The 56,380-nt window shown below is 62.2% G+C and carries 55 protein-coding genes, 1 tRNA gene, 1 other RNA gene and 2 pseudogenes (1 of these 59 cut by a window edge); 35 read left to right on the top strand and 24 right to left on the bottom strand.

Annotation, left to right across the window (positions count from 1 at the left end):
- On the bottom strand, positions 1-653 hold the 5' portion of the coding sequence (locus tag VIZ63_RS16895; protein WP_331610850.1) for an OBAP family protein. The gene continues 97 nt to the left of window position 1, outside the view; the window shows 653 of its 750 coding nt (coding positions 1-653); the start codon lies at positions 651-653; its stop codon lies off the left edge, out of view.
- A 373-nt stretch (positions 654-1,026) separates the two neighbouring features.
- On the opposite strand from VIZ63_RS16895, the gene VIZ63_RS16890 reads away from it, so the two are divergent.
- From VIZ63_RS16890 to VIZ63_RS16875, 4 genes are all read left to right on the top strand, one after another.
- Complete coding sequence (locus tag VIZ63_RS16890) at positions 1,027-2,781, top strand: YbhB/YbcL family Raf kinase inhibitor-like protein (protein ID WP_331610849.1); 1,755 nt, start codon at positions 1,027-1,029, stop codon at positions 2,779-2,781.
- An 80-nt stretch (positions 2,782-2,861) separates the two neighbouring features.
- Positions 2,862-4,247: a cytochrome B6 gene (locus VIZ63_RS16885; protein ID WP_349261213.1), complete on the top strand. Its 1,386-nt coding sequence runs from the start codon at positions 2,862-2,864 to the stop codon at positions 4,245-4,247.
- 10 nt (positions 4,248-4,257) lie between these two features.
- Positions 4,258-4,842, top strand: a complete 585-nt coding sequence (locus VIZ63_RS16880; protein ID WP_331610847.1) for a DUF4142 domain-containing protein — start codon at positions 4,258-4,260, stop codon at positions 4,840-4,842.
- A 62-nt stretch (positions 4,843-4,904) separates the two neighbouring features.
- A complete protein-coding gene (locus VIZ63_RS16875; RefSeq protein WP_331610846.1) occupies positions 4,905-5,456 on the top strand; it encodes a hypothetical protein in 552 nt (183 codons plus the stop codon).
- A 19-nt stretch (positions 5,457-5,475) separates the two neighbouring features.
- Here VIZ63_RS16875 and VIZ63_RS16870 read toward each other — a convergent pair whose 3' ends face one another.
- Entirely contained in the window at positions 5,476-5,940 is a 465-nt protein-coding gene (locus VIZ63_RS16870) for a DUF2269 domain-containing protein (protein WP_331610845.1), read from the bottom strand.
- Complete coding sequence (locus tag VIZ63_RS16865) at positions 5,928-7,211, bottom strand: SDR family oxidoreductase (protein WP_331610844.1); 1,284 nt, start codon at positions 7,209-7,211, stop codon at positions 5,928-5,930. Before VIZ63_RS16865 ends, VIZ63_RS16870 begins: the two co-directional genes overlap by 13 nt.
- A gap of 91 nt (positions 7,212-7,302) precedes the next feature.
- Between VIZ63_RS16865 and VIZ63_RS16860 the strand changes: the two genes are divergently transcribed.
- Entirely contained in the window at positions 7,303-7,836 is a 534-nt protein-coding gene (locus VIZ63_RS16860) for a hypothetical protein (RefSeq protein WP_331610843.1), read from the top strand.
- Positions 7,837-7,922: 86 nt separating this feature from the next.
- Here VIZ63_RS16860 and VIZ63_RS16855 read toward each other — a convergent pair whose 3' ends face one another.
- Together VIZ63_RS16855 and VIZ63_RS16850 are read right to left on the bottom strand one after the other, a co-directional pair.
- Positions 7,923-10,052: an amylo-alpha-1,6-glucosidase gene (locus tag VIZ63_RS16855; protein WP_331610842.1), complete on the bottom strand. Its 2,130-nt coding sequence runs from the start codon at positions 10,050-10,052 to the stop codon at positions 7,923-7,925.
- A gap of 62 nt (positions 10,053-10,114) precedes the next feature.
- Entirely contained in the window at positions 10,115-11,164 is a 1,050-nt protein-coding gene (locus VIZ63_RS16850) for a glycosyltransferase family 4 protein (RefSeq protein ID WP_331610841.1), read from the bottom strand.
- 238 nt (positions 11,165-11,402) lie between these two features.
- Between VIZ63_RS16850 and VIZ63_RS16845 the strand changes: the two genes are divergently transcribed.
- The 3 genes from VIZ63_RS16845 (at position 11,403) to VIZ63_RS16835 (ending at position 15,644) form a co-directional block, all read left to right on the top strand.
- Complete coding sequence (locus VIZ63_RS16845) at positions 11,403-13,136, top strand: HAD-IIB family hydrolase (RefSeq protein ID WP_331610840.1); 1,734 nt, start codon at positions 11,403-11,405, stop codon at positions 13,134-13,136.
- Between the two features lie 358 nt (positions 13,137-13,494).
- Positions 13,495-14,475: an SRPBCC family protein gene (locus VIZ63_RS16840; RefSeq protein WP_331610839.1), complete on the top strand. Its 981-nt coding sequence runs from the start codon at positions 13,495-13,497 to the stop codon at positions 14,473-14,475.
- Positions 14,472-15,644, top strand: coding sequence for a zinc-dependent alcohol dehydrogenase (locus tag VIZ63_RS16835; protein WP_331610838.1), 1,173 nt, complete (start codon positions 14,472-14,474; stop codon positions 15,642-15,644). Before VIZ63_RS16840 ends, VIZ63_RS16835 begins: the two co-directional genes overlap by 4 nt.
- Before the next feature lie 121 nt (positions 15,645-15,765).
- Here the strand turns inward: VIZ63_RS16835 and VIZ63_RS16830 are convergent, their stop codons facing one another.
- Complete coding sequence (locus VIZ63_RS16830) at positions 15,766-16,341, bottom strand: DUF4142 domain-containing protein (RefSeq protein ID WP_331610837.1); 576 nt, start codon at positions 16,339-16,341, stop codon at positions 15,766-15,768.
- Positions 16,342-16,468: 127 nt separating this feature from the next.
- Positions 16,469-17,077 carry a ferritin-like domain-containing protein gene (locus tag VIZ63_RS16825; protein WP_331610836.1) on the bottom strand — a complete coding sequence of 203 codons (609 nt, stop codon included), beginning with the start codon at positions 17,075-17,077 and terminating at the stop codon, positions 16,469-16,471.
- Between the two features lie 1,688 nt (positions 17,078-18,765).
- Here VIZ63_RS16825 and VIZ63_RS25445 point away from each other — a divergent pair.
- From VIZ63_RS25445 to VIZ63_RS16805, 4 genes and pseudogenes are all read left to right on the top strand, one after another.
- Positions 18,766-19,643: pseudogene (locus VIZ63_RS25445) on the top strand (SulP family inorganic anion transporter); the annotation flags it as partial.
- Between the two features lie 35 nt (positions 19,644-19,678).
- On the top strand, positions 19,679-20,428 hold the full coding sequence (locus VIZ63_RS16815) for an MBL fold metallo-hydrolase (RefSeq protein ID WP_331610834.1): 750 nt from the start codon (positions 19,679-19,681) through the stop codon (positions 20,426-20,428).
- A gap of 174 nt (positions 20,429-20,602) precedes the next feature.
- On the top strand, positions 20,603-20,890 hold the full coding sequence (locus VIZ63_RS16810) for a hypothetical protein (RefSeq protein WP_331610833.1): 288 nt from the start codon (positions 20,603-20,605) through the stop codon (positions 20,888-20,890).
- 25 nt (positions 20,891-20,915) lie between these two features.
- A complete protein-coding gene (locus VIZ63_RS16805) occupies positions 20,916-21,344 on the top strand; it encodes a metalloregulator ArsR/SmtB family transcription factor (protein WP_331610832.1) in 429 nt (142 codons plus the stop codon).
- A gap of 3 nt (positions 21,345-21,347) precedes the next feature.
- Here the strand turns inward: VIZ63_RS16805 and VIZ63_RS16800 are convergent, their stop codons facing one another.
- Positions 21,348-21,611: a hypothetical protein gene (locus tag VIZ63_RS16800; protein WP_331610831.1), complete on the bottom strand. Its 264-nt coding sequence runs from the start codon at positions 21,609-21,611 to the stop codon at positions 21,348-21,350.
- Between VIZ63_RS16800 and arsH the strand changes: the two genes are divergently transcribed.
- From arsH to VIZ63_RS16785, 3 genes are all read left to right on the top strand, one after another.
- Positions 21,604-22,332 carry an arsenical resistance protein ArsH gene (arsH, locus tag VIZ63_RS16795; protein ID WP_349261211.1) on the top strand — a complete coding sequence of 243 codons (729 nt, stop codon included), beginning with the start codon at positions 21,604-21,606 and terminating at the stop codon, positions 22,330-22,332. The genes VIZ63_RS16800 and arsH overlap by 8 nt on opposite strands.
- 199 nt (positions 22,333-22,531) lie before the next feature.
- A complete protein-coding gene (locus VIZ63_RS16790; RefSeq protein ID WP_331610853.1) occupies positions 22,532-23,095 on the top strand; it encodes a molybdopterin-dependent oxidoreductase in 564 nt (187 codons plus the stop codon).
- Positions 23,092-23,577 (top strand): tyrosine-type recombinase/integrase, encoded by a 486-nt coding sequence (locus tag VIZ63_RS16785; RefSeq protein ID WP_331610830.1) that lies wholly within the window; start codon positions 23,092-23,094, stop codon positions 23,575-23,577. Before VIZ63_RS16790 ends, VIZ63_RS16785 begins: the two co-directional genes overlap by 4 nt.
- A gap of 2 nt (positions 23,578-23,579) precedes the next feature.
- Here VIZ63_RS16785 and VIZ63_RS16780 read toward each other — a convergent pair.
- Positions 23,580-23,671, bottom strand: a tRNA-Ser gene (locus VIZ63_RS16780).
- Between the two features lie 47 nt (positions 23,672-23,718).
- Positions 23,719-24,600: a 4-hydroxy-tetrahydrodipicolinate synthase gene (dapA, locus tag VIZ63_RS16775; RefSeq protein ID WP_331610829.1), complete on the bottom strand. Its 882-nt coding sequence runs from the start codon at positions 24,598-24,600 to the stop codon at positions 23,719-23,721.
- A gap of 158 nt (positions 24,601-24,758) precedes the next feature.
- Between dapA and VIZ63_RS16770 the strand changes: the two genes are divergently transcribed.
- From VIZ63_RS16770 to recR, 8 genes are all read left to right on the top strand, one after another.
- Positions 24,759-25,286, top strand: coding sequence for a glycine cleavage system protein R (locus tag VIZ63_RS16770; protein ID WP_331610827.1), 528 nt, complete (start codon positions 24,759-24,761; stop codon positions 25,284-25,286).
- Between the two features lie 19 nt (positions 25,287-25,305).
- Positions 25,306-25,779 carry a peroxiredoxin gene (locus VIZ63_RS16765; protein ID WP_331610826.1) on the top strand — a complete coding sequence of 158 codons (474 nt, stop codon included), beginning with the start codon at positions 25,306-25,308 and terminating at the stop codon, positions 25,777-25,779.
- Between the two features lie 66 nt (positions 25,780-25,845).
- The gene (locus tag VIZ63_RS16760; protein ID WP_331610825.1) at positions 25,846-27,309 is read left to right on the top strand and encodes a PhoH family protein; all 1,464 of its coding nucleotides are present in this window, start codon (positions 25,846-25,848) and stop codon (positions 27,307-27,309) included.
- Positions 27,310-27,320: 11 nt separating this feature from the next.
- Positions 27,321-27,800, top strand: a complete 480-nt coding sequence (queF, locus tag VIZ63_RS16755; protein ID WP_331610824.1) for a preQ(1) synthase — start codon at positions 27,321-27,323, stop codon at positions 27,798-27,800.
- A 107-nt stretch (positions 27,801-27,907) separates the two neighbouring features.
- Positions 27,908-28,004: signal recognition particle sRNA small type (ffs, locus tag VIZ63_RS16750), an RNA gene on the top strand.
- A 219-nt stretch (positions 28,005-28,223) separates the two neighbouring features.
- A complete protein-coding gene (gene dnaX, locus VIZ63_RS16745; protein ID WP_331610823.1) occupies positions 28,224-29,846 on the top strand; it encodes a DNA polymerase III subunit gamma/tau in 1,623 nt (540 codons plus the stop codon).
- A 55-nt stretch (positions 29,847-29,901) separates the two neighbouring features.
- Positions 29,902-30,228 (top strand): YbaB/EbfC family nucleoid-associated protein, encoded by a 327-nt coding sequence (locus tag VIZ63_RS16740; protein WP_331610822.1) that lies wholly within the window; start codon positions 29,902-29,904, stop codon positions 30,226-30,228.
- A 75-nt stretch (positions 30,229-30,303) separates the two neighbouring features.
- Positions 30,304-30,900, top strand: a complete 597-nt coding sequence (gene recR / locus VIZ63_RS16735; protein ID WP_331610821.1) for a recombination mediator RecR — start codon at positions 30,304-30,306, stop codon at positions 30,898-30,900.
- Between the two features lie 51 nt (positions 30,901-30,951).
- Here recR and rsgA read toward each other — a convergent pair whose 3' ends face one another.
- Both rsgA and VIZ63_RS16725 read right to left on the bottom strand, forming a co-directional pair.
- On the bottom strand, positions 30,952-31,893 hold the full coding sequence (gene rsgA, locus VIZ63_RS16730) for a ribosome small subunit-dependent GTPase A (protein WP_331610820.1): 942 nt from the start codon (positions 31,891-31,893) through the stop codon (positions 30,952-30,954).
- A gap of 19 nt (positions 31,894-31,912) precedes the next feature.
- Complete coding sequence (locus VIZ63_RS16725) at positions 31,913-33,166, bottom strand: M48 family metallopeptidase (RefSeq protein ID WP_331610819.1); 1,254 nt, start codon at positions 33,164-33,166, stop codon at positions 31,913-31,915.
- A gap of 104 nt (positions 33,167-33,270) precedes the next feature.
- On the opposite strand from VIZ63_RS16725, the gene orn reads away from it, so the two are divergent.
- Together orn and VIZ63_RS16715 are read left to right on the top strand one after the other, a co-directional pair.
- Positions 33,271-33,822, top strand: a complete 552-nt coding sequence (orn, locus tag VIZ63_RS16720; RefSeq protein WP_331610818.1) for an oligoribonuclease — start codon at positions 33,271-33,273, stop codon at positions 33,820-33,822.
- The gene (locus VIZ63_RS16715) at positions 33,822-34,412 is read left to right on the top strand and encodes a DUF938 domain-containing protein (protein ID WP_331610817.1); all 591 of its coding nucleotides are present in this window, start codon (positions 33,822-33,824) and stop codon (positions 34,410-34,412) included. The genes orn and VIZ63_RS16715 overlap by 1 nt, the downstream gene beginning before the upstream one ends.
- Positions 34,413-34,415: 3 nt before the next feature.
- Here the strand turns inward: VIZ63_RS16715 and ppsA are convergent, their stop codons facing one another.
- Positions 34,416-36,779: a phosphoenolpyruvate synthase gene (gene ppsA, locus VIZ63_RS16710; protein ID WP_331610816.1), complete on the bottom strand. Its 2,364-nt coding sequence runs from the start codon at positions 36,777-36,779 to the stop codon at positions 34,416-34,418.
- 139 nt (positions 36,780-36,918) lie between these two features.
- Here ppsA and ppsR point away from each other — a divergent pair, with 139 nt between their 5' ends.
- The 3 genes from ppsR to VIZ63_RS16695 are packed head-to-tail and all read left to right on the top strand — an operon-like array spanning position 36,919 to position 39,387.
- Positions 36,919-37,743, top strand: a complete 825-nt coding sequence (gene ppsR, locus VIZ63_RS16705; protein WP_331610815.1) for a posphoenolpyruvate synthetase regulatory kinase/phosphorylase PpsR — start codon at positions 36,919-36,921, stop codon at positions 37,741-37,743.
- Positions 37,744-37,797: 54 nt separating this feature from the next.
- Positions 37,798-38,298, top strand: coding sequence for a DUF1249 domain-containing protein (locus VIZ63_RS16700; protein ID WP_331610814.1), 501 nt, complete (start codon positions 37,798-37,800; stop codon positions 38,296-38,298).
- A gap of 39 nt (positions 38,299-38,337) precedes the next feature.
- Entirely contained in the window at positions 38,338-39,387 is a 1,050-nt protein-coding gene (locus VIZ63_RS16695) for a hypothetical protein (RefSeq protein ID WP_331610813.1), read from the top strand.
- 50 nt (positions 39,388-39,437) lie between these two features.
- Here VIZ63_RS16695 and VIZ63_RS16690 read toward each other — a convergent pair whose 3' ends face one another.
- Positions 39,438-41,612: a carboxy terminal-processing peptidase gene (locus tag VIZ63_RS16690; protein WP_331610812.1), complete on the bottom strand. Its 2,175-nt coding sequence runs from the start codon at positions 41,610-41,612 to the stop codon at positions 39,438-39,440.
- A gap of 155 nt (positions 41,613-41,767) precedes the next feature.
- Between VIZ63_RS16690 and VIZ63_RS16685 the strand changes: the two genes are divergently transcribed.
- On the top strand, positions 41,768-42,055 hold the full coding sequence (locus tag VIZ63_RS16685; protein WP_331610811.1) for a hypothetical protein: 288 nt from the start codon (positions 41,768-41,770) through the stop codon (positions 42,053-42,055).
- Positions 42,056-42,278: 223 nt separating this feature from the next.
- On the opposite strand, the gene VIZ63_RS16680 is transcribed toward VIZ63_RS16685, so the two are convergent.
- Both VIZ63_RS16680 and VIZ63_RS16675 read right to left on the bottom strand, forming a co-directional pair.
- The gene (locus VIZ63_RS16680) at positions 42,279-42,509 is read right to left on the bottom strand and encodes a hypothetical protein (RefSeq protein WP_331610810.1); all 231 of its coding nucleotides are present in this window, start codon (positions 42,507-42,509) and stop codon (positions 42,279-42,281) included.
- A gap of 149 nt (positions 42,510-42,658) precedes the next feature.
- On the bottom strand, positions 42,659-43,045 hold the full coding sequence (locus tag VIZ63_RS16675; RefSeq protein ID WP_331610809.1) for a hypothetical protein: 387 nt from the start codon (positions 43,043-43,045) through the stop codon (positions 42,659-42,661).
- Between the two features lie 116 nt (positions 43,046-43,161).
- Between VIZ63_RS16675 and VIZ63_RS16670 the strand changes: the two genes are divergently transcribed.
- Positions 43,162-44,154: a Gfo/Idh/MocA family oxidoreductase gene (locus VIZ63_RS16670; RefSeq protein ID WP_331610808.1), complete on the top strand. Its 993-nt coding sequence runs from the start codon at positions 43,162-43,164 to the stop codon at positions 44,152-44,154.
- On the opposite strand, the gene VIZ63_RS16665 is transcribed toward VIZ63_RS16670, so the two are convergent.
- Positions 44,093-45,337 (bottom strand): hypothetical protein, encoded by a 1,245-nt coding sequence (locus tag VIZ63_RS16665; protein WP_331610807.1) that lies wholly within the window; start codon positions 45,335-45,337, stop codon positions 44,093-44,095. The genes VIZ63_RS16670 and VIZ63_RS16665 overlap by 62 nt on opposite strands.
- A gap of 154 nt (positions 45,338-45,491) precedes the next feature.
- On the opposite strand from VIZ63_RS16665, the gene VIZ63_RS16660 reads away from it, so the two are divergent.
- The 5 genes from VIZ63_RS16660 to VIZ63_RS16640 all read left to right on the top strand — a co-directional run bounded on the left by VIZ63_RS16660 (position 45,492) and on the right by VIZ63_RS16640 (position 51,450).
- Complete coding sequence (locus VIZ63_RS16660; protein ID WP_331610806.1) at positions 45,492-45,941, top strand: Hsp20/alpha crystallin family protein; 450 nt, start codon at positions 45,492-45,494, stop codon at positions 45,939-45,941.
- A gap of 221 nt (positions 45,942-46,162) precedes the next feature.
- Positions 46,163-47,314 (top strand): bifunctional 2-methylcitrate synthase/citrate synthase, encoded by a 1,152-nt coding sequence (gene prpC, locus VIZ63_RS16655; protein WP_331610805.1) that lies wholly within the window; start codon positions 46,163-46,165, stop codon positions 47,312-47,314.
- A 48-nt stretch (positions 47,315-47,362) separates the two neighbouring features.
- Positions 47,363-48,814, top strand: a complete 1,452-nt coding sequence (locus VIZ63_RS16650; RefSeq protein ID WP_331610804.1) for a bifunctional 2-methylcitrate dehydratase/aconitate hydratase — start codon at positions 47,363-47,365, stop codon at positions 48,812-48,814.
- A 62-nt stretch (positions 48,815-48,876) separates the two neighbouring features.
- A complete protein-coding gene (locus tag VIZ63_RS16645; protein ID WP_331610803.1) occupies positions 48,877-49,992 on the top strand; it encodes an adenylate/guanylate cyclase domain-containing protein in 1,116 nt (371 codons plus the stop codon).
- Positions 49,993-50,292: 300 nt separating this feature from the next.
- Positions 50,293-51,450 carry a murein transglycosylase A gene (locus tag VIZ63_RS16640; protein WP_331610802.1) on the top strand — a complete coding sequence of 386 codons (1,158 nt, stop codon included), beginning with the start codon at positions 50,293-50,295 and terminating at the stop codon, positions 51,448-51,450.
- Between the two features lie 82 nt (positions 51,451-51,532).
- Here the strand turns inward: VIZ63_RS16640 and VIZ63_RS16635 are convergent, their stop codons facing one another.
- The 7 genes and pseudogenes from VIZ63_RS16635 to VIZ63_RS16605 all read right to left on the bottom strand — a co-directional run.
- On the bottom strand, positions 51,533-52,180 hold the full coding sequence (locus VIZ63_RS16635; protein ID WP_331610801.1) for a suppressor of fused domain protein: 648 nt from the start codon (positions 52,178-52,180) through the stop codon (positions 51,533-51,535).
- A gap of 44 nt (positions 52,181-52,224) precedes the next feature.
- A complete protein-coding gene (locus VIZ63_RS16630; protein ID WP_331610800.1) occupies positions 52,225-53,901 on the bottom strand; it encodes an RDD family protein in 1,677 nt (558 codons plus the stop codon).
- Complete coding sequence (locus VIZ63_RS16625) at positions 53,902-54,354, bottom strand: hypothetical protein (protein WP_331610799.1); 453 nt, start codon at positions 54,352-54,354, stop codon at positions 53,902-53,904.
- A 4-nt stretch (positions 54,355-54,358) separates the two neighbouring features.
- Positions 54,359-54,934: a sigma-70 family RNA polymerase sigma factor gene (locus VIZ63_RS16620; protein ID WP_331610798.1), complete on the bottom strand. Its 576-nt coding sequence runs from the start codon at positions 54,932-54,934 to the stop codon at positions 54,359-54,361.
- A gap of 234 nt (positions 54,935-55,168) precedes the next feature.
- Positions 55,169-55,876 carry a sulfite exporter TauE/SafE family protein gene (locus VIZ63_RS16615; protein WP_331610797.1) on the bottom strand — a complete coding sequence of 236 codons (708 nt, stop codon included), beginning with the start codon at positions 55,874-55,876 and terminating at the stop codon, positions 55,169-55,171.
- Entirely contained in the window at positions 55,873-56,031 is a 159-nt protein-coding gene (gene ccoS / locus VIZ63_RS16610; RefSeq protein WP_331610796.1) for a cbb3-type cytochrome oxidase assembly protein CcoS, read from the bottom strand. Before ccoS ends, VIZ63_RS16615 begins: the two co-directional genes overlap by 4 nt.
- A pseudogene (locus tag VIZ63_RS16605) lies at positions 56,028-56,380 on the bottom strand (cation-transporting P-type ATPase); the annotation flags it as partial. The pseudogene VIZ63_RS16605 and the gene ccoS, both read right to left, overlap by 4 nt.

Below are 56,380 nucleotides of genomic sequence, written 5' to 3'. Positions count from 1 at the left end.
TCCGCCCGATTGCGTCGCTTCTCTTCGCTGCTGACATTGAATCGTTGGTCGCGCTCCCGAATCATGGCGGGGTCGCTTTGCCCGTCTGCGGTGAAACCCATCATCAATTGCGGCACGCCCAGGGGAAGCTGGTGATCCAGGTCCGTATGCCAGGTGTGCCAGGTCTTGCCGTACGTATGAATGAGCTTGCTCATCAGGGCGTGCTCGGCAGCCTCGGGAATGCCGGGTGCAACGAGTTGCCCGGACTTCACTTCGTGGACGTGGCTGTGCCAGAGCGATTTTTCGGCAGTTGGCAGTCCTGCAAACAGCTGGCTGCTGATGATGTACTCGACCCCCATGAGCTTCGCGTCCTTGAGGTTGCCGTCATAGATGGCGCATTGGATGAGCTCCTCGTTGAGGATGGCGCAGTAGTGATGTGCCTCCATCTGCGCCTGCATCCGTCCGCTGTAGAAGTGAAACCCATCGAGATACGCGTTGATCGCACCGATCGGTGGCATGGTCTGCAATAGAGCGGCACCCGACTCCAGTGCACCGGTGCCGGCCGTCTTCTCGTCGCCAGGAGATGCCACCTTCGATGGTGTGTCGCCTCCCTGGCATGCGGCCAGCGAAAGCAGGGTGCAAAGGCTGACCGTCGTTGCAGTGAGTCGGTCCATGGGCGGGCTCCCTTCCGATTGTTTGCGGGCACGGCTGTGCAGCAACGTCCCAACGAACAACGCGTTCCCAACGAAGTAGAGACGCAGACAGGCGGCTACAGCCACAAGCGTCACCTCTGAGGTCGCTTTACGAGGCGCGCCTGCCATGTTGTTAGCCACCAGATTGTTGTGGAGGCGTCATCGCGCAACGAGAGCATGGAGAGCTTCTGGCAAGTCACGAATCAGGGCCAGCCGGTCTGTTTGATCCAGCAACCCGGAGCATCAACAAGACGGAGCAGGAACAAAAAATTTGGGAAGGGAATTGAACCTGCTCTCGCAGCAGCCAGAGCTGCTGTGAGAACCGGCTTCCTGTGCCTCGTCGCGGAGAACTGCAATGAGAACCAACACGTCGCGGTACCGCCCGATTCTCTCGGGGTTGTTAGCGCTCGCGATTCCCATCGCCGAAGCGCAGCAGGGACAGCTGACCGACGTTGAGATCACGGCGCACATTTATGAGCCGCAGCGACTCGCCGCAACGGATGCGCGGCTGGCGACGCTTGAGCTTCCCTCCGGCTTTCACCTGCAACGATTTGCGGAGGGTCTCGACAATCCCCGGATCGTTGCGGTGGCGCCGGACGGAGCCGTGTATGTCACGCAACGCACTCCCGGCAATGTGGTAATGCTGCGTGATCTGGATGGAGATGGAATTGCCGACACCCAACGCATCGTCGTTCGGTTGAAACAGGCGCACGGTCTCGCCATTCGTCAAAACGAGATCTACCTGACAGACATCAAGCGGGTGTACGTCGCGACGATCTTCCGCGATGGCTCGGTGGGACCGTTACGTACCGTCGTCCGGAATCTTCCGGACGGAGGGCAGCACCCCAACCGCACGATCGGGTTTGGGCCCGAAGGCGATCTGTTCATCAGCGTCGGATCGCTGTGCAATGAATGTCGGGATCCCAATCCGGAGGTGGCCACGCTGCTGCGCGTGCCTGCTCTGGAACGGCGTCGGGCCCGTGCTGACCGGTGGGGGCGCGAAATTTTCGCTTCCGGATTGAGGAACACCATCGGTTTTGACTGGCAGCCCGGGTCGGGACGCCTGTTCGGATTGGATCACGGAATCGACATGCTCGGCGACAACGAGCAGAGCGAGGAGCTGAACCTGCTCGTCGCCGGCAAGCGCTATGGCTGGCCCTACGTCTACGATGAAGACCAGATCAATCCGCACACTGAGCCGCTGTTCCTGACCTCGCAGCAATGGGCCGAACGCAGCGAGGAGCCCGTCGGGTTGTACACCCCGCACGCTGCCCCGATGCAGATGCGGTTCTATGCAGGCTCGCAGCTGCCGGCGGACTATCGTGATGACGCCTACGCCACCTTTCGCGGTTCATGGAATCGCAAGCCGCCAAGCGGCTACGAAGTCGTTCGATTGCGATTCGCGGGCGGCGAATTCGAAGGATTCGAGCCGCTGGTCTCCGGATTCCTGCAGCAACAAAGCGACGGCAGCTTCGGCTTCTTTGCTCGACCGGTGGGTCTGGCTGAAACGCCGGACGGCGCGCTGATTGTCGGCGACGACACCAACAACACTCTTTATCGCGTGAGCTATGGTGCGCCCTCAGTGGAGCAAACGAGTTCCCAGTCGCTCGCGATCGATATCCTCGAAGCGCCACGCACGCTGAGCGTGAGGTCGCCGGCCATTGCAGCGGGCGGCATCATTCCCCGCAAATATTCCGACTACGGCAAAGGGATATCGCCGCCCTTGAGTTGGTCGGACGTCCCGGCCAGCACACGGTCCATCGTGGTGTTGATGGAAGACCCTGATGCGATTGCGCCGCTGCCGTTCGTGCACTGGACGCTCATCAATGCGTCACCGTCGCTACGAGGCCTACCCGAAGCGATCGATGAACGATATCAACCGCGCCGGGTGCAGGCCCTCCAGGGCAGCAACTCGAAGACCGAGCAGGGGTACTTCGGACCGCGCCCGCCGTTCGGCGATCCGCCGCATCGCTATCACTTCCAGGTGTTCGCGCTCGATACGAGGCTCGATCTGCCGGAAGGATTCAATCGTCAGGCGCTGCTGAAGGCTCTTCGCGGCCACGTCCTGGCCAGCGGTGAATTGGTCGGCAGCTTCCAGGCCCCGCAGTAGCCGGGGCGCAAATCACGGAGTTTCCAATGTCTGCAAAAATCGATGCGGTGCAAGTGAGGTGCAGGCTCGCTTCGCGGAAGATGGGATATGTCGGCGGCGCAGCGGCTGCGGTCCTGCTGATGAGTACATCGCTCATGTCGGACCCGCTGCCGCCCGATGCGACCTACCGACCGTTGCCGACTTTGCCGCCGGATGTCGTGCGTCGTAACGACGAGGCGGCGAAACCGGCCGTGCAACGCCGTCAGCGTGCGTTGCTCGAAGAACGCTATGACCTGTCGAACCGGCCGCGCACGGATGTGAAGATGGCGGGTGGCCGCCAGTCGATCCAGGACGGAGTGCGCGTGAAATTGCACGGCGGGGTGTCCTGGGATCAGCTCAATCAGATGGGCGCGGATGAGATCCGCAATCGCGATCTGTTACCCAAAGGGTTCCTGCCACTGCCACACGTCAAACAGGCAACCGGCGGCCAGGTATTTCCGCGCGAGCAGATCGATCAGATACGCACGGCAGAGGCGCGCGATCTGAATCGCTTCGATGTTGAATTCGATCTGCCACAGCATTTCACCCCGGAATTCCCCGCGCCGATTTTCCTGACGACGCGACCGGAACTGGGCGATGTATCCGGCGGCAAGCTGCTCACGATCCGCAATTACTACAGCATGATGGTAGGGATCATCACGCCGGTGCAGATGGAGGGACTGCGACTGTTGCTGACGCCGTTTCCGCAGGAGGAGTTCAACCAGACCGAGGACCGAAAAGTTGCCGAGCAGAGCCTCGGCGTTACCTGTCTTGATTGTCATGCGAACTTCCATACGAATGCGGCCTTCCATCTCACGCCGGACGTGCGGCCGCAGTCGGCCCGCTTCCGCCTGGATTCCACCAGCCTGCGGGGGCTGTTCAATCAGCAGATTCACGGCTCGAAGCGGTCACTGCGCTCCGTCGAGGATTTCACCGAGTTCGAGCAGCGCACGGCTTACTTCAATGGTGATCATGTGAGCGCCACACGCAAAGGCGTTCACCTGCCCGATCGACCCAACCAGGTCGCGATGATGGCGCAGATGCAGAACATCATCGATTTCCCGCCCGCACCCAAGCTCGACCCTATGGGACGGCTTGATCCTGCCAAGGCGACGCCGGCGGAGCTTGCAGGCGAGGAGGTTTTCATGGGCAAGGGCAAGTGTGCGCAGTGCCATGTTCCTGCCACCCATTTCCTCGACAACAACATGCACGACCTGAAGCTTGAGCGGTTCTATAAACCGGGGCAGGTGTTCAATGACCAGGTGGTCATCCCCGATGGACCGATCAAGACCTTCACGTTACGCGGCATCAAGGATTCGCCACCGTATCTGCACGACGGGCGTCTGCTGACGCTGGCCGATACGGTGGAGTACTTCAACCTCGTGCTGGGTCTGAAGCTCACGGCACAGGAAAAGGAATCGCTGGTTACCTACATGCTGACGCTTTAGGAGAAAGATCATGAAGGTCGTAGTCGCAAGCGTCTCATTGCTGTGCAGCCCCCTCATTGCGTGGGGGCAATCCATGGGAAATCCTGCCGGCATGGTGGCGGACACCCCCGGTGTGAATGTGGCGCGACCCGCGCCCGATCACCGCAATGCGCAGGATCAGCTGTTCATCCGCCAGTTTGCACTCGGCAACCGCGCGGAAGTCGAACTGGGAAAAGTCGCGCAGAAGAAGGCAGCAACGCCGGGCGTGCGGGAGTTCGCGCAGAACATGGTGAGTGAGCACGAGAAGTCGGGGCAGGAGTTGCTGCGGCTGAATCGCAGCCCGGCCGCCGAGGTACCGAAGGAACTCGATCCGGAGCATCGCCACGTGGCCGAGGAGTTGAGCAGCAAGTCGGGCGCACAGTTCGACGCCGATTACCTGACAGCACAGGTCCAGGATCACCAACGTGCAGCGGGACTGCTGATGTGGGAAATCAGCAATGGTCAGAATGACGCTCTCAAACGCTATGCCACCGCGCAGTTGCCCGCCGTGCTTGCGCATCTGGAGAAGGCCCGCGACTCCCTTGCGCAACTGGCGAACGTCCCGCCCGGGCGATGAAGTGCCTAGCGGCCGGCCCGTGCTGCGCGCGGGCTTCGCGCCGGCACTTGCCTGTGTAGGGCGTGCCCACCATGGAGCAGCCGGACGATATGGTCCTGGCCTTCATCGCGTGGGGACTGTACCCCGCGTGGTTGGTGGCGGGTGGGTGTGACTACCTGTGTCACCGTGCAACGGATATCGGACACACCTCCGGGCCGACCGAATCGTGGCTGCACTTGGCGCAGTTCGGGACCCTGTTCGCACTGCTGGGTGCTGCGCTACTCATGACGCCCAGTCTGGCGGCGTTCGGGGTCATGATCGTCAGTGTGATTGCCCATACCGGACTGTCGGTGGTCGATGTGGCATTTACGACATCCCGCCGCCGCATCACGGTGCTCGAGCAGTTCGTGCATGGCTTCATGAACGTCATTCCCTGCGTCGCGGTCGCGCTGCTGATGCTGCTGCAATGGCCGCAGCGCACGACGCCGGCATGGCGTGACGCAGTCGAGCCGGGCGGCTGGCTCATCCTCGCCACATTCATCGTAGTCGCGGGCCTGCCGATCCTGGAGGAGTTGGTGCGCACCCATCGACAAGCCGCCTCGCACCGCGCAAGCCCGGCGCCGCTGAGTCGGTGAGGGATTGGCTCGCGTGAGGTCAGGCGGGCTTGGCCACCATGAGATAGAAGACGACGAGCAGCGCAACAAAGGCGCCCACGCCCAGGGCGACCCACCATCGCAGGTAGCGCCAGTACGGAAGGGGCAGATCGACGCCGTCGCGTGCCGCGGTCGCCGCCAGGGCGCACATTCGGATCTGCATCCACACGACCGGAAGCCAGCAGGCACCGGCAAACAGGTACAGCGCGATGGACCATGAAATCCAGGGAAGACTCAGTGGATAGCCGGCCAGATGAATCAGATAGAAGCCGGTGAGCGGCTGCAGGATGATGGTCGGTGTGGTGAAGACCCAATCGGCGATCACGACATGACGCACCACGACCGCCGTCGCACGGGCATCGCGCGTCAGGCTGGTGAACAGCATGTAGTACGCGGAGCCGATGCCGGTGCCGAACAGAATGGTGGACGAGAGCACATGCAGCCACTTCGTGATCAGGTATTCCATTGAGAACGCTCCGTGAGCGGCTCCAGACAGTAGAGCAGCAAAATGGCTGCGAGCGTGGGCAGGTTTTTCAGCACCGGGCCGAAGGGGTGGAGCCACAGGTCTGGCAGCGTTGCCGAAATGATGAGCGTGTAGGTTCCCATCACCGCGATCTGCAACAGCCACAGCATCTGTCGTCGCCGCAAGGCGAGGGTGGCAATCCCAAGAAGCACATCGAGCGAGGCGGCAGCGACGAGTACGGGCGGCTGCCATGCCGCTGGAATGAAGCTGGCGGACAGCATGTCGTAGCTCAACTCACGCGGGTACAGACCGAACGAGGTGATACCGCTCCACAACCAGACGATGGCAATGGACAGGCGCACCAGCGGGAGCATCCATCGCAGCACGGCAGTGATGCCGGCCGACCGCGCCTGCCGGGCATCGATGAACTCATCGGCCGAGCGTGGGGGTCGCTGCAGCAGCCGTTCGATGGCCCCTGCGTCCGCGACGTTGCCGGCGTTCAGCATGGTGAGGGTATTTCGATCCAGCAGCCCGACGCCTGTGCGGGTCGCGGCCGACGCTGCAGCCCTGACGAGCGGCATCGGGACGTGGATGAAATGTGGCCGGCCAAGTTCCATCGAGCGACGCAGCGTCGCCAAGTAGTCGCGCAAGCTGAAGGCCTCCGGGCCCACCAGCGCAATGCGCTGATGACCGACCGACTGACTGCTCACGGCGGCGACGATCGCTGCGACCACATCGTCGATATGCACCGGCTGCAGGCGTTGCAGGCCCTCACCAGGAAGGGGAATCAGCGGCAGGCTCGCCAGTGTTTCGAACAGCTGTGCGCTGGCGCCTTCGGTCCCATACACAAGCGAGGGGTACACAATGGTCCACGCCACTGGCAGCGACGCCAGAAACTCATCAGCGGCGTGCTTGCTTGCGAAGTATGGCGTCACGCCGGATGGGGCGCCGAGCGCGGAGATCTGGATGACCTTCGAAATACCCACGTGAGCGCAGGCGGCGAAGAGCCCCCGCGGCGCGCGCGTGTGTAGAGCATCGAAGGTTTGATCGCCCTGTTCGCGAATGATGCCCACCGCATTGATCACGGCATCGAATCCAGCCAGCCGCTCTTCCCATATCTCGTCAGCGTGATCGCGCGAGAAATCCGCAATCACGTATTCACTTGCGCGCGAGGGGCGACGTTGTGCGGCCACGACGCGGTGTCCGGCGCAGGTCAGCGCCGGCGCCAGATGCGATCCGATGAATCCAGTGGCACCTGTGAGAAGGATTTTCATTTGCTGCATCGGTAACAGGAACCGAATACGCGGCCATGACCTTGAAGCAGACGCCTCGGCAACCAGATTTGTTCGCCAGCGGGTGAAAGTCGTGTCTCATCACACACGTTCGACGGTCGACATTCCTTCAGCCGCTTTGCGCGATACGTTGATCAGCGGTGCAATCACTGCGGCAACATCCGCGGCGATGCTCGCCGCGTGTGGCAAAGTGTCCGAAGGCAGTGCCGCAGGCCCCCTGAATGGACCCAGCCAGTGGTTGTGGGGAGAGCAAGAGGCCTACAGGCGGCGCTTCACTGTGCGTAACACGGTGGTCGGTTACGCCATTCATCAATTCGCCGCGACGATGTGGGCGGGGCTGCATGAAGTGGCGTTCGCCCGCGAGCGTCGTTCGACCTCTGTCGGTGGCCATCTGGCCGCGGCTGCGGCGACGACCGCCGTTTCGTCTGTCGTCGACTATCACCTGACGCCTCGACGGCTGCGTCCGGGATTCAAGAAACACCTGGGGCAGCGGGTATCTTCCTCACGGGGCCGTCGCCTGTGGCCTCGCCGTGTGGCCATTGCTGCGACGAAGGGCGGCCGACGACCGAAGAGGTCGGAGGCGGTGAAATTCCGGTTGGCTCGATAAGGCGCGTCTCGCAGCGGTCAACGGACCGACATGCCCGCACGTCTGCGAAGCTCATCATCTGCTACGCGCCAGTCGGCACGATTCTCTCAAGCGCCGGTCAGCACGTGAACCTCACCCTGAATATGCTTCGTCGGGACGACGAGGACCTCCTCTCCGGATTTGCGGAACTCCAGATCGATCGTTGCATCGCCCACCGCCAGATCGGTGACATGAAGGACTTCTATGCCGGGAGGCAAGGCCGGCCGCGTAATGTGTACGGTCTTGGAGCGTCCATCCACCGACAGGCCGAGGCACGCCTGCAAGAGCAGGAATGCGGCGCCGGCGGCCCATGCTTGCGGCAGGCAGGCGACGGGGTAGGGGACGGGCCCTTGCCCCGCCACTCTGGGAAATCCGCAATACAGTTCCGGCAACCTCATGTTGAAGTGAATCGCGGTCTCGAAGATTTGATTCAGAAGGTCGGCTGCACTGCCGTGTGCACCGTAGCGGGCCATGCCCGCGGCGCATATGGATGTGTCGTGAGGCCAGACCGACCCGTTGTGGTACGACATCGGGTTGAAACGCGGTTGATCACTCGCCAGCGTGCGTATGCCCCATCCGCTGCAGAAGCGGTGGGACAGAAGCTGCGCGGTGACGATGGCAGCGCGCTCTTCATTCGGCACGCCGCAATACAGCAGGTGTCCCGCATCGGACGCGTAGACCTGACAGGGGTCTCCCTGTCCATCCAGCGCAATGGCGTAATAATTCATGCCGGGAATCCAGAAACGCTCCTCTATGGCGAATCGCAACCCTTCGGCTGCGTTTTGCCAGCGCTCCTGCGCGTCGCTCATTCCGCGGTGTCCGGCAAGGTCGGCCATTGCGCGCAACGCCGCGAAGGCATAGCCCTGGACTTCGGCGACAGCTACCGGCGGTGCCGGAAAGGTACCGTCGGCATGAAACATGGAGTCGTGGCTGTCTTTCCACGATTGATTTACCAGGCCGGTGCGCTCGCCACGGGCATAGTCGAGAAAACCGATGGGGCTTTGTGCCATGCGGCGCTCCACCCAGTCCATGGCATTGAGCAGTGGCTGCCAGATGCCATCGACGACCGAGCGATCACCGGTATGACCTTCATAGGCCCCGGCGAGCATGATGAAAAGCGGCGTGGTATCCACGCCTCCGTAGTAGAGACCAAAGGGCACTTCCTGCAAGGCCGCCATTTCGCCGCGTCGGGTCTCATGCATGATTTTCCCCGGCTGCGCGTCGCGGAACGCGGACTCCTCGCGCGCTTGTGTCGACGCCAGAAAGTTGAGAACACCGGCGGCGAGGCGAGGGTTGATCCAGAGCGTCTGTAGCGCCGTGATGATTGCATCGCGTCCGAACTGAGTTGCGAACCATGGAATCCCCGCATAGGGGTATGGCCCGGTCGCAAGCGGTGTCGTGAGCAGGGCGAGGTCCGAGCGTGACCGGTCCAGCCATTGGTTGAACAGACGCGCCGGCGACGTGACGGTAGCGCCTTGGCGTAGCCGCTGACCCATGCTGTCACCAGCCAGCTGCGCTGCTCGGCGAAAACGTTCAGACGAGATGACACCGACGCGGTTCGCGCCGATCTCCAGAAACAACCGGCGTAGCCCGCCTTTAGGCACAGCCAGTACGAACTGCGCCTGCTGGTGCGTCAATGCCTGCGGCAGTAGAGAAAATTCAATGCAGGCGCGTCGCACGATGCCGTCACGGCCGTTGTAGGCAAGGCTCACGCAGTTGCTGTCCACTTCCGGCGGCAGCAAGGTGCCGCGTTGCTTGCGCACCTGGCCCTGCACCTCAAAGATATCGGCGAAATCGGCTGCGAAAGACAGGGCGAGCGCTACCTCTACGTCATGTTCCCCGAAGTTTGTGAGCTGGATTCGCTCATACATCCGGTCCTGCCACAGCAGCCGTTCGCGCTCGACGTAGATCACGCCCGGCGGAATGGCAAGTTCGCCGGGCGCCATCAAGGGCCGGTTGCTCAGGTGTGCGGTGAAGAGCGTGTTGTCCTGCGAGATCGCTGCGCCGAGCAACGAGGGCCGGCGTCCGGCAATCGCGAGCGACAGCTGCGATATCAATCTCGTATCGTTGGTGAAGAACCCGTCGCTGCCGCCATGGATGTCGCCCAGCGCGTCGGCGAGCAGAAAGCTGTTGGACTCTTTCAGCGTCAGGCGGGGTAACAGGCCTGGTTTCTCGCCCGGTTCTTCGGCAATGCTCATGCGGATCTCCACGAATCAGTCAATCGCGGCGTATCGCGGTGCAAGGAGCCGTGCCTCGCCGTTCACGACGCGCGTCGTTCGAATTCGCTGTCGATGATGTTGGAGTACACCGTCAGGTACGCAGAGGCCATGATGTCGGCCGTAAACCGTTGTTCGAACGCGGCGCGTACTGCGGCACGATCCAGTGTCGCAACGTGATCCAGGGCGTGCAGCGCCTGCGCATCGTTCGACACGATGACCCCGGTCTTCCCGGGTTCCACGACTTCCGGCACAGATCCACAGTTCCAGGCGATCACGGGCGTGCCGCAGGCGAAGGACTCGATCATGACGAGGCCAAACGGCTCGGGCCAGTCGATGGGAAAGAGCAGCGCGAGGGCCCCACCGAGGAACGCTGACTTTTCGGCGTCGCCGATCTCACCAATGAAATCCACCAGCGGGTCGTCCAGCAAGGGTGCGATCAGCGTTTCGAAATAGACGCGATCCACGGCATCAATCTTGGCGGCAATCTTGAGCGGGATGCCGGCCTGCCGGGCGATGCGTATCGCCACATCCGGACGCTTTTCCGGCGAGATCCGGCCGAGGAATGCCAGATAGCCCTCGCTGCGTGGCGAGAAACGCAGCGACGCTTCCGGTATGCCATGAGCGACTGTTGTCAGCCAGTTGGCAAATGGCAACGGACGTCGCTGGTAATCTGAAATGGACACCAGTCCGTACTGCGGCCAGTGTCGATACACCGCAGGCAGGTCCTTGAGATCCAGCCGACCATGCAGCGTGGTGACACTGCGCGAGGCGTACTGCTCGAAGATCGGAAAATGCAGCATGTCCATATGGAAGTGCAGGACATCGAACTGCGCAGCTCGCCGCTTCACTTCTGCAAGCATGGTCAGATGCGCCGCAAGATCGGATTTCAGCGGCTCCTGATCGAGGCGGATCGCCTGATCGCGCATTGCAATCAGCCCGGCGCACGTATGTGCATCAGCGCTCGCAAAGAGTGTCACGTCATGCCCGAGATCCACCAGGGCATCACAGAGATGGGCCACGACCCGCTCGGTGCCGCCATAGAGCTTCGGCGGCACGGCTTCGTAGAGCGGCGCGATCTGGGCAATCCTCATGTGTCAGCCATCCGGCAGAATGCTGCGCATCGCAGGGCGCAGGACTGTAACGTGCACGTCACCAGAAGGTTTCCTGCGGAAAATTAATAGGTTGACTTGGCAACCGAAGGGGAAGTAGGGAGTCTCAGGGTGAAGACGGCCAGTCCGATCCTCGCCGACACCTGACTCGCCGACACCTGGCGGAACTGATCAGAGCGAGGCCACGTTCTCACATCATCCCAGAGGCGGAGTCAAGCCAATGCGCTACCTGGCGCTATGCGCCGATTACGACGGCACCATTGCGAATCACGGACGGGTCGATGGTGCGACGCTGACTGCGCTGGAATCATTGCGTGCCTCGGGCCGCCGACTCGTGCTGGTCACCGGTCGTGAACTGGATGACCTGAGTCGCGTCTGCCCGCGGCTCGATCTCTTTGATCGGGTCGTCGCAGAGAACGGCGCGCTCCTCTATCGACCGGCCACCACGGAGGAACGGGTGCTGGGACAGCCGCCCGCGGCAACATTTGTCGAGGCCCTTCGTCAGCGGGGTGTCGATCGGGTCTCGGTAGGTCGCAGCATCGTGGCGACGTGGGAGCCTCATGAGCGTGTGGTCCTGGAGACCATCCGGGATCTGGGGCTGGAGTTGCAGGTCATATTCAACAAGGGCGCGGTCATGGTACTGCCGAGCGGGGTCAACAAAGCCACCGGCCTGGCCGCAGCGCTGGAAGAACTGAATCTCTCTGCACACAACGCCGTCGGCGTCGGTGACGCGGAGAACGATCACGCATTTCTCGCCGCATGCGAATGCTCGGCCGCGGTCGCCAATGCGCTGCCGTCAGTCAAGGACAAGGCAGATTGGGTATTGAGCCAGGATCACGGGGCAGGCGTTGCGGAGCTGATTCAGGAAATGCTGGCAAGCGATCTGGCGCCGCTCGACAGCGTTCTGCGCCGACATCACATCCGGCTGGGAATGAACGACCAGGCGGAAGAAGTGGCACTGTCGCCTTACGGCACGAGCATGCTGATTGTCGGGACGTCCGGCGGCGGGAAGTCCACCGTGGCCACGGGGCTGGTCGAGCGCTTGCAGGACAAGGGTTACAACTTCTGCATCGTTGATCCGGAAGGCGATTACGACAACGTGGAAGGCGCGGTGGTGCTCGGCAGTCCCGAGCGGGCGCCCTCGGCGGACGAATGCCTGAAGGTCATCGGCACGCCATACGAAAGTGCTGTGATCAATCTGCTGGGATTGAAATTCAATGATCGTCCCGCCTTCTTCATGACGCTGTTCGCACGCTTGCGCGATCTGCGTGCGAAAACCGGTCGCCCGCACTGGTTGATTGTCGACGAAGCCCATCATGTGATGCCCGCAGACTGGCAACCTACGGATCTCGCCTTGCCACAGCGGCTGGATGGCGTAGTGCTCGTCAGCGTGACGCCAGCGTTGATTGCGCCCGCTGCCCTGCAGGGCATTGGGACGCTACTGGTGGTGGGCGACAAGCCCAAGGCGATGCTGCATGAGTTCGCGAGCGTGCATGAGCTGGCGGATCCGCCGGTGTCGGTGAACAAGATCCCGGAAGGCGAGGCGCTGCTGTGGCATCGAGCCGCCGCAACGCCTGCACAGTTGCTCGTGCTCGAGCACAGCCGGACCGAACGACGGCGACACCTGCGCAAGTATGCGAAAGGGTCATTGCCAGAGGATCGCTCCTTCTATTTTCGTGGCCCACAGGAAAAGCTCAAGCTGCGGGCCTACAATCTCATCCAGTTCATGGAACTGGCGGATGGCGTAGACGACGAGACATGGCTCTTTCATTTACGACGAGGCGAGATTTCGACATGGCTGCGCGAGAGCATCAAGGATGAATCACTCGCGGACCGGATCATGGCAATCGAAGAGGACCAGCACTCGGATGCCGCCGGATCACGTAGGCAGGTTCGGGCGCTCATCGAGGAGAACTATACGTTGCCCGCGGAGGATGAACGGCCGACGCGGTGAACGCGATGCCACCGCCGATGACACAGACATCAGCGGTGACGTTGCCGGACAGGGACGGGTGTGACGGCGGTTGTACGCCATCGTGCCAGCAAGCGGCGGACCTTGAGACCAACTTCATTGGCGCGTCCTCGGAAGCGGCGGTCGGCAAGCCATAGAACGATGTCTACCCAGTCGACCGAGGCGATGACGTTCGCGGCAGCGTGTTCGCGACATCAGCGCTATTGATCAAGTCGGTGATCAAGTCTGGTCGATGGGCAAAGGCACGCCGCAGGGATTTGTTCCTCGACGGGGGGAACTTGCCGTGCACGTACAGGCTTGAACCTTCACTTTTCATTCGATGCTGCAGGAGGTATTTGCCATGGCTATTGCCGGTGAATTCATCTCGGGTACCGCGGACACTCGTGACAGATCATTCGCGTCGCGACGCATGTCCCTGCGTGCATCGCTGGATGCCACGGATCCCCAGCGGGTCAATCGCGCGCTCGGCTGGATCAGCGTCGGACTCGGCGTGGTCGAGTTGCTGGCACCGCGTCGTCTTGAACGACTGATCGGCACGGGCGGTGGGAATGCCCGGCTGGTGCGCCTGTGCGGCGTACGAGAAATCGCCAACGGTCTTGGTCTGCTGTCCGGGCGGGCGCCGGCGACCGGGGCGATGGCGCGGGTGGCGGGTGATGCGCTCGATCTGGCATTGCTCGCGCGCGCTGCGCAATCTCCGCAATCCCAGCCGTTGCGGCTGCTGGCGGCCGCCAGCGCCGTCTTGGGTGTCACGGCGGTCGACGCGTATGCCGCAAACGCACATGCGCGCAAGGCACTGGGTGAAGCGGCGGGTGACGTCACGGTCAGCGAACGTTTGATCATCGATGCGACACCGCAGAGGCTCTATGCGTTCTGGCATAACGTGGAGAATCTGCCGCAGGTCATGACTCATCTGGAGAGCGTGCAGCGCGTCGACGAACGCCGTTCGCACTGGGTGGCCAAAGCGCCGGCGGGCCAGTCCGTCGAATGGGACGCCGAGATTGTCGAGGACGAGCCCGATACGCTGCTGCGCTGGTCGACCTGTGCCGGTTCGCAGGTCCGCCATGAAGGAAGCGTGCGCTTCGCACCCGCGCCCGGCGCGCGAGGCACGGTCGTTCATGTCCAGATCCACTACGGCATTCCCGGCGGTGCGGCAGGTGCGGCGCTGGCCAGACTGCTGGGTCAGGACCCGGGCTTGCAGGTGAAGAAGGACCTGCGGGCATTGAAGCAGTTCATCGAAACGGGCGAGAGGGCCACGACGCGTGGGCAGCCCACGGGTCAGCGCAGTTTTATTGGCGAGACGCTGAGCAGGAGGGAGCCATGAAAGCCGTGTGCTGGCAGGGCATTCACGAGGTCGGCGTCGAGGAGGTGCCGGACCCCCATCTCATCAATCCACGCGACGCCATCATCAAAGTGACCAGCACCGCGATCTGCGGGTCCGATCTGCATCTCTACGATGGCTACATTCCGGGCATGTACCGCGGCGACATCCTCGGCCACGAGTTCATGGGGGAGGTCGTGGAGGTGGGCGAGGGTGTCGGTAACCTCGCGGTGGGTGACCGCGTGGTCGTGCCGTTCCCGATCGCGTGTGGCAATTGCTTCTTCTGCTCGCGCGAGCTGTATTCGCTTTGCGAAAATTCCAACCCGAATGCCCACCTGGCAGAGAAGTTGTGGGGACATTCGCCTGCAGGCCTGTTCGGTTACTCGCACATGCTCGGCGGGTATGCCGGCGGTCAGGCGCAGTATGTGCGTGTGCCGTTCGCCGATATCGGTCCGTTGAAGGTACCGGCGGCGCTGAGCGATGAGCAGGTGCTGTTCCTGTCGGACATTCTGCCCACCGGCTACATGGCGGCAGAGAACTGCAACATCCAGGCGGGTGACACGGTCGCCGTCTGGGGCTGCGGTCCAGTGGGACAGTTTGCGATCAAGAGTGCCTTGCTGATGGGCGCCGAGCGCGTGATTGCGATCGACCGCTTTCCGGAGCGGCTGCGGATGGCGCAGCACAGCGGCGCAATAACGCTCGACTACGAGAGCCTGGACGTACAGGAAGCGCTCAAGGATCTGACGGCTGGCCGCGGACCGGACGCCTGTATCGACGCCGTCGGCATGGAGGCGCACATGCCGGGCATTCACGGAGCCTATGACCGGGTGAAGACGACACTCAGGTTGGAGACCGATCGGCCCGGAGTATTGCGACAGGCCATCATGGCCTGTCGCAATGGCGGCACGCTGTCGGTCCCTGGCGTGTACGGGGGTGTCATCGACAAGGTGCCGTTCGGTGCCATCGTGAATCGCGCCATCACGGTTCGCAGTGGTCAGACGCACTGCCATCGCTACATGCGTCCGTTGTTGGAGCGCATCGAGAAGGGCGAGATCGAAGCCACATCGATCATCACGCACCGCATCTCATTGGATGACGTGCCGGGTGCTTACCAGATGTTTCGGGACAAGCAGGACCAATGCGTGAAGGTGGTCGTGCAGCCGTGGCAATGACGTCGGTCACGCCGCCATCCAGCCCGTTGTCCGTAGGGAGGAACGATACAGCGTCGGTATGCCCTCCCGCACGTGGCACGAAGCCACGTGCGGGAGGGGGACGGGATTGCGTGGCAATCGTTCATCGTGGCTGATCGGCCAATTTCTCGGCTTGCGCCAGGTGGTCGCGCAGCGTCGGCAACGTCTTCCTGGCAAGAGCCTGCAGCGTCGGATCGACGTCCGGATCGCTGACCGCAGTCTCGTACAGCGCGATCACTGCCTTGTGGTCCTTCACCATCTGTTTCATGAAATCCTGGTCGAATTCGGCATCCGCTTTCTGCAGCTTGAATTTCTCATGCATCATCTTGTGCATGGCATCCGGGGAAGAGGGGACGTCGAATCCCTGCGCTTCAGCGGTCGTTGCCAATTCCTGGTTGCCTTTGGTGTGGTCAGCCACCATTTTCTCGGCGTAGGCCTTGACCGCCGCGCTTTGCGCCTTCTGTGATCCAAGCTTTCCCATCGCGACTTCAGCGTGTCCTGCAGCGCCGGCCTTCTCTGCAAACTCCTCGCTGGACAGCCGGCTGCGCGACTGCGATGGGCTGCCCGTGGCGGACGCTGCACTGCGCTCGTTGATATCCGGCGGGGGCGGGGACTGCTGGGCCTGCGCCAGGTGGGATGCTGCGAACAACATGGCGATTGCCATTGATGCGGTCTTCATGGTGTCCTCCTGAGCGATCGTTGCGGGCTGGAATTCTTCGCGAACGTGCAGACGATTTTTTCGGTTCCTGCGCGCCTCGGCGTTGCGCCAATTTCTGGCAGACGATTCCGCAGAATGGGTCGTGGCGCTAGTTCGCACGGCGTTCGGACGCGCCGCTGCCGGATCGTGAGCCTGGCGGCGGTTCGCCTCGTCCGTCGTCGTCGGACGCTTGCGCGAGCAACGCCGGCGTCACTTCCTGCTCGGCCAACTGAGTGAATTGCTCATCCACTGTCTTGCCTTCCTTCAGCGCCCGTTCCATGGACTTCACGGCGCTCTTGTGGCCGACGGCCTCAGCCAAGGCACGCGTCGTGCCCCAGGCAGCGATGCAGTAGTGCTCTGTCTTCTGCAGCGCGCCGATGAGCACGGTATCGAGCGCGGGCCCGCGTTCGATCTCCTGCACGTGCTCACGTGCATCGTTGACGAGTCCTTCGGCGGCTACGTTCTTCTTGCGCCCCGGCGTCATGTCGAGTTCCTCGAGCGAGGCCTCAACCTCCGCGATAATGCGCTCGCCCTGCGTCAGGCGTTGTTCCAGCATCTTGCCAAGCTCCTCCGAGTTCGCAGCCTTGATCAGTCGCGGCAAGACGCGCGCGAGTTGGCTTTCGGCACTGTGGATTTCCTGCAGTTCAAGAGCCAGTAGCTCGGTCGCATCAGGCGACTCCTTTTTGCTACGGCGCGTCGATTGTTTCCTGGTGGCCATGTCTCTCTCCTGTTGTGCTTTGCGCGGCGGTGCCGCGTGGTTTGGGATCACGCATCGACATTCGCTGTTGAGGAACGGATGCCCCTCCCCAATGAACGAGAGAATCCCAACGTTCCTGCAATGAATGACCCCCGCGACGCGCCAGGTTTCGGCCTTGTAGAGGATGGCGAAATGACTTCACCGCCGAAATCATGTCCTGTCGCGTCATGGATCGAACTGTTGGAGTTCGAGCCGCTGATCTGGCGGCGGGTCGTCGTTTCCACACACCACGATGGCCCGATCTCGAATTGCGTACGACTCTATGCGTGGCAGGCTAGAACGCGTGCCTGCCGGAGGATGTCGGTGATCCACATGGATATCAGCACTTCCTCGAATGCCTCGTTCCGGGCGAAAGTTCAGGGCGCCGATCATCGCTCGACGGGCGCGCACTCCATTCTTGTGCGTGGCCCAGGACGGCTCATTACAACGGGTCCGGCTCCATCATCTCCGGCCGCTACCGCCATCGCGTTCAATGGCGTAGCGGGGTGACCCGTCGGCTTGCAACGGCGCCGTTGATGAAAAAGCTGGGGTTGCCGTTGCTGTGTACGGCGCTATGAGAGGACTCGTCAGTGCTGGACATCCGCGCAGGCCCTCGGATTCTGTGTCAACTGCGTTGCGCCATGACGCCGAGCGATCGAAAAGGGGAACGGGAGCAACTCGCGGCGCGCCGAGATGCGCATCGACCAAGGACTTGGAAAATCATCGGCAAGAGGGAAATTGCCGACTTGATCGGGCCCGGGGGATCATTGTTGACTGTGCACCACTTGCTGGTGGGAGAAAAAACATGGGCACGAGCACTATCCCTGTCGCGCAAGTCATTCACCGAACTTGCGCGGGATGCGGCGACGTAACTCACTACGACGGCACCGATCTGAGATCCGAGCAGCTCGCGGCGTTGCCATCGCTGATTTGCGAAAAGTGCGGCGCGTCAGAGGCGGTCATCATGATGACTGAGGCCGAGCCAGCCACGAGGTTCGCGTTTGTGCCACTGCCCGCCGAACGACAACGTCGGCCGTCGAATCGGCCGGAGTGACGTGGTTCTGACCAATGACCAGCTTCTGGTTGCTTCCTGCCAATCCGATCCGGACAGCTGATCTGGTAGCAGCAACCCGCTCCGGCCTTTACATCGAGCGATCGGGCCACGCACTCATGAGGTGACGCTGCCTCGCAGGTCAGCGCCGGGATCCACGCATCAGTGCGTAGATGCCGCTGGCCAGGAGGGCGGATGACTCGTGAGCGATCAGCAGAGGCGGCGTTCCGCGTCGGGCCACGTCTGTGGCTAGCGCGGATCGGTATCTACAACGACGGCCAACAAGCAGAGATGGGGCAGTGAGCAGGCGGCCGAACAGCGGTCCTGGCGTCGGAATGGAACGTTTCCGGCGCCGGTTGGGCGCTGAGCGCGGGTACTCACGTACTCAGCCAGGACCTTGACGGTGGCCTTGAAGAGTTCGTGCTCCTCGGTCATTCCTTCGATTTGCGTGATGAGTTCCTTGGTGCTGGCATGCTCGAGGGATGCGGTATACGACTCGGCGATAGCGCGTTCGCAGGCGGCAGCTCTCCTAACGGAACGATGAAGGCAGCATCAGCAGCAATGTTGCGGCAAAATCTCTGTCTTGATCAGCACTAAACGGTGCTCCCGACAAAGGCAAGGTGTGCCTGTGGTCGGCAGCGTAGCGGCGGGGTTGCCACCGTTGTCGTTGCCACGATTGGACCCGGCGGCGTGGGCCGAATTGTTGCCAGCGGCGGCGCTGATCGGCCTCATAGGGATTCGTCGAATCCATTTCCGTCGCCCAGACCCTGGCGGCAAGGCGCCGCGAGCGCGTCGATGCGAACCAGGAACTCGTCGGTCTCGGTGCGGCGAACGTCGCGGCGGCGCTCACCAGCGGCTTCCCTGTCACCGGCGGCCTTGCACGCTCGGTGGTGAACTTCGATGCCGGCGCACGCACCCAACTCGCGAGTGTGTTCACGGCTGCCAGCATTGCTTTCGTGGCAGTGTTGTTCACTCCGATGTTCCGTGACTTACCACAGGCTGCGCTCGCGGCGACCATCATCGTCTCGGTGCTCTCGCTCATCGACCCTGGAGCGGTGCGGCACGCACCTGGCGATATTCGCGCAGTGACTTCTCTGCCATGGCAGTGACTATCGTGGTCGTGGTCGTGGTCGTGGTCGATGAGAGTCTCTACTTTGCCGATGCTCGTTACCTTGAAGGATCGGCTCTACGACGAAGTTGCGCGGCGTCCCGACGTCCGGCACGTCGTGCTCGTGTGCGCAGCCGTCAACTATATCGATGCGAGTGCGCTCGACAGTCTGGAAGGGATTTTCGATCGCCCCAAACAAGCCGGGGGTGACATTGCATCTTTCCGAAGTCAAAGGCCCGGTGCTCGATCGACTGAAGCGATCGGAATTTCGGCAGCACCTGACCGGTGGTGTCTTTCTGAGTGAGCACCAGGCAATGTCCACGCTGGATCCCGAAGCCACGTCCCGAGCGGCTGCGCCTGATCAGGCGACGCATGAGGCGGGACATTGAAGGATGAGGCTCTCATAACTGAGAAGGGGTGCATCATGTTGTTCCGTCAATTGTTCGAGCCGGTCTCCTCTACCTATACCTATTTGCTAGCGTGTCCTCACACTCGTGAGGCGGTATTGGTAGACCCCGTCATGCCGACATGGCAGCGCGATCTTCAGGTTGTGAACGATCTCGGCCTGCAGCTAGTGATGACGATCGATACACACATCCATGCCGATCACATCACGTCGGCGACGATGCTCAAGCGAGAGGCGGGCAGTCGCATCGCGCTACCGGCGCTGGACGGGCTCGAGTGCACAGATGTGGGTCTGCAGGACGGCGTTCCGCTCCAACTCGGTGGAGTTCGACTCGACCCGATGCACACTCCAGGGCACACGGACAATCATTTCGCCATTGTCGCGGGCGATCGCGTCTTCACCGGGGACGCGCTCCTGATCGACGGTTGCGGACGCACGGATTTTCAGAGTGGCGATGCCCGAGCTCTTTACACGAGCATACGTGCAAAGCTGTTCAGCCTGCCGCCGGACACTCTCGTGTACCCGGCGCATGACTATCATGGTCGATGGGTGTCGAGTATCGCTCAGGAGAAGGAACGCAACCCGCGTTTGGGCGGGAAGCGAACCATTGAGGAGTTCGTAGAGTTGATGAGCAAGCTCAACTTGCCGTACCCGAAGTTCATCGATTACGCCCTCTCTGGAAACCGTCAGTGCGGCAAGTGCCCGGAAGAACTGCCGGAAAGCCTCCAACAGTACTGTCGTGAGATGCAAGAAAGCCCGCAAGGTTGACTCACACGGCCGGTTGGAACGGAGGGATCATCATGCGACTGTCGAGCCTCTCAAACATCATGGCTATTGCTGCAATTGCATCGCTCGGAGCATGCAGCAGTTATGCCTCATATCAGGAGGAACTCGTTCGGATGTCCGGAATGGATCTGTATGGGCAACTGTGCACGAGTTGTCATGGGAGCGGGTGGGAAAGGCAATGGTCCGATGGCGCCGTTGCTCAAGATCGACGTTCCCGACCTGACTGGAATTGCCGAGCGTCATGATGGGGAATTTCCTGCGGAGTACGTGAAGCGCGCGATCGACGGAAGATTTGAGCAGCCGGCTCATGGGCTGCCCTACATGCCCGTCTGGGGACTGAAATTCGCCGGCCCCGAGGGTCCTCAGGATCCGGTGGGCCGTGCACGTGCCGAGTCCATGCTAGACCGACTGGTTGCCTATCTGCGGTCCATACAACAGGAGTGAGGTGCGGATCCGGAGGAGAATTGCCGTGAGAACGGCAACAGCGTCGCTGAAGCTGGCGCGATCTTCCTGCGTTGACGGGCAAGACATGCCTGAGCTATTCTTAATTCGTCGAATTACGAATGGCTGCTACTTGAGTTCCAACACCGCGCAATGCAGAGCCCCAAAGCGATCGTCCGCACGCCGAGCGCTGGACGAGGAATCGCTCGCAGTCTTGTGCAAGGCATTGGCACATCCAGCACGCGTGAAGTTGCTGAACTATCTTGCCGACTATGGCACGTGCTACTTCGGAAAGCTCACCGACATCTTACCTCTGGCGCCTTCGACGATTTCTCAGCACGTGACCGTGTTGAAAGAGGCGGGCTTGATTCTCGGGTCTGACGAGAACACGCGCACTTGCTATTGCGTCAACGCTGAGAGGTTGGATGAGTTGAAGGAATTGATTGCGGCGCTCTGATTCTTAGCGACGAGTATTCGCAATTCGCCGAAGTACGATGGAGAAGGTGATGACACTCAATGGCTCAGATGTGCCCGTGCCGGTCAGCGCCGGTAGCTCTTCATCGGCTGCAGCGGCTCGATGTTGCGGCGGCCCTGCTACCGCCAACAGTGGAGCATGTTGTGCCAAGGACGAAGAGACGAAATCTTCGGGAAGCCAGCGCTGCGGGTGTTCATCAAGCGAACCCACCGCAGTAGCGAAGACCAGTTGCTGTTCTGGCGTGGCCACGAAACTTCCAAACATCGTGCAAGAGCACTTTCAAATTCCAGATCTCTCGCGGTTGCAGCCACGAGAAATGCAGCACGCGCCGCGCATCCTGGTGCTCTACGGATCCACGCGCCAGCGCTCGTTCAGTCGCTTTCTTGCAGAGGAGGCTGGCCGGTTGCTCGTGGCCTTCGGTGCGGAGGTTCGCTTCTTCAGCCCTTCCGGCTTGCCACTGCCTGACGATGCTCCCGACACTCATCCGAAGGTTCAGGAACTACGTCAATTGGCGAGCTGGTGCGAGGGCATGGTTTGGAGCTCTCCTGAGCGACACGGAGCGATGTCAGGAATCTTGAAAGCGCAAATCGATTGGATCCCACTGAACTTCGGCGCAGTGCGACCGACGCAAGGTAAGACGCTCGCAGTCATGCAGGTGTCGGGCGGATCTCAGTCCTTCAATGCGGTCAATCAAATGCGCGTGCTGGGACGATGGATGCGCATGATCACCATTCCGAACCAATCGTCCGTGCCAAAGGCATTCCAAGAATTCGATGAGCACGGTTGCATGAGGCCGTCTGCGCTGTACGAGAGAGTTGTGGACGTTACCGAGGAGCTGATGAAGTTCACCTTGCTGACGAGAGGCGTGTCCAGCTATCTCGTCGACCGGTACAGCGAGCGCAAGGAGAGCGCGGCGGAGCTGGCAAAGCGGGTGCAGCTGAACCGGGCAGTTGCGGAATTGGGGCGTTGAAAGCAGCAGCGAACCATATGCACGGCAATCAACTCACCAGGCGCTCCTTCGTTGGGGCCGGCTCAATGGTAATCGCGGCGATTCCTGCGGCAGTCAGTGCGGAGGAAATGCGCACGCTGGGTGGCGCGAGGCGAGAGTACGGCGAAAGATCACAGTTCGAGCGTTCCGGTCGCATGTTTCCGTCTGCATCGTCCACACCGTGACCGGAGCGAGCCGATCACCTCTCCTGGATCAGTTTGGGATCATTACGCCATCAGCGCTGCATTTCGAGCGGCACCATTCCGGTGTACCGACCATCGATCCTGCAACCCACGAGCTCGCCATTCATGGTCTCGTGGAGCGGCCGTTGCGATTCACGATGCGCTTGTTGAAACGGCTTCCATCGGTGTCCCGCATACATTTCATCGAGTGCGGCGGTAATGCGGGGCCAGAGCATCGGGGCAGCCCGGGTGCGACGGTCCAGCAAAGTCATGGACTCGTCAGCTGCAGCGAATGGACCGGTGTTCGGCTCAGTACATTGCTGAGGGAGGTGGGCATCAAGCCCGCCGCTCGATGGATCCTCGCCGAAGGTGCTGATGCGTCTCGACACGCTCGAAGCATTCCGCTGGCGAAGGCGTTGGATGATGTTCTGGTCGTCTACGGACAAAATGGCGAAGCGCTTCGACCGGAGCAAGGCTATCCATTGCGGCTGTTGGCGCCGGGTTGGGAAGGCAACGTCAGTGTCAAATGGCTGCATCGACTGCACGTTATCGATCACCCATGATGACGCGCGACGAAGCTGCGAGCTACACGGATCTGATGCCCGATGGCAAGGCTCGCTCCTTATTGCCGGCGAAACTACTGTGCTTACTGAAAGCGCGCCGGGCAGCCGCCAAGGATGATGAGCGCGGTCCATTGGCGCTCGTGTGCCTCTCCGCGCGAGGTAAGCCCATGCACGCGAGTGCCTTGCTGCAACGTGGACTGCATCCGGCGCTTGAGCATGCCCGCATCCGTCAGGTGCGTTATCACGATCTGCGTCATTCCTTTGCAAGCAATCTGCTCGCAGCAGGGGTGGACATCGTGACGGTGTCAAAGGCGCTTGGACACGCGAATGTCCAAATCACTCTCACCATTTATGCGCACGCGGTGCCGAAGCCGCGGTATGGCGCCAGTGATCGCATGGCGGCGCTCATGGAAACAATCTGGAAACATCGGGGAGGAAAAGCGGCTGCATCCGGGGTTAAGGGATGCAGCGCTAACCATTGAAATGGCGGAGAGACAGGGATTCGAACCCTGGAACACCCGTGAAGATGTTACTGGAATTCCAGTCCAGCGCCTTCGACCGCTCGGCCATCTCTCCGCAGCTGAACTCAACTGGGGCGCGAAGGTTACACGCCACCCCCAGTCTCAGGCAAACGCGATTCCTGCCGTCCGCAGGGCATCGATGACCTGGCTATGGTAGGGGGCAGAAAACTGGGTCAGGGGAAGCCTGATGCCGTCGGCCATCAGACCCATCCGTGCCAGGGCCCATTTCGTCGGAATCGGATTCGATTCGAGGAACAGGGCCTTATGTAGCGGCACCAGCGTGTCGTTGATGCGCCGGGCTTCGTCCACATTACCCGCCCGGGCCGCGGCAATCGCGTCATGCATCGCGCGGGGGGCGACGTTCGCCGTGACGGAGATGACTCCCTTGAAGCCGGCCAGCGTACTTTCGACCGCGATGTCGTCATCGCCGCTCAGCAGCGAGAGCCGGTCGCCGACCAGGGAGATCAGCTTGCGGTTGCGGTCCAGCGAGCCGCTCGCTTCCTTCAGGCCGACGATGCTCGGGATGGCGGTCAGGCGGGCGACCGTTTCGGGCTGCATATCGCAGGCGGTGCGACCGGGGACGTTGTACAGAATCAGGGGAATCTGCACTGCCTCGGCCACGGCCTTGTAGTGCTGGTACAGCCCTTCCTGCGTGGGCTTGTTGTAGTACGGCGTCACGAGCAGGCACGCCTCGGCGCCGGCCTCTTTCGAACGGTGGCTGAGGTCGATCGCCTCGGTCGTGGAGTTCGAGCCGGTCCCCGCAATGACAGGGATGCGCTTGCCGGCCTTGGCGACCGTGCGACGCACCACCTCGATGTGCTCGTCCGCATCGAGCGTCGCCGACTCTCCGGTGGTGCCAACGGCAATGATGCCGTCGGTGCCGTTGTCAAGGTGAAACTGCACGAGTCGATCGAGCGCGCCGAAATCGACTGCACCGTCCGCCTGCATCGGCGTGACGATTGCCACAATGCTGCCGCTGAACATGGGAATCCTTGCTGCGAGGAGACAGGGATCGTACTGGTCGCAATGAGTGCGCCGCAAGCGCTTTGCCAATGGTCGTCAGGATTGATCGCCGCATGGATCGCGACTGCCACACGCTGTACACTCGGTCGCAATTCAACTTTGTGACTGCGCGTTCAGGGATGCAATTCATCGTTATTTCGGCGCTGGGCAACGATCGCACCGGCTTGGTCTACGACCTCACACGGGTCGTCCTGGATTGTTCCGGCAATATCATCGACAGCCGCATGAGCGCGCTCGGCAGCGAATTCGCGATGCTGCTGCTCGTCTCGGGCAACTGGCACACGCTGGCGAAGCTCGAGACCGAACTCAAGAAGCTCAGTGATTCCACGGGCATCACGGTCAGCCTGCGTCGCACGGAGCAACGCTCGCACCGCAAGGACGTCGTCACCTATTCCGTCGATGTCGTCTGCCTCGACCAGCCGGGAATCGTGTTCAACCTCGCGGGTTTCTTCAGTTCGCGAGGGATCGATATCGCCGAACTCAACACCCGCAGCTACGCGGCTGCGCACACGGGCGCACCGATGTTTGCGGTGCAGCTCGTCGCCTACATCCCGTCGAAGATTCACATCGCGGCGCTGCGCGAGGAGTTCATGGACTTCTGCGACCAGTTCAACCTTGATGCTATTCTCGAGCCGATGAAGTCTTAAAGAGGCCGACCACGCGCCAATGCCGCCCCGCTCAGCAAAGCTGGACAAGAAGATTCCCGCCTTTTCGCTGCCTGCCACGGGCGGCAAGACCTTCAAGTCGGCGGACGCCGCCGGCAAAAAACTCGTCATCTATTTCTACCCGCGCGACAACACGCCCGGCTGCACCACCGAAGGCGAAGCCTTCCGCGATCTGCATGCGGATTTCCGCAAGGCGGGCGCCGTGATCGTGGGTGTGTCGCCGGATTCGGTCGCATCGCACGAGAAGTTCAAGGCCAAGATGTCGTTCCCGTTCGAACTGCTGGCCGACGTGGATCACGCGGTCTGCAATCTGTTCGAGGTCTTCAAGGAAAAGAGCCTGTACGGCCGCAAGTACATGGGCGTCGAGCGCAGCACGTTCCTGATCGACGCCGATGGCGTACTCAAACACGAGTGGCGTAAGGTGAAAGTGCCCGGACATGCCCAGGAGGTGCTGACTGCAGTGAAAGCGCTCTAGACCAGTCGCCAGTCGAGCCGTTTCGATGATTCACCAGTTCTCATCCACGGAGCTTCTCAAACACCCATGATCAAAGGCGACACCATCGAGACCGGGCGACGCCGCACCGCTGCGCGCGCCGGCAAACGCGATCGGGAGCGACGCATCTTCGTTCTCGACACCAACGTGCTGATGCACGACCCCACGGCGATTTTCCGTTTCGAAGAACACGACATCTACATTCCCATGATCGTGCTGGAAGAGCTCGACGCGGGAAAGAAAGGCCTGTCGGAAGCAGCGCGTAACGTGCGCCAGGTGAGCCGTTTCCTTGATGAGCTGATGGCGAACGCCAACAAGGCGCAGATCGACAAGGGACTGCCGCTGCCCACCGTGCACCCGGTCAATGGTCACAAGAAGCGGCCGTCGGGGAGATTGTTCTTTCAGACGAAAGTGCTGAGCGGTGGACTGCCCGCGACGCTGCCGGGGCATGGCGCCGACAATGCGATCCTGGGCCAGGCGCTGGCTCTCCAGAAGGAATATCCGGCGTCGCGCGTCACGCTGGTGTCGAAGGACATCAATCTGCGCATCAAGGCCTCGATCATCGGTGTGCAGGCCGAGGACTATTACAGCGACAAGACGATCGAAGACGCCGATCTGCTCTATACCGGCCTGCTCGAGCTGCCGGCCAATTTCTGGGAGAAGCATGGCAAGAACATGCATTCCTGGCAGGAGCATGCGCACACGTTCTATCGCGTGCAGGGCCCGATGGTGCGCGACTGGCACGCCAACCAGTTCCTGTATCAGAAGGATGCGAACGGGCTCGAAGCCATCGTGCGCCGGATCGACGGCAACGGTGCGGTGCTGGAGGTGGTGCGCGACTACCGCAACGAGCGCCACGGTATCTGGGGGATCACCGCGCGCAATCGTGAGCAGAACTTCGCGCTCAACCTGCTGCTGGATCCGGAAATCGACTTTGTGACGATTCTCGGTCCTGCCGGAACAGGCAAGACCTTGCTGACGCTGGCGGCGGGCCTGGCGCAGACGCTCGAAAGCAATCGCTACAGCGAAATCATCATGACGCGTGTGACGATCCCGCTCGGCGAGGACATCGGCTTCCTGCCTGGCACCGAAGAGGAGAAAATGGAGCCGTGGATGGGCGCGCTGATGGACAATCTCGAAGTGCTCACCCAGAGCCAGGAGGGTGGCAACTGGGGCAGGGCGGCGACCAACGATCTGCTGCGCAATCGCATCAAGATCCGCTCCCTCAACTTCATGCGCGGCCGCACTTTCCTGAATCGCTTCCTGATCCTGGACGAAGCGCAGAACCTGACGCCGAAGCAGATGAAGGCGCTGGTGACGCGTGCCGGTCCGGGCACCAAGCTCGTGTGTCTCGGTAATATTGCGCAGATCGACACGCCGTACCTGACGGAGACCACGTCGGGCCTGACGTACGTCGTGAATCGGTTCAACGGCTGGGAACATGCCGGACACGTCACGCTGACCCGGGGCGAACGTTCGCGGCTGGCGGACTACGCGTCCGAGAATTTGTAGGAGATCGTTGCATGGCCAAGCGCAAATCCGTCGGTGCGACGGAGCCAAAAGTGTCCCTGCTGGGAAAAGAGGTACCGCTGCCGCAATCACCGGAGGCGGCGACGCTCGATCGCGTGCCGAATCCCCATCCGGGCAAGCTGTATCTCGCTCGCTTCACCGCGCCGGAGTTCACATCGCTGTGTCCTGTCACCGGCCAACCGGATTTCGCACATCTGGTCATCGACTACGTACCGAAGCGCTGGCTGGTGGAGAGCAAGTCGCTGAAGCTGTATCTCGGTTCTTTCCGCAATCACGGCGCGTTCCACGAGGATTGCACCATCGCGATTGCGGATCGGCTCGCGCAGTTCCTGTCGCCGCGCTGGCTGCGGATCGGCGGGTACTGGTATCCGCGCGGCGGGATACCTATCGATGTGTTCTGGCAGACAGGCCGCCCGCCGGCGGATCTGTGGATTCCAGACCAGGGTGTCGCGACTTATCGTGGGCGAGGGTGATTGCAGGACGGCTGTCCGCAGTCCCGCGTTCACTGGTATAGTCCGCGGCCACTTTTCGGGCCTCGCCCGAACGCCATTTTGGCCAGATAAGGTCCTATGGCGGCTCGCGTCGGTTTCTCCGCGACGATCAGCCGTGAACCCCGCCAGGCCCGGAAGGGAGCAACGGTAACGGTGATATCGGGCGCCGGAGAGGTGCCGGCGCGGGCCGTCGCCCGCTGCCGCGCGCAGCGCGGCGGCCAACTGGCTCACTGGCCAACCGGCGAACTGGCCAGCGATCGGAAGAAGGCCATTCACATCATGGTGTCGGTGACTGTGTCCGGCTCCGCCCAGTTGGCCAGTAAGCCAGTAAGCCCAGCTGACGCTCCCGTCGTGTAAAGTTGACCTCGAATTTTCCTGCCAGCACCCAGTAGCCAGACGTCATTCATGTCCTATCTCGCACTCGCTCGCAAATGGCGGCCGCGCAATTTCAGCGAACTGGCTGGTCAGGAGCACGTCATGCGTGCGCTCAGCAATGCGCTGACGACGGGCAGGGTGCATCACGCTTTCCTGTTTACCGGGACGCGTGGCGTGGGCAAGACGACGATTGCGCGCATCCTGGCGAAATCGCTGAACTGCGAGACGGGGATGACGGCCACGCCCTGCGGGCAGTGTGCAGCATGTAAGGAAATCGATGAGGGCCGTTTCGTCGATCTGATCGAAGTCGATGCCGCCTCGCGTACCAAGGTCGACGATACGCGCGAGCTGCTCGACAACGTGCAGTACGCGCCGACCCGCGGTCGTTACAAGGTCTACCTGATCGACGAAGTGCACATGCTCTCGGCGCATTCATTCAATGCGCTGCTCAAGACGCTCGAAGAGCCGCCCCCGCACGTCAAATTCCTGCTCGCGACCACGGATCCGCAGAAGCTGCCGGTCACCGTGCTGTCGCGCTGCCTGCAGTTCAGTCTCAAGCGCTTTACGCCGGGCATGATTTTCAAGCGCCTGACCGAGATTGCGCAGGCGGAGAAGCTGGATTTCGAAGCGGATGCGTTGCGGCTCGTGGCGCGCGCGGCGGAAGGCAGCATGCGCGATGCGCTCAGCCTGCTGGACCAGGTCATCGCCTTCGGTGGCGCGAAGCTGACTGCGGAAGACACGCGCACCATGCTGGGCACGCTCGACCGTGCGCAGGTCTTCGGCATCATCGAGGCGATCGTCTCGCGCGATGCCAGGAAGGTGCTGGAGTGCGTCGACCAGCTCGACGAACGCGCACCCGAATATCGCCAGGTGCTGGCAGAGCTGGCCGCAGTGCTGCAGAAGATTGCACTCGTCCAGGCCGTACCGGATCTGCAGCTGGACGAGGCTGAAGACATCGAGGCCTACAAGCGTCTGGCGTCCAGCATGACGCCGGAAGACACACAGCTCTTCTATCAGATTGCGATCGTCGGCCGTCGCGATCTGGAATTGGCGCCGGATGCGCGCGCCGGATTCGAGATGGCGCTGCTGCGCATGCTCGCTTTCGGTGTGGCGGACGAGGGTGCCGCAGTGACGTCATCATCATCGTCATCATTGCCACGTCCTGTGCCGGCGCAGGCGAGTTCCGCGGCGCCACCACCTCAGCGCAGTGCCAGTGCGAGTGCGAGTGCGAGTGCCAGTGCCAGTGCCAGTGCGAAGCCGGCCCCGGTGAGCACTGAATGGACCACGATCGTCGCCAATCTGGATTTGCAGGGACCGGTGAGTCAGCTCGCCGCCCATTGCGTTCTCGCGGCACGCGAGCCTGGCAAAATCCGCCTGACGCTCGACCGCGATGGTGATGCCTTCCATCGCCCCGCGCTCGAAGAAAAGCTGACGCAGGCGCTGTCCGGTTATTTCGGCGAGACGATCCAGCTCGAGATCGTTTTGCAGGACGATGCCGTGGTTCATACCCCGGCGCGTCAACAGAAGGCTGCGGCGGACGATCGCTTGCAGGGTGCGCGACGTGCCATCGACGCGGACCCGAATATTCGTGCGATGCGCGACGTATTCGGCGCGACCGTCCAGCCGGATTCGGTGCGGCCGACTGACCGGTGATCGCGCGAACGCGCCATCGCCCAACGGTCCGAACACGTTTTTCCGAGGAGTTTCCATGAAAGGCAATATCGGCAACATGATGAAGCAGGCGCAGATGCTGCAAGCCAATATGCAGCGCGCCCAGGCGGAGATCGCCAACCTGCAGGTCATTGGCGAGGCAGGCGGCGGCATGGCGAAAGTGACCATGACCGGCAAGCACCAGGTGCTGCGCGTCGCGCTCGATGCGTCGTTGATCAGCGCCGACGACAAGGAAATGCTCGAGGATCTGATTGCGGCTGCAGTGAACGATGCGGTGCAGAAGGTCGAGCGGACGTCGCAGGAAAAGATGTCGAGCCTGATGGGCGGGATGAACCTGCCGCCCGGCTTCAAGATGCCGTTCTGAGAAATTGATAATTGATAATGGACAATTGATAGTTGTCGGACGAGTGCTCCGGCAATCTAGGGTCAGTTCGCCCGCGTGATTTACCCACCCACACTCGTTCGTCTCATCGAGACGTTGCGCTGCCTGCCTGGCGTCGGGCCGAAGTCGGCGCAGCGCATGGCATTCCATCTGCTCGAGAAGGACCGCAACGGCGCCAGCGCCATTGCGGACGCGTTGCAGAAAGCGGTTGGCGCCATCGGGCGCTGTCAGCGTTGCCGCATGTTCGCGGAGGCCGAGCTGTGTCCCGTCTGCGCCTCGCCCAGTCGCGATCACTCCTTGCTGTGCGTGGTCGAGTCGCCGGCGGATGTGGCGGCGATCGAGCAGTCCGGCAGTTATCGCGGGTGCTACTTCGTCCTGATGGGGCACCTGTCGCCGCTGGACGGCATCGGCCCTGACGAATTGGGATTCACGGAATTGTCCGCGCTGTTCAGGGCAGGGGAGATCAAGGAAGCCATCCTCGCCACCAATGCAACCGTCGAGGGTGATGCAACGGCCCATGTCATCGCCGAGATCGCCTCACGTCACCAGGTCAAATCCAGTCGCATCGCGCACGGCGTTCCTGTCGGCGGGGAACTCGAATATGTCGACGGGGGGACGCTGGCTCATGCGCTGGCGGGTCGCCACACGCTTTAGAACAAGTGACGAGGGTAAGGAAGGAGCCTTGCGTCACTTTCGTGACCCTCGTCACCTGCGTCTTTCATAGTCCGGCGCCAGGTCGCGCATGAGGTTGAGCAACCGCTTGTAGCTTTCGTAGCGCCGTGCCGAGAAAGCGCCGGCTTCCACGCCCGCGATCACTGCGCATCCCGGTTCGCGCATATGCAGGCAGTTGTTGAAGCGGCAGTTGGGTGAAAGCTTCGCGATCTCCGCCCAGCCTTGCTGCACCATTGCGTCGCTGACCAGTGCCGGGGCGAAGTCGCGCACGCCGGGTGAGTCGATCAGTTCGCCGCCGGTGGGGATGTGAAAGAGAGCGGTGGAGACGGTCGTATGCCGGCCTTCGCCGGTGGAGTCGGAGAGCGTGCGCGTCAGCTGTGCGGAATCCGGGATCAATGCATTCGTCAGCGTCGATTTGCCCACGCCGGACTGGCCTGCCAGCAGCATCGATTGCCCGCGCACCAGCGCGCGCAACTCGTCCATCGCCTCGCGATTGAGTGCGGATACGGATACGACCGGATAGCCTGCCGCACGATATTCCTCCACCAACGCTGCGAACGCTGCCGAGGACGCCAGGTCGCTTTTGTTGACGATGACGGCCGCGTCAATCTGCGAGTAGGCCGCCGCTGCCAGGTACCGGTCGACGACGAAGGCATCGATGACGGGTTCCGGTGCGATCACGGCAGCGAGCAGCGTCAGATTCGATGCGAGCGGTTCCGTGCGTCCGCGACTGTCCGTGCGTTGCAGCAGTGTGCGGCGCGGCATGACCGATACGATTCGGGGGGCATCGCCGGATGCGGCTGCAACCGGTCTTGGCATGCGGACCTGGACTTCATCGCCACAGACGATCGAGATCCGCTTGCCGAAGAGTTCGGCGGCAAGGCGTTCGCCGTCGGCAGTCAGGACGATGGCCCGGCGACCGAAAGACTCGACGACGCGCGCGGGGAATTCGACCGGCGCGTTCATGAAAGTCATATTGATTCTGTCCCGTCGCTCAGATGCGTTGCGCTGCAAGTTGTTGTAACCGTGCGATGCGGATCAGCGCCGGCGGATGCGAGTCATAGAACGTCGAATGCAGCGTGTCAGGTGTCAGCGTGGTCGCGTTGTCGCGATACAGCTTTACCAGTGCCTCGGCGAGTTTGCCAGCATCGGAGAACTCCGCGGCGAATTCATCGGCTTCGAACTCGTGCTTGCGCGACCACCATGCGCCCAGCGGCGTCAGGAAGAACGTGAACGTCGGCAGCACCAGCATGAACAGCAGCAGTGCTGCGTGTGCTGACGGCTGGCCGATGCCCAGCGCCTGATAGAAAGGCGGCCAGGCGGCCAGCAAGCCGAGCAGCGCAAGTCCGCCAAGTCCGAACAGCAGCGAGAGAATCAGGCGCGAGCGCACGTGATGCAGGCGGAAGTGCCCCAGCTCATGGGCCAGTACGGCCTCGATCTCCGCGCCATGCAGGCGCTCGATCAGCGTATCGAAGAACACGATGCGTTTGTTGCGCCCGACACCGGTGAAGTAGGCGTTGCCGTGGACGGAGCGTCGGGATCCGTCCATGACGAACACGCCCTGGGACGCGAAGCCGCAGCGTTGCAGCAGGGATTCGGTGCGCTGCTTCAGCGCCTCGTCCCCCAGGGGAGTGAACTTGTTGAACAGCGGCGCGATGAACGTGGGCCAGGCCCAGGTGATGAACAGGGTGAAGGCCGTCCAGACTCCCCATGCATATAGCCACCACAACGAGCCGGCGCGCTGCATGAGATACAGAATCACATAGAGGAGGGGGCCGCCGAGCAGCAGCATCAGCAGCAGGCCCTTCAGCAGGTCGGCGATGAACAGGCCGGCCGTCATGCGATTGAAGCCGAAGTGCGCCTCGATACCGAAGGTGCGGTAGATCGACAATGGCAGACCGATGGCGGACATCGCCAGCAGCGTCGACAGCACGACGACAGTGCCGTGCCAGACCGGGGAGAGCGTTGCAGCCTGCCAGAGGTGGTCGATGGCCTGGATGCCGCCACCCAGCGTGAACGCCAGGGCGACCAGCGCGTCGAGCAGGATGTCCCAGCGATTCAGTCCGCCCAGGGCGACGGTGTAGTCGGCTGCCTTGCGATGCGAATCGAGGTCCACCTGACCCGCAAAGGCGTCCGGCACTTTCTCGCGATGCCGGGCCACCGCAGCGATCTGTCGTTGATTGAGCCAGCTACGCAGCAGCGTAGAGAGCATCAGCAGCAGCACGAACAGCAGGGTGAACCAATGCATCGGGTTCCTGGCGGGAATGAACGAATCGGCGCAGAAATGGGTCGATCGGGAGCTTAACGGCTGCTGTTATGATGGGCAACGCCGCGACATTCTAGGGGATTGATGTGAACGACCGAGATCCGACACGACTTATCTGGATCGACCTGGAGATGACGGGACTCAAGCCCGAGTCCGATCGCATCATCGAAATAGCGACAGTGGTGACGGACAAGTACCTCAATATACTGGCCGAAGGGCCGGTGCTGGCCATTCATCAGCCGAACGCAGTGCTCGACGCCATGGATGACTGGAATCGACGGCAGCATGCATCGTCCGGGCTCGCCGCACGAGTTCGCGCCAGTACGGTGACCACTGCGGAGGCCGAACGTCGCACGGTGGAATTTCTGCGCCAATGGGTCGATCCGGGTGTCTCGCCGATGTGCGGCAACAGTATCTGCCAGGATCGCCGCTTCATGGCGCGCGAGATGAAAGATCTCGAGCGCTACTTCCACTACCGCAACCTGGATGTCAGCACGCTCAAAGAGCTGGCGCGACGCTGGGCGCCGGACGTGCACAGCAGTTTTCAGAAGGCGTCCACGCACCTGGCGCTCGATGATATTCGCGACTCCATCCGCGAGCTCGCTCATTACCGGGCGCACTTTCTGCGCTTGTCCTGATGCTCCAGCCGTACTCCGAAGCGTGCGAACGCAACAAGGAGCCGATTCTCGGCGTGCTGAGATCGTGGTTCCTGCGCAAAGGAGTAGTGCTGGAGATCGGTGCGGGTACCGGCCAGCATGCCGTTCATTTCGCCGCAAACCTGCCGCACCTGGAATGGACGTCGACGGATCGCGAGGAAAACCTGGAAGGCATCCGCTCGTGGTTCGAGGCGGCGGCGCTGCCCAACCTGCACGGTCCGCTGGCGCTCGATGTTCGTCAGGAGATCTGGCCGGTGCGCGAGGCGCTCTATGCGTTCAGCGCCAACACGGGCCACATCATGAGCTGGCGGGAAGTCGAGGCCATGTTCGCGGGAGTGAGCGTGGCGCTGGAGCCGGGAGGGTGTTTCTGTCTCTACGGTCCGTTCAATCGCAACGGACAGTTCACCAGCGATTCCAATCGCGTCTTCGATGAATCACTGCGTGCGCGCAATCCGGAGATGGGGATTCGAGATGACCAGGCGTTGCTGGCGCTGGGAAGCCGCTGCGAACTCAAGTTCGCAGCGGATTATTCCCTGCCAGCGAAAAACAGGTTGCTGGTCTGGACGAAGTAATCGTCAGACCTTATTGCCTGCCAGGAACAGCCACGTTTCCACGACCGTATCCGGATTGAGCGACATGCTCTCGATGCCCTGCTCGACCAGCCAGCGGGCCAGATCGGGGTGATCCGAAGGACCCTGGCCGCAGATGCCGACGTACTTGCCCGTCTTGCGGCAGGCATCGATCGCCATCTTCAGTAGCGCCTTCACTGCATCGTCGCGTTCGTCGAACAGCTTCGCGATGATGGCGGAGTCACGGTCGAGGCCGAGCGTCAGCTGCGTCATGTCATTCGAGCCGATCGACATGCCGTCGAAGAACTCCAGGTAGCGCTCCGCCAGCAATGCGTTGGTCGGCAGTTCGCACATCATGATGATCTTCAGGCCGTTTTCACCGCGCTTGAGACCATTGGCGGCGAGCAGCTGCGTGACCTGCTCGGCTTCCTTCAGCGTGCGCACGAAGGGCACCATCACCTGCACGTTGGTCAGTCCCATCTTCTCGCGCACGCGCTTCAGGGCACGGCATTCCAGCTCGAAGCAGGGCCGGAAGGCTTCGTCGATATAACGCGCCGCGCCGCGGAAGCCGATCATCGGATTCTCTTCGTGGGGCTCGTACTGCGGTCCGCCGATCAGGTTGGCGTACTCGTTCGACTTGAAGTCGGACAGGCGCACGATCACGGGCTCAGGTGCAAACGCGGCGGCGATCGTGCCGATGCCTTCGCAGAGTTTGTCGATGTAGAACGACACCGGATCGGAATAGCCGGACATCTGGCGGCGAATCGTTTGCTGCAGGTCCTGCGGCAGCTTGTCGAATTCCAGCAACGCACGCGGATGCACACCGATCATGCGATTGATGATGAACTCGAGTCGTGCGAGGCCGACGCCGTGGTTGGGAATGCCGGCGAAGTCGAACGCACGATCCGGATTGCCGACGTTCATCATGATCTTGGTCGGTATCGCCGGCAGCGAATCGAGCTCGATATTTTTTTGCTCGAAGGCCAGTTCCCCTTCGTATACGAAGCCGGTGTCGCCCTCGGCGCACGAGACCGTCACGCCGGCGCCTTCGAGAATCTTCTCTGTCGCATCGCCGCAGCCGACGACGGCGGGAATGCCGAGTTCGCGCGCGATGATGGCGGCGTGGCAGGTGCGTCCGCCGCGATTGGTCACGATGGCCGACGCGCGCTTCATCACCGGTTCCCAGTCGGGATCGGTCATGTCGGCGACGAGAACGTCACCGCTCTGCACGCGGGTCATTTCCTTCACATTGCGAATGATGCGGGCAGGGCCTGCGCCGATGCGCTGGCCGATGGAGCGACCGGTGGTCAGTACTGCGGTCTTCTGGGCCTTGAGGGAGAAGCGCTGAATGGTTCTGCCGGCGCGGCTCTGCACGGTTTCCGGACGCGCCTGCAGGATGTAGATCTTGCCGGTCTCGCCGTCCTTGCCCCATTCGATGTCCATCGGGCAACCGTAGTGCTCCTCGATGATGAGCGCCTGGCGGGAAAGATCCAGGACGTCCTCATCGCTGATCGAGAAGCGGCGGCGGTCCTCGGTCGACACATCGACGGTCGCGATGCGTTCCGCGCTGCCTGGCGCTGCATAGATCATCTTGATCGCCTTGGCGCCGAGCGTGCGACGGAGCACGGCTTCGTGACCAGAGCGAACCGCGGGCTTGTAGACATAGAACTCGTCGGGATTCACGGCGCCTTGCACGACCGTTTCGCCGAGACCGTACGACGCCGTGATGAACACGACATTGCGGAAGCCGGAGTCGGTATCGAGCGTGAACATGACGCCGCTCGAGCCGACGTCGGAACGCACCATGAACTGAACGCCCGCCGACAGGGCTACCTGGTCGTGAGCAAATCCCTGATGCACGCGATAGGCAATGGCGCGATCGTTGAACAACGAGGCGAACACTTCATGCATGCATTTCAGAAGTGCATCGCGGCCACGCACGTTGAGGAAGGTTTCCTGCTGGCCCGCGAACGATGCATCGGGCAGATCCTCGGCAGTGGCCGATGAGCGTACTGCGACTGCGATGTCGCGACCGTCGCTCATCTTCTCGAATGCCTCGAGCACTTCCTGTTCCAGCCGCGGCGGGAATGGCGTCGCAAGAATCCAGCTGCGGATCTCTGCTCCCACCGTCCCAAGTTTGTCGACATCGTCGACATCCAGGGAGGCGAGGGCCTGTGAAATGCGACCGGCAAGACCGTTGTGCGCCAGGAAGTCGCGATACGCCTGAGCCGTGGTGGCGAAGCCGCCGGGGACGGTGACTCCCATCTTGGCAAGGTGGCTGATCATTTCGCCCAGCGAGGAGTTCTTGCCACCAACTGTGTCGACGTCGTGCCGACCTACTTTCTCGAAGGGCAGGATATAAGCAGTCAAAGGGATTCCTCTTGATCTACGCCGTGCGGGGGTGAACACTCAAGGGCGGCGATTCTACGACGAACACGGGCCGCTCAGAACGCTTGAATGCGTCTCGTGTGTGAGAGGATCGACCGATTGCTTGGCAACGGGGAAGTGAATGGAACGACGGACGGTTTTTTTTGTGTCGGACCAGACTGGCGTGACCGCGGAAACGATGGGTCACAGCCTCCTGACACAGTTCGACGGGCAGGCATTTCGACAGGTGACTTTGCCATTTATATCCACGATTGACAAGGCGGAAGAAGCGGTCAGAAAGATCAACTCCACCGGCGAAGCGGAGGGCATTCGGCCCGTCGTCTTCAGCACGCTGGTGCAGGAGGATCTGCGCGAGGTAATCAAGCACGCCAATGGTTTGTTCCTCGATTTCTTCGACGCGTTCCTGGGGCCGCTCGAAATCGAGTTGCAGGTGAAGTCGTCGCGTGCGCAGGGCAAGGCTCATGGCATGCAGGATCTCGGCGCCTACACGTTGCGCATCAATGCCACGAATTTTGCGCTGGCCAATGACGATGGCGGAATCGCACACGATTACGATCGGGCGGATCTGATTCTGGTAGGCGTCTCGCGTTCCGGAAAAACTCCCACCTGTCTGTACCTGGCGCTGCAGTACGGCATCTTTGCTGCCAACTATCCGTTCGCCGATGAAGAGTTCGAATCAGGTCGATTGCCGAACTCGCTGATGCGTTACGAGAAGAAGCTGTACGGTCTGACGATTGCTTCCGAGCGCTTGCAGCAGATCCGCAACGAGCGCAAACCCAACAGTCGTTACGCGTCGCCGGCCCAGGTCGACTACGAGTTGCGTGCAGCGGAAGGACTCTTCCGGCGTTACGGGATTCCCTACATCAACACCACGGAATGTTCGATCGAGGAAATCGCCAGCAGGATCCTCGACAAGACCGGTGTCGAGCGTCGTTTGCGCCCGTGACACACGTCTCAGTGGTGCGGCAGACAGGTAAATTTGCTGTGCTATATTCAAGTCATGAACGTCGCGGAGCTGCAGACTGACACTGACTGTGCAGTGAGCTGGCGGGCGCGCCCCGCAAGCTTCGTGAGCCTCATGTCGCTCTACGAAAGCAATTACATCCGTCTTGGATGGCTGATCGCAGATCTGTCTGCAATCGATGACGCTGCCGTGTCCGTGGTGACGAATGACTGTCCGCTGCACCTGCGGATCGAAGAGCGCTGCCGCTACACGACGACCCTGACACTCACGTACCTCTTCGAAGACGAAACCACCGTGCTCGCGGATCCGGACCTGCAGATTCGCATTTATCACGACGCGAGGCTCGCCGAGGTCCAGTCCTGCGCCCGCTGGCATCGTCACACCATGCTCGAATCCCTGCGCTCGACGCTGGCACACGCACTCGGCGACCGCTGGCTGCGCAACGTCATGCTCAACAAGTGGCTGGACTATTGCGTCGAGCGGGGCCATCGCTTTGCCGGGTCGCTCTCAGCACCCGCGCTCGCGATAGCGCGCTGATTCGCAACTGCGTCCCGGTCCCGGCATCGCGCCTTCTTCATGGGTATCTCGGATCGACTGGGTCAACTTCTCACGGGCGCGCGCCAGGCGGACGAAGAGGAGCGACTGCTGCGCCTTTACTGGAATCGTGCCGAGCTCAAGAAGGAATTAAGCCGACTCCAGGAAGAACGCCATGAACTGATCGAGGAACTCAAAAGGCAGGAAGCCGAGCTGGTGCGGGCCGGTGAAAGGCTGGCCGAACTGGAATTGCATCTCGGCGATCCCGATGTCGCCGCTCACGCTCTCGTGTATTTCCAGTTGCGCGCGCTATGGTCCTCCTGCGCAGCGCGGCTGGCTCGTTTCTCGCTGCAACTGCAGAGCCAGCAACAGGATCGCGAACGCCGTCGCCAATTGATCGAGTTCGACCAGACGCGCCGCCGGCAGGTGGCAGACCTGGATCGACGCATCAGCGAAGCGCGTACCAGGGCCGAGCAGCTCGAGGCGCAGCTCAAGCAATTCGAAGCCCAGCTCGTCTCTCGACGCGGATTCTGGAATTACTCCCGGCGCAGAAAACTCGCGGAGCAGATCGAGGACACACGCTCGCAGTGGGACGAGTCGGTAACGCGCGTCACCGACCTCTCGGATGATCGCGCTGACGCAGAAGAGCAGCAACCACCGGCGTTCGCCGGCATTTCCATCGACGGCAGGCGAGTCGTGAACACTGCGGTGATCGCCTACGCGCAACAGCTCGTGGGACTGCTGTCATCAGGCGGTCTGGCGATGCTCGCCAAGGAAGCCACCTCCAAGACCGTTTTCGATCTGCGTTACGGTAGTCCGGAGGACTGCGTGAAGCTCATGGGGCTGTTGCGGGAGGCCAAGCAACTCGCGAACAGGGACAGCGAGGACCTCGGTGGCCTCAAGGAGTACACCGATGCCTTGCGCGCACGTGCTACGTACCGCAGTGACGCCGACACGACGCCGCTCACCGATTCGATCGGTACGCTCTCACTGCCGGCGTTCCCGGTGTCGGGGCTGGAAAGCATCAACCGGACGGGAATCAACGTGCTGGTGGACGACTACTGGGATGTCTACGCGGCGCTGCTGAAGTAGCAGCGCGCGGGCCGGCAGATGGTGTGTCTGCCGCCCGCCGTCTGCGCCGGTCAGGGCGTCGCCGCTGTACCGCCGTCGTTCTTGAGCTTCGACAGATACAACGTCCCGATGCCGCTCATGTCGGCCGCAATCTCTGCGGCCTCTGCCAGCGTCGGATCGGGCGTATCCGTGGGATTCAGATCCGCCATCTTGGCGACGGGCGCGAGGCCGTGCGCGGCGCGGCGCTTGTTCTCGCGCGCCAGTCGTTCGGCTTCCTGCGCTTCACGTTCAGCGATCCGTTTCTGCAGGCTCAGCGATACCTTCTTCTGGCTGCGGACCTTCTCGAAGGAGTCCAGATCGCCGAGGAGCGACACGAAATCCGCATCCTCTGCGATACGGCGCTGGTGCGACTGCTCCAGCGTGGCGACCGCCTGGGTGAGCTGAGCCTCGCGACCAAACTCGACCGGGCGGATGCGATCCCAGGGCAGGGCGCTCTCGCGTGTGCTTTCGCCCACTTCTTCAGTGCTGATCGCGGTGGGCATCGAGATATCCGGCTGCACGCCGCGGTGCTGGGTGCTTTCACCCGTCACGCGATAATACTTGCCGATCGTGACCGTGAGCTGGCCGAAGCCTGGTTCGGGTCCCAATGCATAGCGATCGAGCGGATACAGGTTCTGTACCGAGCCCTTGCCGTAGGTCTGCTGGCCGACGACCACGCCGCGGCCATAGTCCTGAATCGCCGCAGCGAAGATTTCGGAGGCGGAGGCACTGAAGCGATCGACCAGGACGATCATCGGTCCATCCCACGCGATCGTCGGCTCCGGATCGTCGAGCACTTCGACGCGACCGCCGGTCTCGCGCAGTTGCACGATGGGCCCGGCCGGGATGAAGAGGCCGGAGAGGGCAGTGGCTTCGGTGAGATGACCACCGCCATTGCCTCGCAGATCCATGACCAGCGCGTCCATTTTCTCAGCACGCAATTCCTCGATGAGTTTGCGCACGTCGCGGGTGGTGCTGCGGTATTCCTTCTCGCCAGCCGATTTGGCTTCGAAGTCCTGGTAGAAGCTCGGCACGTTGATGATGCCGATGGTCAGTTCGGCGTCGCCGCGTTTGACCTTGCGGATTTCCTTCTTCGAGGCCTGGGCTTCGAGCGTGACCTTGCTGCGGGTCAGGTAGATATCCTTCTGCGGCGATCCCGGCGCTGCGCCCGCGGGCAGGATCTGCAGGTGCACGGTCGTATTGACCTTGCCGCGGATCAGCTGCACGACGTCATCGAGACGCCAACCCACGACATCGACCGGCTTGCCGTTGCGGCCTTCGCCGACGGCGATGATGCGATCGTTCACGTTGATCTGGCTGCTGGCTGCCGCCGCGCCGCCGGGCAGCACGTTCAGCACCGTGACGTAGTCGTCGACCAGCTGCAGCGACGCGCCGATGCCTTCATACGACAGGCTCATCTGGATGCGGTATTCCTCGGAATTGCGCGGCGAGAAATAGCTCGAATGCGGATCGAAGACGTGCGCGAAGGCATTCATGAACACTTCGAAGATGTCATCGCTGGTGATCTGCTCGGTGCGTTTCAGAACGCGCTCGTAACGCTTCTGCAGCACATCGCGGGTTTCGGCCCACGGCTTCTCGGTCAGCATCAGGGACACCGCATCGTTCTTGACGCGCTGACGCCAGATCTCGTTCAGGTCTGCCGGCGATTTCGCCCAAGGGGCCTTTGCCCGGTCGAACTCGAAGTACTCGTCGACGGAAAAATCGGGTTCGGTCTTGAGAAGTTCCAGCGCGTAGGCGATGCGCTCGCGGTTGCGTACCTGAAAGCGATTGAAGATGGCGAAGACCGGTTCCAGCTTGCCGGACACCACTGCATCGTCGAGCTGGTAGCGGTAGCGCTCGAACTCGGCGACGTCGCTGGCTAGGAAGTAGCTGCGGCCGCCGTCGAGCTGTTCGACGAAGCGGTCCAGCACCAGCGAAGAGACGGGATCGTTGATCGGCGACTGGCGGTAGTGCGAGCGCTCGATCACGTTGCTGACGAGCTTGCTGACGCGGCGCTGGCGTTCGGTGGGGGACAGATCCTGCGTCGATGCAGTCGCGACTGCGTTCGCCACCGGAGCCTGTGCGGTGCCGGCAAGCAGCGCGCAGGCGATCAGCAGAGCCGGAAGACTGAACAGCAAAGTGAACCGGCGTGGCGCTGTATAGGCGCCGCTGGGGCTGGACTGGCTGTCACGCGGAGGCTGGTACACTGTTTCTCGTCCTCAATCTGTCGTCTGCCAACGTCTCGAAATCGGTGTCAGTTGCACGGTCGAAGCTAAAGTCTGGTCGGTGAAGGGCTCAATGCTCGCCCGGACCCGGACCTGTCGTCCACTTACAGACACTGGATACCGCGGAATTCCTCATCATGCGTCCACTTGCAGCACTCAATGCCATCCTGTTCGGCTCCGCAGCGGCCATTACCTTCGGATTATGCGGCGTTCTGGTCATTTACCTGGTGCTGCAGGGCCGGCATCCGCAGTTAGCCACGGAGTTTGCGCCCTTGCTGCGTAGTAGCGGCATGTTCGCCGCACTGTCGGTCGTCTCCGGTCTTGCTCTGTACAGTAGCCTGAAGGAACTGAACTGGCGCTGGCTGGCGCAGGTCGCGATGTGGATCGGGCTCGCGGTCACAGTATCGTTTTACTGGCCGGGGTGAGTTGCGGGACATGAGGGAAAGCCCCAAAAGCGAATGAGGCGGAATGAATTTCCCGCAATCGCACTGCGATGGTTCGCTCAGATGACAATTCCGTCAGATTCAATCACTAATCCCCCGTCGATCTGAACGCGTCCGAGCGTACGCGGGCCGCACCGGCGTGGTCAATGAAGCGGGGCAGTGAAATCGCCGGAATGGCCGGGGACCGGCCGACCGGCGGCGACGATCAGCGGCGGCCGATGCGTTCCCAGGCTTTGCCGCGCTCGAACGTGCCGCTGTTGTAAGGATCGAACCCGGCGGGCTTCTTCGGCACTGCCTTCGTGCTGTTCTGTACCGGCGGCGCGCACGTCACTGCTGCGACGGAAGGACCGGGGACTGGCCGCTGCGGAGCGGTTGCGGTGGGCAGTTCATCGTTACTGCCATCGTCCCGTCCGCCGAAAAGTCTGGCGAACCACATAAAGCGTCTTCCCAAAAAAGGTCAGCGAATCTGCTTGTTGTGCGTTGGAGCTTACCTGCCGCGGCAGGTTGGCTGATGGCGACCTGGCGGAATTGTGAAAGCCGTCACGCTCTTCCCGTAGCCCCTGTGCCTGTCGAAAAAACTGTCACTTAGTCGAGGCTGACGCGCGGTTCGACACGTCGTGGATCGGCCATCGAGCGGGCCGGGGGCGGCGCAGCGACATTGTCGTGCGAGCGCGGGTCGTGACGCCGCAGGAACAGCAGCCGGATCAGCCCGATCGCCACCAGCGGGCCAAGGGCCAGCATCCAGGTGCGAGCGGCGCCGGACGCCAGACCGGCATAGAAATCGCCATAGAACGTGCCCATGCCCGCGTCCTTGCCATAGGGCCCGAGCAGCTCGCCGCCCGCCCAGAACACCAGCCCCGGCAGAGCAAACAAGCCGAAGGCCAGCAACAGGCTGCCGACGATCATTTCGACCCGCAGAGAGCGGCTGCGTGGCGGGTTGGCGGGTGTCGATTCAGGTGATCTGCGCGTCATGAGTTGCGATTGAATCGGAGGGCGCGCGCATCTTGGGGGCTGCGCACCATCACTGCAACTACGTCGCCCGACACAACCGTTATCATCCCGGCCGCCACCAGGTTGAGGTAATACATATGAGCAGCGAAGCAGGCGCCGGGAATCTGAGGACAGCCGTCATTGGCGTGGGCTACCTCGGGCGTTTCCATGCGCAGAAGTATCGTCAGATCGAAGGCTCGCAGCTCGTGGCGGTGGTCGACGCCAATGCCGAGGCAGCGCAACGAGTCGCGACCGAACTGGGCGTCGAAGCGTCGACCGACTATCTCGCCATTCTCGACCGCGTCGATGCGATCAGCATTGCTGTGCCTACGCCGCTGCACCATGCAGTTGCCATGGCGGCGCTGGAGCGGGGGGTTCACGTGCTGGTCGAAAAGCCGATCGCGACCACCGTGGTCCAGGCGCGCGAGATGGTTGCAGCGGCGGCGCAGCGTGGTTGCGTATTGCAGGTCGGCCATCTCGAGCGCTTCAATCCCGCGATCGTGGCCGCTGTCAGCAAGCTGCAGACGCCACGTTTCGTCGAATCGCATCGCCTGGCGCCCTTCAAGCAGCGCGGCACCGACGTCAGCGTCGTGCTCGACCTCATGATTCATGACATCGACCTGATCCAGGAATTGGTGGGCCAGCCGATCGAGAGCATCGATGCGGTCGGCGCCCAGGTCTTCTCGGGCGAGATCGATATCGTCAACGCGCGCATCCGCTTCCGCGGCGGCTGTGTCGCCAACACGACGGCGAGCCGGGTGAGCCTCAAACAGGAGCGCAAGATCCGCATCTTCCAGGACGATGCCTACCTGTCGATCGACATGCAGCAGAAGATCCTGACGGTGATCCGCAAGAAGGACGCTGCGCCTGTCGAGTCGCCCGCGCAGGTCGCTATCGAAGAAGAGTCTTACGACCAGGGCGATGCGTTACGCGATGAGATCGCCGCGTTCCTGAAGGCGATCCGGGAAAAGTCCGCGCCAGTCGTGACCGGCGAAGATGGTCTGCGGGCGCTGGAAACGGCGACCAGGATTACGGAGTTGGTGCTGGCTTCGCCGTCTGGCCGGACAGTGTCGCCCGGTCCAGCGACTTGAGAGGGTTGCCGGCAATCTTCTGAGCCGTTGCCTGCAGAAGCTCGAGAGAGACTTCGCCGCGACGGCGGGCCAGTTCACGCGCCACGTCGTCGAGACTGGCCTTGCCCCTGGTCAACGAGCGGATCTCAGCATCGACCTCGCGCATGACGATGACGGCTCGTGCCGTCGTTGCACCCGAGGATTTTTCGCTCATCAGATTGATCGAGCTGCTGCCCCACTTGGCGAGACGTTCCATCGCTTCCGTATAGCGCTGCTCACTGATCCCGCCGGAGCGGTGCAGCGTCTCGATCGAGTAGTACTCGGCGAGGCCTTCGACGATCCAGTCGCTTTCCCCATCGCCATGAATGCCCATCGCCACATGGACGAGTTCATGCAGCAGTGTGCTCGTCCGGTTCTCGCTGATGAGCGGACGGCTGGCGTGCAGGAATAACGACGCGGGTGCCGACAGGCCACCCCGCCACAGAGGATCGCCCGCTGACACCACCAGCAGCCGTCGCGGGAATTCCGGAAACACGCCGAGCAAGTGCGGCAGATTCCAGTTCAGGAACGACAGCATGTCCTGCCGACGGGCATTGTCGCCGGCGGGTGCGGCCACAATCGTCTGCACGCCGCCGATCGATTCGCTGCGCTTGCCGAGTTTGCCGATCAGCATCCAGCCCAGCGGCCGGTCGAAGCGCCGTTCTGGATCGTCGATCTGCATCAACTCGTCCGATGTCGTCGGGTAGGCGCTGACGGCGGTCCACTGCGCAGGCAATTGGAATTCCATCGTGGCGCGGGATTCGAGTCCGCGTGCCGCGGTGACGCGCACCCGCGGCACCAGCTTGTCGGCCCTGAAAAGTGCCCAGTCCTGCGTCATCAGCGAATCGAAACGCCCGGGCGCGCGCTCATGATTCACGACGAAGTCGTAATGGAGCCGCGAGTACTTGCCGCGCGGCCGCCAGGTCACGCTGGCGCCCTGGATCTCGACGCTGTCGGTCGACGTGAAATTGCGATGACGCTGGGGATCGATCGAGAACACGAGCTTGCCCGGCAGTTGTTCCCCCGAGAGTTTCAGTTCGACGCGCAGATTACCGACAGCCGGGTCGGCTTCGACGCGGTAGTGCGCATCGTAGGTCGCTGCAAGTGCGGGGACGCTGGCGATGAGCATTGCCGCGAGGACCGCGAGGCGGGGCATTGTCAACATGAACGAGTCCGCGGAAGCAGGTGCCCGGAGTGTACCCGAGCCTCTGCGACTGCAGCCCTTGAAACGGTTTCTGCGGGCCCTATTCAGGGGTCACAGGGTTTCCCGCCCGTCGTCAGCAGTTGTTCATACCCTTGTTTTTTTGGAGACCAGCACCATGGCACTTGCTCGCTATGAATCTTCCTGGGATGCGCTGAATCAACTGCATCGCCAGATCAATCGCATTTTCGATTCCCAGTCTGCGGCGAATGCCGACGTCGGCTCGTCGGCGACCGCAGATTGGATCCCGTCGGCGGACATTCTCGAGTACAGCGATCGTTTCGTGCTGAAGTTCGATGTGCCCGGCGTCAATGCAAGCGCTATCGACATCACGCTCGATCAGGGTGTGCTCACGATCAGCGGCGAACGTCCGGTCGAACTCGCGAACGACGGTGTAGAGCGCAGCCGGCGCGAGCGCCCGCAGGGTCGCTTTCATCGTCGCTTCACGCTGCCGGATACGGTGGATGCCGCGGCGGTCCGTGCGACTGGACGCGATGGCATCCTCGAGGTGACGATCCCGAAGCAGGCGAAGGCGCAGCCGCGACGCATCGAGGTCGTGTCGGCCTGATCGTATTCTTCAGGCGACTGATTCCGCTACAGGCGGATCGGGCGTGATGCCCGATCCGCCTTTTTTCTTTCAGGCCTGTCTGCGTGGAATTGACGGGGTAATCCCGGTACGATCCGGCGCGCTGCAGGCACTCCGCGTGTTTCCTCGTGCGAACTGTTCAGGACTGTCTGATCGATTTTCTCATCTTCCATAAATAAATGCCGACCGTGAGGGGATGCGTGATGAGTGAACCCATCGCAGGCTTCAAGCCCAAGAAATCCGTCGCCCTGTCGGGTGTCACCGCCGGCAACACCGCGCTGTGTACCGTCGGCCGCAGCGGCAACGATCTGCACTATCGCGGTTACGACATTCTAGATATCGCGACGAGTTCCGAGTTCGAGGAAATTGCCTACCTGCTGATTCACGGCAAGCTGCCGAATCATGCCGAACTGGCGGGCTACAAGATGAAGCTCAAGTCGCTGCGCTCGGTGCCTGCGGCTGTGAAGGCCGTGCTCGAGCAACTGCCGGCGGCGAGCCATCCGATGGACGTGATGCGCACGGGCGTTTCGGCACTCGGTTGCGTGTTGCCGGAGAAGGACGATCACAACGTCGCCGGCGCGCGCGACATCGCCGATCGCCTCATCGCCAGCCTCGGCTCGATGCTCGCGTACTGGTATCACTACAGCTACGCCGGCAGGCGCATCGACGTGGAGACCGACGACGATTCGATCGGCGGACATTTCCTGCACCTGCTGCATCAGAAGCGCCCGTCGAAGGAGTGGGTGCATGCGATGCACACCTCGCTCATTCTGTACGCCGAACACGAATTCAACGCCTCGACATTCACCGGTCGCGTCATCGCCGGCACGGGCTCCGACATGTACTCGGCGATCACCGGCGCGATCGGCGCATTGCGCGGACCGAAGCACGGCGGCGCCAATGAGGTGGCCTTCGAGATCCAGCAGCGCTACGACACGCCAGACGAAGCCGAGCAGGACATTCGCGCCCGGGTCGCGAACAAGGAAGTGGTGATCGGCTTTGGCCATCCCGTTTACACGATTTCCGATCCGCGCAACCAGGTCATCAAGGAAGTGGCGCGCAAGCTTGCACAGGACGCGGGTGACATGAAAATGTTCGACATCGCCGAGCGACTGGAATCGGTGATGAAGGACGCCAAGAACATGTTCCCGAACCTCGACTGGTTCTCGGCCGTGTCGTACTACCAGATGGGCGTACCGACCTCGATGTTCACGCCGCTGTTCGTGATCGCGCGAACCAGCGGCTGGTCGGCACACGTGATCGAACAGCGTATCGACGGCAAGATCATCCGGCCCAGTGCGAATTACACGGGTCCGGAGGATCTCAAGTTCGTGCCGCTCGACGCGCGCAAGTAAGAGAGGGGAGCGTTCGGGTGAATCAGTGATCACCCGAATACCATCCATATGTCCGCTCAAGATCTTCGATCCGCTCACCGGCCCGCACCCGATCACGTGCTGGTCGACATCGCGGAGTACGCGCTTTCCTACTCCATCGACAGCGACGCTGCATACGAGACCGCGTTCTATTGCCTGATGGATTCGCTGGCCTGCGGTTTCCAGGCGCTCAAGTATCCCGCGTGTACGAAGCTCCTTGGTCCGGTCGTACCAGGCGCGACGATGCCTGGTGGCGCGCGTGTCCCGGGGACTTCGTATGAACTCGATCCGGTGCAGGCGGCGTTCAACATCGGCGCCATGGTGCGCTGGCTGGATTTCAACGATACCTGGCTCGCCGCCGAATGGGGACATCCGTCCGACAATCTCGGCGGCATCCTCGCCGTTGCCGATTACCTGTCACGTCGCAACGTGGGGCAGGGACAAAAGCCACTGACGATGCGCGATGTGTTGACGGCGATGATCAAGGCGCACGAGATCCAGGGCGTCTCGGCGCTGGAAAACAGTTTCAATCGCGTCGGGCTCGATCACGTCCTGCTGGTGCGTGTCGCCAGTACCGCCGTGACGACGGCGATGCTGGGCGGGACGCGCGAACAGGTCATCAATGCACTGTCGAATGCCTGGATCGATGGTGGCGCATTGCGTGCGTACCGGCATGCGCCCAACACCGGTTCGCGCAAGAGCTGGGCCGCGGGCGACGCCACGAGTCGTGGCGTGCGCCATGCGCTCATGGCGATGAGCGGAGAGATGGGCTATCCGTCGGCGCTGACGGCGAAGACCTGGGGATTCCAGGATGTGCTGTTCGACGGCAGGCCACTGGTGTACCCGCAGCCGTTCGGCAGCTACGTGATGGAGAACATCCTGTTCAAGATTTCCTACCCGGCCGAGTTTCATGGCCAGACCGCGGTAGAGGCGGCGATGACGTTGCACGACCAGGTGCGCGACAAACTGGATCAGATCGATCGCATCGTCATCGAGACCCAGGAGTCGGCGGTGCGCATCATCGACAAGACCGGGCCGCTGGCTAACCCCGCGGATCGGGACCACTGCATCCAGTACATGGTTGCCGTTGCGCTGATCTTCGGCCGTCTGACGGCCGAAGACTATGAGGAAGCGACCGCGAGCGATCCGCGCATCGACACGTTGCGCAGCCGGACCCAGGTGGTCGAAAACATCACCTTCACGAGGGATTACTACGCGCCCGACAAGCGTTACATCGGCAACGCGGTGAGAGTGTTTTTCCGCGATGGCAGCGCCACGCCACGCGTGGTGGTGGATTACCCGATCGGCCATCGCAAACGTCGCGCCGAAGGCATGCCGGTGTTGCGCAGGAAGTTCGAGATGGCGGTGACGGCGCACTTCGCGCCGAAGCAGACTGAATCCATCAAGGCATTGTTCGCGGATCGCGAGCGGCTGGCGGCGATGGCCGTGCAGGAGTTTGTGGCAGGGCTCATAAAGAACTAAGCTGGCGGCGCACGGTGCTGAAGTCTGACGCAGAACCAGGCGACACCGGCAGCGGAGTGAGGATGTCGAGCTCTTACAGAGCATTTTTTGTTGGTGATCGGTCCGAAAGTCATGCATTGCTGGTCCGGATGCTCGAAGGCTCCGACATCAGTGTCGACGACGTCGTCTCTCACGACGAGGTCATTGCCAGCGTCGCGCGGCGTACCCCCGATCTGATCGTCGTTTCGATCGATGTCGATGCCCGGTCGGTGGCCGGGATCTGTCGTGTCCTCAAAGCGAACCCTGCGACGGTGGCCGTTCCGCTGCTGGCCCTGGCGCGAACCGTGCGGTCACGGCTCGCGGCTTTCGATGCCGGCGTCGACGATTTCCTCACCCACCAGATCCGCCGCGACGAATTCCTGGTTCGCGTGCATGGCCTGTTGCGTGCTGCGGCATCACGCCGTCAGCTGGCCGCGGAACAACTCGCGGACGAGGTCAAACGACGCGAAGTCATTCGCGCGGCTTTCCGACGCTACATCTCGCCCAAGGTCGCCGACCACATTCTCGACAATCCGGAGCTGCGCGACCTGGTGCTGACAGGCACCAATGCACGTACGCCGGCTGCGGTGATGTTTGCCGATATGCGTGGATTCACCGCACTGTCGGAGCGCCTTGCACCGGGCGAAGTCGTTGGATTGCTCAATGAGTTCTTCGGCCTGCTCACGGACGTGACGTTCGAATACGACGGCACCATCTTCAACATGGCGGGCGACAGTCTGCTGGTGGGCTTCGGTGTGCCGGTCGAACAGGCTGACGGTCCGCAACGTGCCATGCTGGCAGCGCGCCAGATGCTGGTCCGGTTTGGCCAGCTCGCGGATCGCTGGCAGACAACTCACGAGATCGAGACTGGCCTCGGTATCGGCATCAATGTCGGTGAAGTCATCGCAGGCAACGTGGGCTCGGCGTCCTACATGAACTACACCATCATCGGCGACACGGTAAACGTCGCTGCGCGACTCGCCCAGCGTGCCCGGGCTGGGGAGTTGCTGTTCTCACAGGCGGTCATGACGTCGCTGGACGGTGCAGGCATGGACGTCGAGGCGCTGGCCCTGCCGCCCATGGTGCTGCGCGGGCGCTCCAACCCCATCGATATCTTCTGCGTCCCCAGCGGGCGCCGGATCGACTTTCGTCCCCATTGACCGCCTTGCCCGGCCGACGGGTCGGGCGTTCCGGCCGTCCGCACGCCAGATGCGGAGGCCTGTCGTCGCACGATCTCACCGATGTCTGCACGCGATGCGGATGCTCATGCAGCAGACGATTTGCGATGCTGCGCAGGCTGTCGCGACGTGGCTCGCACACTCACGTCGAACCACGCGAACGAACTGCGCGACGAGGTGTACGCGGCGCTTCATGAAGGCAGCGTGACAACCGGGTCAGCCGCAATTTGCTCCAGGCAGGTCAGGCATACTTCGCCTCCGACTATGTGAATGAGTATCGAGATGACGAGAGTTGTACGTCCTGCGCTGCTGGTGATCACGCTGGCGTTCATTCACGGCTGCGTGACTACGCCGCAGCAGAAACCACCCCCCGTCATCACGCCGCCCAAAGTTCTCTACGAGCCATCGGCGTGGAGCAAGGTGGATGGCTGGCAGGCAGATCAGGTGCAGGACGCCTGGGAGGCATTTCGGAAAAGCTGCCGCGCCATCGGCGCGCGCCCGGCGTGGTCAGGTGTGTGTGCAGCCTCGTCAGCGGCGACGAACCCGCGCCAGTTCTTCGAATCGAATTTCACGCCCCATCGCATCGTGCAGACCGCGGGGCTGCATGAAGTGGTGGATACCGGCCTGATCACTGGCTACTACGAACCGCTGCTGCGCGGCTCGCGCAAACCGTCGACCGCTTTTCCGGTGCCGCTGTTCGCACCGCCCGATGATTTGCTTACGGTCGATCTGGGGGAACTCTTTCCTGAGTTGAAGGGCAAGCGAGTGCGCGGACGCGTGGAGGGGAAGAAAGTGGTGCCGTACTACACGCGCGGAGAAATTTCCGGCAAGCCAGCGTTGAAAGGCAAGGAACTCCTCTGGGTCGATAACGCGGTCGATGCATTCTTCCTGGAAGTGCAGGGCTCGGGTCGCGTCCAGCTGACCGATGGCAGTGTGGTGCGCATGGCATATGCCGACCAGAACGGACAGCCGTATCGCTCCATCGGTCGTTACCTCGTCGATCAGGGCCAGATGACACTCGATCAGGCATCGGCGCAATCGATCCGTCGCTGGGTCGAGCTGAATCCGCAGCGCGAGCAGGAAGTGCTGAACGCCAATCCCAGTGTGGTGTTCTTCCGTGAAGAGAAGATCGACAACCCGGCGGAAGGTCCCAAAGGCGCGCTGGGCGTGCCGCTCACTGCGGGCCGATCGCTGGCGGTCGATCCACAGTTCGTGCCGCTCGGTACACCGGTGTTCCTGTCGACAACGCAGCCCAACTCGGGTGCGCCACTCAAGCGCCTGGTGATGGCTCAGGACACCGGCGGCGCCATCCGCGGCATCAACCGCGGTGATTTTTTCTGGGGCTTCGGCCCTGCCGCCGGAGAATCCGCCGGACGCATGAAACAGCAGGGACGCATGTGGATGCTCTGGCCGAAGGGTGTCCCGCTGCCAATTCAATAGGAGAAGCATTCACACGGAGATCACGGAGAAACGAAAACTCGTCTGGTTCCGGCCCTCCGTGATCTGCGTGTGAACCCCCTTCTCAGAAAAATCCGAAGCGCTTCTTCATTACATTGCGGCGCGACGGATCGATCAGATCGTTGACGCGATGCTCCAGCAGGCGGGTCAGCAGGAACTCCATGCCTTGTTCGGTACGCGCTGCGAGTTCTTCGCGATAAAGCGGGATCGCTGCGTAGAACTCGATGTGGTGTGTTCCGGTGTCGAGCGAGTAGAACTCCTTCGGCACCAGCAATGAGGGCGCCACGATGACGCCGCAGAGCGCGGAGCCCTTCGCGTAAGGCACCGGCGGGTTGCCATTCGGGATGACATCCCCCCATGCCAGTGCGCGCCCGGTCTTCTGTGGCAGGCTCGCGAGTTCTGCGAGTACACGGATGGGCCAGTAGTCCGGCCGTGTGTCTGTCAGGCCGTCCATCTTCCAGCGCTCGGGGAGCGTCATCATCAGTTCGATGCGGGCGGGTGCGTTCTTCTTGCCGCCGGTATCCATCGGCACGTCGCTCATGCCCGCCGTGACGAGCGTATGCACGGGATGATCGACCGCGGCATCGACACACAGAATGTCGATGCCGTTCGCCTGGAACGTGCGCGTGATCGGTCCAAGGTGCCGCTCGACGTGCGCATGAATCTGCGGTCGGCGCTCTTGGCTGGAAACTGTCAGTGAATCGCGAGTCACGCGCTACTCCGGGAGAATGGCGCGCCGATTCTACGAGAGTTGCCTCACACCAGCGACCTGCCTTTCGGCACGCGTACGACTGCCGTGCCGGCGATCTTGTCGTGCCAGCCCTGACGATCCGGATCGATGGCGATCCAGATGAAGCCCAGGCCCGCGACGACGAGCGACAGGAAGCAACCCAGCGCGCGGGCAATCGCCGTGGCCCAGTCGACTTCACGACCGTCCACGCGGACCAGCCGCAGATTGCAGAGAATGCCGCCGACGGTCGTGCCCTTGAGTTTCCACATCACCGCGCCATACGTGGCAAGCAGCGGCAGGAACAAGTCGTCAGAGGCCCGATCGACACCGAGCACGCCGCAGAGGATGCCCACCAGGATCATGTCGATCACCAGCGCGCCCATGCGGATCCAGAAACCGGCGCGCGGCAGCGTCGAGTCCGGCACTGATTCCACGGTTGCAGCCGCTGCAGCAGGTGCGTCGGTTGCAGTCGGTGCCGGTCCGACGACCGGCTCGACGGACCCGACTGCGCCCATAGAGCCAGCGGCAGGAGCCGGGGCTGTCCTGACCGCAAGTTCCCGCTTCGCCTGGGCGGCCAGCAGGATCGTGTACACCACGACGCCGAGCGCGAGGATCCCGAATACCTTGTAGGCGATGAAGCCGACGATCGGGATCACGTACAGCAACAGCATGATCGCTCCGCCCACCGCGACAGCGATCGTGTAGTCCGCCAGCGGACTCGCTGTGCTGGCGAAGCGTGTCAGGCGTCGGCCGATAACGGCCAGGATGACGGACTTGCCGAAGAGCCCGGCGATGAACAGGGCGATCCAGAAGAACGGCACGAGTGCGAAGCCCACCACGGTCACCATGAGCACCACGGTCAGCACGGGCGTCAGGATGAGCGTCAGCAGGGAGGCGACCAATGTCGCGCCGGGACGCGTCTCGATGGTGGTGACGCACTTCTCGACGCTGCTCGAGAACATCACGGCGAGCAGGACGTACAGCGTGAGGAAGCCGATCGCGAGACCCCAGGCCCAGCCGAGCCCGGGTTCGAACGCCAGCGGCCGGCCGAGCAGGAGGCAATGCTTGATCCAGGGGCGCAGCCATTCGAAACGGCCGAAGTTGGCTGGCAGCGTGACCTGCTGCACACCGCCGTCGACGGTCGCAGCCGGATCGCGCGTGAGCAAACCGCTCACGACGACCACTTCGCCACCGACGCGCGCTTCGGGTCCGAGTTCGACATCGCCGAAGACCGCGACAACGTCGCCGCCGATGCGGCTGTTCACATAGGTGCTGCCAAAGATCGCGACCGCACTCTCGCCAACGGGACCGGTAACGCGGGTGTTGCCGAAGATGGAGACCACCGCTTCGCGGACCCGGCCGCTGCTGGTGGAGGATCCGCCAATGGAGACGACCGCATCGACGACCTCGTCCGGACCAACAGTCGAATCTTCGAAGCGCAGGATGACGCTGTGATCCGTGCCGTGCTTGTCGAAGTCATCCGAATCGCGGTCATCGGTTTCGATGTCGAAATCCGGGTCTGCGGGCGTCGCCGCGGGCGCTTCGGGCTTTTCAGGTTCGACGACCGGAGGCGTTGCGGGCGGCTGCGCCTGCTGGGCCATCGCGAACGTGGAGAACCAGGCGAGCATCGTCGTCGCCAGCAATTGCCGGCCGAAGCGGCCGATCGCAACCGTGGAGTCAGCGGGAAAGGTGAGGGTATTCATTCAACGATTCGCATGGAGGGTGCGGTAGGCGGCAGCACCAATGCCGAACAGGGTGACGTACGCGATGGCCATGACGGCGATGGCGCCATAAATCCAGATCGAAGGAATGCTCTGGGCGATGAACGAGATCGTGTGCGCCGTGGCCTTGACGGATGCCATGGCGGGGGACAGGTTCGATTCGATTCCCGAGAGCGTCGCCGTGGATTGGCCGAGGAACCAGCCGGTGGCGCGGACAGCCAGGCTGCCCAATGCCGCGCAGGCAATGACGAACAGTGCGCGCACGATGACGGGCCATTCGCGATAACTCGATTGCCACCATGGCTTCGCGGCGCGGCGTTCGAGTTCGGCGAGTACACGCGCTTCCAGCGATACGGGTGCGCGGCGCAGCGGAAGATCCCGCAGCACGGCTGCCGTGATTCGTTCCAGTGATTGATTGTCGGGTGTGTTGCTCATGGTTTTACGATTGCAACGCCTCGTTGCTCAGTTCGCTGCGCGCCAGGGCCTTTGCCAGTGCGGCGCGCGCGCGATGGATATCGACCTTGACCTTGGCGAGTGAGATGCCGAGTTTCACGGCAATGTCCTCGTAAGGCATCTCTTCGAAGTGGTACAGCACCAGCGGCAGGCGCTGATGGTCAGGCAATTTCTGCAGAACCTTGTCGATCAGCGCGCGCCGGCTTTCCGCGTCGAGATCCGCCAGCAAGGTTTCGGGCGCGGCGAAGTCGACTTCCGGACTGTCGTCCTCCCCATCCTCAGTCCGCATCTCGGAGAAGAACCGCCAGCGCTTGCGATAACGCGAGGCGTGATTGAGCGACAGGTTGGTGGCGACGGTCTTGAGCCAGCCGCCAGCGGTCGCGCTAGTGCTCAGGTGATCGAAGTTCTCGTAGGCCTTCAGGAAGACTTCCTGGGCAATGTCTTCCGCTTGCGCATCGTTGGCGACGATGCGCACGGCGGTGGAGAAGACCATGTCCTGATAAGCACGCATGAAGCCTGCAAAGTCTCCGGAACGCTGCGGATTCCAGCCTGGTTTAGCCACTGTGAAAATGTCGTCTTTATGGCCAGAACCCGGTGCCGGACCGGAAGTTACAGAGATATGACGCGGTGCTTCCTTAAAGCGGGATTGTGACATCCGCACCGTCAGGGCTGGTAGGGCAATACCTTAGGCGGAATGCGTGAGAGTCGCGGGCTTGATGGCTGCTGGGCACCAGACTGCTGGCCGGAAGCGGAGCAGAACCGCGTTCTTCCTCTGGCCAGCGGACCAGCAGCCCTTTCAGCAGTCGAATGGCAGCTGGCCGGCGAGGCCGGGCATCAGGTGCACGAGCCAAGGGCCTGCCAGGGTCAATGCGGCGCTTGCCAGCAGGATCGAGCCGGCTACCTGTCGCGCCGCGGGGCGGGCGGCTGCACTCGCCAGGCGCGGTGCACCAAAGGCAGCGGCGAGCAATGCGGGGACGGTGCCCAGGCCGAACGCCGCCATGGTCAGTGCGCCACGCAGGGCGTCGAACTGCAGCGCCGCCATCAGAAGGACGGTGTAGACGAAGCCGCAGGGCATCCACCCCCAGATCGTGCCGAACGCGAATGCCCGGGGCAGCGTGGCCACCGGCAGCAGGCGCCTGCCGAGCGGGGCCAGCCTTGGCCACAGGTGTCTCCCGATCCCATAGCCCGGATCGCGGACCCGTCCCAGGATCACCAGTGCTGCGAACAGCAACGCCGCGGCGGACAACGTCCGCAGGCCCACGCGTACCGACTCGATGTCGAGCAACGCGATTGCGCCTCGCAGTGCGCCGCCGAACAACGCGCCCGCGAGTGCATACGAGGTGATACGGCCGAGTTGGTAGCCGAGCAGGAGCATCGGCCGCGTACGGCCATCCGCTGCCGTTGCCAGACTGAGCGCCGATGAGATGCCGCCGCACATGACCAGGCAATGACCGCTGGCGGCGAGACCCAGTAACAGGGCGGCGCTGTAAGTGAGGGCGCTCACGGGCGCGGCACCGCATCCGGCCGATCGTCCAGTGGCGTGAGTCCCGGTGTTTCCATGTCGTCGAACTGATCGTTGTCGACGGCCCAGAAGAACGCTGCCGCTGCGCCGGCCAGCAGCACGATCGACAAGGGGATCATGATCAGGATGATGTTCATGCGGCACCCACTCGTGGCGTCAGAGACGTGCGTACGTTGGGCATCGTCCCTGCGCGATCGGTGCGGTCGAGGCGGCCGATGCGCAGGGCATTCAGGACGACGCATACCGAGCTCATCGACATGCCGAGAGCCGCGAGCCACGGCGGCACGAAACCGAGTGCGGCGAGCGGGATGGCAGTGAGGTTGTAGACCATCGCCCAGCGCTGGTTCTGCTGCACGATCGCGAGCGTCTGTTGCGCCAGCCGGCGTGCAGGCGCCAGCGCATCGAGCCGTTCAGCGCTGATCACGACATCGCTGCTGGCCTGGGCGAGCTCCGCTGCGCCTGACAGTGCGATGGCGACATCCGCAC

The organism is Povalibacter sp. (genome assembly GCF_036520495.1).
In the GTDB taxonomy this organism is placed as follows: domain Bacteria; phylum Pseudomonadota; class Gammaproteobacteria; order Steroidobacterales; family Steroidobacteraceae; genus Steroidobacter.
Note: the sequence above shows the minus strand (reverse complement) of the source record. Positions and strands in the feature narration are given on the sequence as shown.

Bases quoted from the DNA above. Each gene is read 5' to 3' on its own strand.
- VIZ63_RS16890 (WP_331610849.1), top strand. From the start codon at position 1,027: ATGAGAACCAACACGTCGCGGTACCGCCCGATTCTCTCGGGGTTGTTA.
- VIZ63_RS16885 (WP_349261213.1), top strand. From the start codon at position 2,862: ATGGGATATGTCGGCGGCGCAGCGGCTGCGGTCCTGCTGATGAGTACA.
- VIZ63_RS16880 (WP_331610847.1), top strand. From the start codon at position 4,258: ATGAAGGTCGTAGTCGCAAGCGTCTCATTGCTGTGCAGCCCCCTCATT.
- VIZ63_RS16870 (WP_331610845.1), bottom strand. From the start codon at position 5,940: ATGGAATACCTGATCACGAAGTGGCTGCATGTGCTCTCGTCCACCATT.
- VIZ63_RS16865 (WP_331610844.1), bottom strand. From the start codon at position 7,211: ATGAAAATCCTTCTCACAGGTGCCACTGGATTCATCGGATCGCATCTG.
- VIZ63_RS16855 (WP_331610842.1), bottom strand. From the start codon at position 10,052: ATGAGCATTGCCGAAGAACCGGGCGAGAAACCAGGCCTGTTACCCCGC.
- VIZ63_RS16850 (WP_331610841.1), bottom strand. From the start codon at position 11,164: ATGAGGATTGCCCAGATCGCGCCGCTCTACGAAGCCGTGCCGCCGAAG.
- VIZ63_RS16845 (WP_331610840.1), top strand. From the start codon at position 11,403: ATGCGCTACCTGGCGCTATGCGCCGATTACGACGGCACCATTGCGAAT.
- VIZ63_RS16840 (WP_331610839.1), top strand. From the start codon at position 13,495: ATGGCTATTGCCGGTGAATTCATCTCGGGTACCGCGGACACTCGTGAC.
- VIZ63_RS16835 (WP_331610838.1), top strand. From the start codon at position 14,472: ATGAAAGCCGTGTGCTGGCAGGGCATTCACGAGGTCGGCGTCGAGGAG.
- VIZ63_RS16830 (WP_331610837.1), bottom strand. From the start codon at position 16,341: ATGAAGACCGCATCAATGGCAATCGCCATGTTGTTCGCAGCATCCCAC.
- VIZ63_RS16825 (WP_331610836.1), bottom strand. From the start codon at position 17,077: ATGGCCACCAGGAAACAATCGACGCGCCGTAGCAAAAAGGAGTCGCCT.
- VIZ63_RS16815 (WP_331610834.1), top strand. From the start codon at position 19,679: ATGTTGTTCCGTCAATTGTTCGAGCCGGTCTCCTCTACCTATACCTAT.
- VIZ63_RS16810 (WP_331610833.1), top strand. From the start codon at position 20,603: ATGGGAGCGGGTGGGAAAGGCAATGGTCCGATGGCGCCGTTGCTCAAG.
- VIZ63_RS16785 (WP_331610830.1), top strand. From the start codon at position 23,092: ATGATGACGCGCGACGAAGCTGCGAGCTACACGGATCTGATGCCCGAT.
- dapA (WP_331610829.1), bottom strand. From the start codon at position 24,600: ATGTTCAGCGGCAGCATTGTGGCAATCGTCACGCCGATGCAGGCGGAC.
- VIZ63_RS16770 (WP_331610827.1), top strand. From the start codon at position 24,759: ATGCAATTCATCGTTATTTCGGCGCTGGGCAACGATCGCACCGGCTTG.
- VIZ63_RS16765 (WP_331610826.1), top strand. From the start codon at position 25,306: ATGCCGCCCCGCTCAGCAAAGCTGGACAAGAAGATTCCCGCCTTTTCG.
- VIZ63_RS16760 (WP_331610825.1), top strand. From the start codon at position 25,846: ATGATCAAAGGCGACACCATCGAGACCGGGCGACGCCGCACCGCTGCG.
- queF (WP_331610824.1), top strand. From the start codon at position 27,321: ATGGCCAAGCGCAAATCCGTCGGTGCGACGGAGCCAAAAGTGTCCCTG.
- dnaX (WP_331610823.1), top strand. From the start codon at position 28,224: ATGTCCTATCTCGCACTCGCTCGCAAATGGCGGCCGCGCAATTTCAGC.
- VIZ63_RS16740 (WP_331610822.1), top strand. From the start codon at position 29,902: ATGAAAGGCAATATCGGCAACATGATGAAGCAGGCGCAGATGCTGCAA.
- rsgA (WP_331610820.1), bottom strand. From the start codon at position 31,893: ATGACTTTCATGAACGCGCCGGTCGAATTCCCCGCGCGCGTCGTCGAG.
- VIZ63_RS16725 (WP_331610819.1), bottom strand. From the start codon at position 33,166: ATGCATTGGTTCACCCTGCTGTTCGTGCTGCTGCTGATGCTCTCTACG.
- VIZ63_RS16715 (WP_331610817.1), top strand. From the start codon at position 33,822: ATGCTCCAGCCGTACTCCGAAGCGTGCGAACGCAACAAGGAGCCGATT.
- ppsR (WP_331610815.1), top strand. From the start codon at position 36,919: ATGGAACGACGGACGGTTTTTTTTGTGTCGGACCAGACTGGCGTGACC.
- VIZ63_RS16700 (WP_331610814.1), top strand. From the start codon at position 37,798: ATGAACGTCGCGGAGCTGCAGACTGACACTGACTGTGCAGTGAGCTGG.
- VIZ63_RS16695 (WP_331610813.1), top strand. From the start codon at position 38,338: ATGGGTATCTCGGATCGACTGGGTCAACTTCTCACGGGCGCGCGCCAG.
- VIZ63_RS16685 (WP_331610811.1), top strand. From the start codon at position 41,768: ATGCGTCCACTTGCAGCACTCAATGCCATCCTGTTCGGCTCCGCAGCG.
- VIZ63_RS16680 (WP_331610810.1), bottom strand. From the start codon at position 42,509: ATGTGGTTCGCCAGACTTTTCGGCGGACGGGACGATGGCAGTAACGAT.
- VIZ63_RS16675 (WP_331610809.1), bottom strand. From the start codon at position 43,045: ATGACGCGCAGATCACCTGAATCGACACCCGCCAACCCGCCACGCAGC.
- VIZ63_RS16670 (WP_331610808.1), top strand. From the start codon at position 43,162: ATGAGCAGCGAAGCAGGCGCCGGGAATCTGAGGACAGCCGTCATTGGC.
- VIZ63_RS16665 (WP_331610807.1), bottom strand. From the start codon at position 45,337: ATGTTGACAATGCCCCGCCTCGCGGTCCTCGCGGCAATGCTCATCGCC.
- VIZ63_RS16660 (WP_331610806.1), top strand. From the start codon at position 45,492: ATGGCACTTGCTCGCTATGAATCTTCCTGGGATGCGCTGAATCAACTG.
- prpC (WP_331610805.1), top strand. From the start codon at position 46,163: ATGAGTGAACCCATCGCAGGCTTCAAGCCCAAGAAATCCGTCGCCCTG.
- VIZ63_RS16650 (WP_331610804.1), top strand. From the start codon at position 47,363: ATGTCCGCTCAAGATCTTCGATCCGCTCACCGGCCCGCACCCGATCAC.
- VIZ63_RS16645 (WP_331610803.1), top strand. From the start codon at position 48,877: ATGTCGAGCTCTTACAGAGCATTTTTTGTTGGTGATCGGTCCGAAAGT.
- VIZ63_RS16640 (WP_331610802.1), top strand. From the start codon at position 50,293: ATGACGAGAGTTGTACGTCCTGCGCTGCTGGTGATCACGCTGGCGTTC.
- VIZ63_RS16630 (WP_331610800.1), bottom strand. From the start codon at position 53,901: ATGAATACCCTCACCTTTCCCGCTGACTCCACGGTTGCGATCGGCCGC.
- VIZ63_RS16625 (WP_331610799.1), bottom strand. From the start codon at position 54,354: ATGAGCAACACACCCGACAATCAATCACTGGAACGAATCACGGCAGCC.
- ccoS (WP_331610796.1), bottom strand. From the start codon at position 56,031: ATGAACATCATCCTGATCATGATCCCCTTGTCGATCGTGCTGCTGGCC.